This is a genomic window from Idiomarina sp. 28-8 (assembly GCF_000320945.2).
In the GTDB taxonomy this organism is placed as follows: domain Bacteria; phylum Pseudomonadota; class Gammaproteobacteria; order Enterobacterales; family Alteromonadaceae; genus Idiomarina; species Idiomarina loihiensis.
Map to the genome: position 1 here is coordinate 293,184 of NZ_DF266789.1, position 57,671 is coordinate 350,854.

The window sequence follows — 57,671 nt, forward strand, 5'->3', positions numbered from 1 at the left end:
GCCATTCTTCCGACCCATTGATATTGATTTACAATGGTCCTGGGAGGTCGGTATTACAATTCAGGGGCTTGTTCCGTATGTTGCTGATGTATCAGACGAGCCTAGCGAAATACAACGCATAGCTAAGCGTAAAGAATTAAAGCAGCGCCCGTTTAATAAGCTAAAAGAAACCGTTCGCTTTAAATTGAAACGTTAACTTCAACTTTTAATTTAAAAATTTTATGACTTTAAATAAAGTTAAACAAAGGGAAGCCGCAATGCTAGCGACAATAAATACCTTATGGATAGGGAAACTGACACGGTTAGAGAAGGTATGTCTTTCTTCTTTTCTTTTTCACGGCCATCAGGTCAATGTGTATTCATACCAGGATCTAGAGGGGCTTCCAGAAGGAATTAAGCAAAAAGACGCTAATGAGATAATTCCTGAGTCTGAGATATTTTATTATGGCCGCTCTGCTAGAAAAGGGCGTGGCAGTGTTGCAGGTTTCGCGAATAGGTTTCGCTATGAATTGTTAAAGAATAGTGCTAACAGTTACTGGGTAGATACTGATGTTTTAGCACTGAAACCCTTTTCTCTAAACGCTGAATTAGATTTCGGCTGGGAAAGTAATAAGCTTATCAATAATGCGGTTATTGGCACTAAAAGCCCTAACCATGAATTATTCAACACATTAAGTAACGCCTGTGAATCGCCGTTCAAGATTCAACCATGGGATAATGTAAAAGTTAAATATAAAAAAGTTATGGCTAAACTTCACAAGAACAGCACCGAGTTTATGCCCTGGGGGCTCACCGGCCCTAAGGCTTTAACAGGTGCGGTAAAGGAGCTTAAACTTCAGCACCTTACTAGCCCTTACTACACTTACTATCCGGTTAGCTATGCCAACGCTTCCTTAATTTTTGAGAGTTCAAAACAATTGGTTATTCCAGATGAAGCTAAGAGTATTCATCTCTGGAATGAGGTATTAAGAAGAAATGGCATAGATAAAGACAATAAATTTAAAAGCGATTCAATTTATGAGGAATGGGCAACTAAGTTAGGTTACTAACCTTAGCTGCCTTTTGCTATGTTGAAATACCAGCGACAAGCTAACAAAACCCTCAGGGTAAATAGAATCTAACGGCTATCCCTGGCCGTTAGATTACTCTGGTTATTCGTCCCGATATTTTTCAAACCAATGCAGAATGTAAGCCACTTTATTCATCAGGTTACTGGGCCGCGCGTAAATACCGTGGCCTGAGTCCTGAATGCGAACCATAGCGGTGTCCACACCTTTCAATTTCAGTGCCTGATAGTACTGCTCGGTTTCTGACATAGGCGTGCGGTAGTCGTTTTCACCGGTCAGCAGCATGGTTGGCGTAGTCACATTGCCGACATAGCTGATAGGCGAATACTTCATGTAATGTTCCATATTCTCCCATGGCAGACCGGGGAACCAGTACTGATAGAAAAAGTTGTACATATCGGCGGTAAGCACAAAGCTGTACCAGTTAATAACCGGCTTAGCCACAACCGCCGCTTTGAAGCGGTCGGTATGTCCGACTATCCAGGCGGTTAGCACGCCGCCGCCACTACCACCAGTAACGTAAAGCTCGTCTTGATCAATAAAGCCTTTGTCGATAACCGCGTCTACGCCGTCCATTAAGTCGTTGTAGTCGTGGCTGGGGTAGTTGTGGTGAATTTCATTGGCAAAGTCCGAACCATAACTGGTACTGCCCCGCGGGTTGGTATAAAGCACCACGTAACCTGCCGCCGCAAACAACTGAATTTCAGCCGCAAAGCGAGGACCATAGTTAGTGTGCGGACCACCGTGAATTTCCAGCATTAATGGGTAATCTTTGTCTTTATCGAAACCCGGTGGGTAGGCTATCCAGCCCTGCAGGTCGATGCCGTCAACACTCGATTTATAGTTAATTTCTTCTACTTTAGCTAACTGCTTGTGCGCCAGTGCGTCTTCGTTTAAACGGGTTAGCTGCTGTACGTCGCCGTCGTTCCACAGTGCCAGCTCCGCCGGACGCATTGGGTTAGAGATGGTGAACGCTATGCGGTCGTTTTTGGCTACGCTGAAGTCACCTCCGCCATATGGCCGGGCATAAGACAGACCGCCGACTCTGTTGGTCAGTTGGGTATGATCTCCGTCTAAGTCGGTGCGCGCCAGCTGTCCGACCCCATTGTTGTCGTAGGTAAAGTAAACACCTTCGCTGTCGCGGTCCCATTCAAACCCGGTAACACTGCGGTCTAAGTCTCCTGTCAGCAGTTCGACGTCGGAACCGTCTAAGTCCATTACATACAAATTAGAGGCCTGAAAGCTCATTTTGGTGTCGTCATAACCGGTAAAAGCAATTTTTTCACCGTTTGGAGAGACTTTTGGCGAACCGTCAGGGCCGTCACGCTCGGTGATTGCAGTAATTTCTTTGGAGCTTAGAGTTAGACGATAAATTTCGCTGTTAACTGGCTGACGGAATGCGTCATCACGGCGGTTAGCTGAAAAGAAAATATGCTTACTGTCCGGCGACCACGAGAGTTGCCCACCGTGATTAAATTCTTCGTCTGTTAGCTGGCGCGGAGAGCCACCGGTTGCCGGAATCACATAGATTTGCTGGTGCCCGTCTTTGGCATAACCACCGCCGTCATAACGGTAGTTGCCTTTATCGATATACTTAGGCGCAGCAGTCCAGTCGGCACCTTCGGGTTTGCCCGGTAAGCTGACCGGAGCCGGTTGTGACTTGGGTGTAAACATGGAAAACGCAATTTGGCTGCCATCGGGTGACCAGCTTAAGCCAGATGGCGCTTGTGTTAGCTGAGTAACTGCCGCGCTGTCACCGGAATCGACCCAGTAAATATGCACTTGCGGAGAGCCGGTTTCGGTTGATACGTACGCCAGGCGGTCGCCACTGGGTGACCAGACCGGCTGGCTTTCACTGCCCTGACTGCCGGTTAACGGGCGAATATCACCGTCTGGCAGGCTGGCCCATAAACGCCCCACTTTGCGGTCGTTGTTTATGTCCATAGACTGACGAACAAATACTGTCCATTCGCCGCTGGGGTGAATAGTCGGTGATGATGCGTATTCCAGCGTGAAGATGTCTTCTAACTGGAGTTTTTCCTGGGCTGCGGCTGTACCTGAAAGCATCAGCGCCGCCGCTGTTATTATCCATTTTTTCATTGTTGTTCTCCCGGAAAATGTAACCTGCCGTGATGTAGCCTGACATTTATGTCAGGTGAGATATTGTTCCTGACATAAATGTCAGGCTACATAATAAAAAAACCGCCTCAGTAGAGACGGTTTTATCGTGATTCACGGTGTGAATCAATGTATTAGAACGCGTATGAGAAGCTAACTGACGCATAATCGCGGTCAGAAAGCGGATCGAGTTCTTCATCAGAATACATGGTGTAACCTAAGCTAACCTTGTAGGTTGACAGGTAGTCGGCTACCAAATTCAAACCTAATGACTTACGACCTTCAATAAAGTTACTGTTAGTTGAGTAGCCGTTTACGTCATGGTTAAACTGAATAGTTGGGTTTAAACCCCAGCCCTGCCAAACGTTTGAGTATTCAAACTGGAAACGGGTGCGGTAACCCCAAGCCGTTGATGTTGCGAAACCTTCGCAGTTTCCAACCTGGCTTTGGAATTGTTGAGCAACACCACTAAGGCCAGCTTGTTCCGCTGCTCCAATTAGCGGACTCATATCTGCTTGAGTTAAACACTTGCCATACAATGGAAGACGACCATAACGTTGTTCCTGTAGCCCAGGCATGTCGTGAACGTTATTCATCGCCACTTCGCCCACGAAAGTCATGCGATCAGAACCCCACAGACGGTCAACGAAACGCACAAAGCTTAACTGGGTTTGGCTAACATCTAAGCGGTCATAACCATGAGCTAAACCGTCACCGCCAAACGCGGTGTTATTAAAGCGGTTTGAAAAAGTACTTGGCACATTTGGACGCAGACCTGTCGTTAAAATTTCGGTGGTGTTAATTTGCACAGGCACGCCATCTCTGTAGCTGTACTCACCTGAAACCGACCACAAGCCTAAGTTAGTACTAAAGCTAAAGCCATAAACTTCGGTGTCCTCAGGGTACTCGAGTACTAACCGGGGGCCATCAATAGGGTAGCCATTAGGAGAAGACCAGGTGAAACCAAGATCCAGAGGCGATACGCCTTGCTGACTAGCTCGAGGATCTTCTATCCAGTTATAAGCCGAAATAATAGGCGTGTTGTTATGCAGGTTAAGATAATAAACGCCGAACTCAGCGCCAAGATCTAACGAATAATAACGAAGGTTTGCACCCCACTGACCACTGTCAGAAGCTTCCAAAGTGGGGTTGCTGCCAATATAAGCACCAGCTTGTACCGATTCGAAATCACTCAGAGCACTGCTAGGGTCGCCCTGAACTAAAGTTGGGTTAAGCGTAACCTTGCCGCAACCCGGGCCACCAATAATATCAACACTCGAGAAGTACGTACCACAACCATCGAGTTTGGTGTTATCCCACTCATACTGGTAAAACGCTTCTAAGTTAAGCGAGTCGGTTAGACCAATGCTAGTACTGAACATTCCTACGGGTAGCAAGGCTTCTTTAACTTCAGCGCCCGGACGACGAGCAGCGTTAACATCTAACGGGTTAATGTCGTTGATGCCATTAAAAATAAAAGAGCTTTCACCCCAGCTTAATACCTGGCGGCCCAAACGAACGTTAGTTGGCATGCCACCTAAGTCAAAGTTAGCGTAAACGAAGGCATCCAATAGTTCGACACCTTTACCTTGTGAGTAATCGTCAAAAATATCGTCATTTAATTTGGTATCAGGATAATAATTGTTACCCGCGTGACCATGCGGCATATTTTCTTCTGAAACCACATGATCGTACCAATAGTTGAAACGAATAAAGGCACCATGACTGCCGCCATCAATGCTTAAATCGTGTACGCCTTTGAATACCGACGAGACTAAGTCACCTTTATCGAAGTTAAGGTTACCGTCGTCGCCGACACTAGAACCTGCCGTTCCGCCAGCCATGTTACCCGGATGAATCAGATGGTTAGCCTGATCTTCCATACGCCACGCTGCGCCGTAAGACAGAATAGAATCGAATTTAATTTCATAATCGCCGACTTCAAAGTCAGCTGCCTGGCCTGATGCTGCAAAGCTCAGTGCAATGGCCGTAGCCAGAGGAAGTTTTTTTAGCATAGTTGTTCTTCTTTTCATTGTGAGCCACCTAATCTTTTTAACTTGTTTGGCGGTTATGTCTGAATCATGTCCGATGAGTTAAAAATATGCAAGTATATGAACACGAAAATATAACAAGTTGTTAGAAAAAGTGCGGGGAAATGTCGCTACTGACGGCTAAAACTGCGCGTCAGTAGCGATTTTAACAGCTCTATAGGCGTTAGATTTTGCTGTTTAATTCCGGTAGTACGTCGAATAAGTCGGCAACTAACCCGTAGTCTGCGACCTGAAAGATAGGTGCTTCTTCGTCTTTGTTGATGGCAACAATGACTTTAGAGTCCTTCATACCGGCCAGATGCTGGATAGCACCACTAATGCCTACCGCAATATAAAGCTGCGGTGCAACAATTTTACCGGTTTGACCAACCTGCATGTCGTTAGGTACGAAACCCGCGTCTACTGCGGCACGTGATGCACCGACTGCAGCGCCCAGTTTGTCAGCTACGTCTTCCAGCAGGTGGAAGTTTTCGCCATTTTGCATACCACGACCACCAGAAATAACGATTTCTGCTGAAGTCAGGTCAGGACGTTCTGATTCTGCCAGTTGTTCTTCAACAAACTCCGATTTGTCGTTGTTAAATACGGAGTCGATGTTTTCGACGTCGCCGCTACCACCTTCTTCTGCGACTGCGTCGAACGCTGTTGCACGAACGGTAATGACTTTGATTTTGTCTTCTGACTGCACAGTGGCAATAGCGTTACCCGCATAGATAGGACGCTTAAAGGTGTCGTCGCTTTCTACCGAGATAATGTCAGACACCTGCGCTACGTCTAATAATGCAGCAACGCGCGGCATGAAGTTTTTGCCGGTAGTTGTGGCCGGAGCCAGAATGTGACTGTAGTTTTTACCTAAGTCGGCTACCAGTTCGCTGATGTTTTCCGCCAACTGATGCTCGTAAGCTTCATTGTCTGCCAGGAAGACCTTCTTCACACCGTCTGCTTTTGCTACGTTTTCAGCAACGGTTGAGCACCCTTTGCCGGCAACCAGTACCTCGATGTCGCCACCGATTTTCTGTGCAGCGGCTAACGTTTTCAGGGTTGATGGATCAACCGCGTTATTGTCGTGTTCTGCTACCACTAAGATGCTCATAATACTTTCGCCTCGTTTTTCAGTTTGTCGACCAGCTCATCTACGTCAGCTACTTTCACACCGGCACTACGTTCAGCAGGCGTTTCAACTTTCAGCAGCTTAATAGTGCGCTTAACTTCCACACCCAGTTCGTCCGGATTTGTGGTTTCCAGCGGCTTACGCTTGGCTTTCATAATGTTTGGCAACGACGCGTAACGCGGTTCATTCAGGCGCAGGTCAGTGGTGACAACCGCTGGCAGATTCAGCTTAACGGTTTGCAGGCCGCCGTCGATTTCACGAGTGACATTAACAAAACCGTCGCCCACTTCCACTTTAGACGCGAAGGTGCCCTGTGGCATACCGGTTAAAGCGCCCAGCATCTGGCCGGTCTGGTTGTTGTCTGAGTCGATAGACTGTTTGCCCAGAATAACCATGTCCGGACCTTCTTTCTCTACGACGCCTTTTAAGATTTTGGCGGCAGATAAAGAGTCTGGCATGTCGTCGGTTTCAACCTGAATGGCACGGTCTGCGCCCAAGGCTAAAGCAGTGCGAAGTTGTTCCTGCACGGCTTTAGGGCCAATAGAAACAACCACCACTTCGTCTGCAGTGCCCGCTTCTTTCAGGCGCACGGCTTCTTCTACCGCAATTTCACAGAATGGGTTAAGTGCCATTTTGACGTTAGCCAAATCGACATCGGACTGATCTGGTTTAACACGCACCTTGACGTTGTAGTCAATGACGCGCTTAACCGCGACAAGTATCTTCATGTTGCCTTCCTTTTTCTGGAATGTTCTGAATGTTGGTTTTTATTATGTTGCCATTATCCTAGACTGGCGTCGATCTCACAAGTTATGGGAGAATAAAACTCTATTTCCGTAAGGGAGAGTTTACATGGCCAGCTGGGAACAGCTTTTTCGTCACTTAGTTCAACAAGCTAAAAGTCTACCAGAATACCCGCCGGAATGTCGTGATGACGATCATCTGGTGGGTGGCTGCGAGGCGAAGGTGTGGCTGTGGCTGGATACCTCTGATGTGGAGGCAGTAGTGATTCGTTTTGATTCGGAGTCACGCATTGTGCGCGGCTTACTGGCGCTTTTGCAACAACGGCTGGACGGATGCCCTGTAGCGGAAATAGCGGCCTTTGATATTGACGCCTTTTACCGAGCCGAAGGCCTGGACAACGCGCTCAGCCCCTCGCGCAGCAACGGCCTGTACCAGGTAGCCAAAACCTTGAAGCTGCGGGTTATTGAGGCGTGAGAGAGCGCTGAGGTTATAGGAACTACTGCGGAGGACGCCCGTGAATACATCCCTGTAGGGCTTGGGCAGCGCCATCCTTGGCGCTGCACACCTCCGCAGTAGCTCCCATAACCGTCGGGCGCGCTCACGATACCTTCAATGTACGGCGCTTTAACCGGGCGGATGCCGGAACCAGGCCAACTTTTAGTCCAAAAGGCTTAAACAGTCTATTAATTACATCACTAGAATAATTACCCAAGTCATTTTCCACTTCCGAAACGGTCTTTCGGGAAGTTTTCGTGAGCTCGGCATAGTCGCTTTGATTCATTGCAGTAATTTTTTTCCTGAACTCCTGCAACGCTTGTCCCTGGCTTATTTCACCCTGTAATAGCTGTAGCGCAATGCGCTCAATAAGAGCTTCTCGCTCTTCGCCGCTAAGCCGGTTATTCTTGCTCATAGCAGCCCCCAGCGTTTCAGTTTTTCTGGAATATTTGCCAGTCCTACTTTGGGCATGGTCATAATACTTCCTGGAACGCCCCGCTTTCTTAACCTACCTTCCAAACCAATAAGTTGCTCAGCGGTTTTATGCAAACCATCGAGCAATTGCTCCGGTTTAATCAAGTCTGAAAGCTCTTCACAAATCGCGCTAAAATTATATTCGCCGCCGCTTTCCATTGGCTCTCCCCAAACGGTCGATCTTGGCACTCCATCGGGGTCTGCTCGCATTGGAGCAAAATCATAAATTGGAGTGAGCTTTATTCCGCTTTCATCTCTGAAAAATGCCGTGTTGCGACCGTGATTATCCGAATTCCCAAAAGCGATATTCAATAGATCCCGCCGTACCCATTCGGTTACAAACGCCTCTACATTAAAATAAGCTCCCTGCTCTTTCACCATGTATGAGTTTTCAATTTTGCTGACTAACTCACGTATTACATCGGCATGACGAAGACGTACACCGGGCGCTCGCTTTAATATTGAGTAGACAGACTCCATAGCCTTACGAGTAACGACGCCATTAACAACTTCAACGTCGAAACGCGGAAGCCAAAGTGACGGAAAGTTATCTCCTTCTTCAAGCCTCATCTGTTCGGTTGCGATGGCGCTAACTCCCATTTCCTCAAGCTCGCAATAAAAGTGATATTCCGCGCGCAGGATATCGCAGTCAATTTGCTTTCGTTGACCTCGGGGAAACTTCACCAGATAAAATGCGTCCTGAGTATTGGTACCGTCTTGAAATGTATCTATCCAAACCTCGTCATTATTATTGCATCGCAGCAATAATTTTGGCGCTTCCCCGCCCGCGCCGGTTGCTCCCCCGGCAATGGCCCCCCGCTGTTGAGCATATTCTAGAAAGCTCGCGTTTCTCTCTACAACGTCGCTGACAGTAAACTGGGGAGGTTTTATAGCTTCGTTCTGGTTTTCGACAGCTTCTTTTATTCTCAAATGTCCAACAGGCGCAATCGCTGCTTTTTCCAGTAATATCAGATTTTGTTCGCTTAGTGGCGAATTGGATATTTCAATCTGATCTACCCAAAACCGTCGTGCCGCACCACTTGGGATAATATCGTCAAGAAAACGAAGCCAACCGGGTTGATCGTCGTCATCAAAGTAAAGCTGAACTGGATGGTTTAAGGAAACAGCATGGTGGTCATCCTGCTCCAGGTGCTCAATAGCGTAGTCCGTTTTATACTGCACTTGTACATCGGGCTCATTCTGCCCGGCTCGTTCAGTAAAAGTTAACATGGCTATGTCCTGCCATTGGCTTTGCAGGTAAGCCTGGATCGTAAGGCTGTTCATAACACACCTAAATTGAGTGATATTACACTCAAAATAGACAAAAAAATCTATTTTTGCAACCTATATCACGCAAAAGATTATTTTTTGGATGTCAATCGCTTCAATAATGTAGCGGTGGCTTGCATGGCGAAGCTGCAGGTGACTACCATGGCGGCGCCAAAGCCGGAGCTGCAGTCCATGCGCATGGTGCCGGAGCCCGGTTTTTGCAGCGTGACTTCGCCTTCGTGTTCACCGGAAATTATTGGATAGCGCAACTGCTCTTCGGAATAGACACAGTCAACGCCCCATTTACGTTTGGGGTTCTTGGAAAAGCCGTAGTCGCGGCGCAGTTGTGAGCGCACCTTAGCCAACAACGGGTCTTGTTTGGCTTTGGCAAGGTCACCGACGCGGATCATACCAGGGTCTATCTGCCCACCCGCTCCGCCGCACACCACTATGCGCAGCTTGCGACGCTTACACCAGGCCACTAAAGCCGACTTAGTATTAACGCTGTCTATGGCATCGAGCACGGCATCGGCGCCGGTTAAGTATTCTTCAAAGTTTTCCGGCAGCAAATAGTCGTCAATTAACCGCACTTCGCAGTTAGGATTAATGCTTTTCACCCGCTGCGCCAATACTTCGCTTTTAAGCTGGCCTATGGTGTTATCCGTTGCCGGTAGCTGGCGGTTAATATTAGTGACACACACGTCATCCAGGTCTATAAGCGTTAGCTTACCAATACCTGTACGCGCCAGAGCTTCCACCGCCCATGAGCCAACGCCGCCAAGCCCGGCGACCACAATATGTAACTGCTGAAACTGCGTTAACGACGCTTGTCCGTATACACGGCTTACGCCGCCAAAACGTTGATCAGGTACTTCTTCACTCATGGCTGGGTTGTTCACTCACATCGTAAATAATAATGCCCACCTGGTGCACTTCACCACGCGGGTTCTTCAGCGGAATTAAGGTGACATTCTGGTACATCCATTCACTCTGCCCGCTTATTGGGCGGCTGTGGCGAAAACGAAAGACGTAAGGACGTTGTTGCCAGGTAATAAACACCCGCGAATTTAACTGCCGCACCCGGTCAATTTTACGCTGAAACCAAGCCTCTTCGATACCCGGACAGCAGCGAAATAAGTTTTTATCGCGTACTTCACTAGGCCGCAGGCCACTGTGATTCTGCATAAACTCGTTCCACATCTGAATGTTGTTGTCGTTATCAATAACCACAATACCGACATCAATGGCGCCCAGAATGCTCAGTTTACTGTGCAGTTCGTCCATATCGTCTATCATTCGTCGTCTCCCTGAAGCCAATGAGCCAGCTGCTGGTCAAGAATTTTCACCGCATCGGCCGGAAATAACAGCAGTAAGTCGAAAGCCAGTTTGTGCTCCGGTAACTGATAACCTATTTCTATTGCCAGAATTTTCTGCCAGCGATGTTCGCCGTGTTTAATCAATTCCCGCATTGACTGATGTTCGCCTAACAGCACCGGCTGCGAAGCTGCAAATTCCACATGCAGTTGCTGGCCTAAGCCGTTTAAACACGCCGAGGACAAAATGGACGCGACGTCCATTAACGACTCAATGCGTTGTTGCTTAATTGAGCCGCTTTCACCAAGCTTAGCGCCCAACAACTTGCCAATATCGTCAATAGAGGCGTCATTAAACAGCGTTAGCGCTTCGCCAAGAATACCGCTGCCGGAAAACCCCTGACTTACCGCGGCCACCTGCTTGTTGGTGTCGATAGACTCTATGGCCATGTGCAGCTCGGAAGGGGCGATAAAATTGACATTAGGTACAGGCAGTTCAATAAAGGTATCCAGCACCCGGGCTAAGTGATCACCTGCTTGCCCCATGGCAACGTTCGATACTTCCCGGTAAACATCCAGCGGATTCGCCGGCGTTTGTGGTGTTTCATCGGCCAGTTTAAGCTGACCCGCGGCCGGTTGGTACAAACCAAATTGCTGCAACAGAGTTTGTATGTCTTCTGGCTTCATTGGCTTTTTCACAAAAGCCATAGCCCCCAGCGCCTGCACACGCTTTTGAGCTTCGGGCTGAATGTCACCGGACACGACAATAACCAAAGTTTCTAATTGCTCTTCTTTTATAGCCTGCAGAGTTTCGTAGCCGTCTTTTACCGGCATGTTTAAGTCCAGAAACAGCACTTCGGCGCGACCTTCGCGCACGCATGCCAGCGCCTGCTCGCCGTGTTCCGCCTGGTGAACCTCAGCATCCCAGTCATCTGGCAGCGTGCGTAGTAGCTGCTTACGCGCCATTTTGGAATCATCGCACAGAGTGACTTTTAACGTCATAGATTCAGGCTCCCGGCCATTGTTGAATGCTTTTATTCTAGCGCACACAGTAGCCTGATGCTATTGCATCAGGTACGATATAAAACATTACGCACAACACAATTTATTTAAAAAATGAAGCAATACTTACAACTGTGTCAACGCATTGTCGACGAAGGGGTCTGGGTTAAAAATGAACGTACAGGCATTAATTGTCTAACGGTTATAAACGCCGACTTAGAGTACGACGTTGCCAACAACCAATTCCCGCTAATTACTACCCGGAAAAGCTATTACAAGTCGGCTATTGCTGAACTTTTAGGCTATTTACGTGGCTACGATAGCGCCGCTCAATTCCGCGATATTGGCTGCAAAACCTGGGACGCCAATGCCAACGAAAACCAGGCATGGCTGAATAATGCGAATCGCAAAGGCGAAGACGACATGGGCCGCGTTTACGGTGTGCAGGGGCGCTCATGGCAAAAGCCGGATGGCAGCCACTTAGACCAGCTGGAAAAGGTCATTAATAACCTGTCGAAAGGCATTGATGACCGTGGGGAAATTGTTACTTTCTATAACCCTGGTGAATTTGAACTGGGTTGTTTGCGTCCGTGCATGCATACCCACAACTTTTCGCTGTTAGGCGACACGCTTTACCTAACCTCTTACCAACGCAGCTGTGACGTGCCACTGGGACTCAACTTTAACCAAATTCAGTGCTTTGCTCTTTTAGCTTTGGTGGCACAAATTACTGGTCACAAGCCGGGCAAGGCCTACCACAAGATAGTGAACGCTCACATTTATGAGAACCAGCTGGAACTCATGCGTGATGTACAGCTGAAGCGCGAACCTTTCCCGTCGCCTAAGTTGCACATAAATCCAGAAATTAAGTCTCTTGAAGATATTGAAACCTGGGTCAGCAAAGATGATTTCACCGTCAGCGGCTACGAGTGCCACGAGCCTATTAAATACCCATTTGCGGTGTAGCGCTGACGTTTAAGGGCTAAAGGCTGATAAACGGCTGTTGGGGCGCATGTAAGCGTTACGAGTGTTGAGGGGCTCTATGCCAGAGTGTCGAAGGCCATGGATGGCCTTCGTCAAGCGTTCATGGATGAACTTGCAGCGTCTCTGGCATAGAGCCCCTTAACGCTCAAGCGAAACATGTGACCCAACAGCCGCTTCCCGCGACCCCCATTTTAAGCGGCGCGCTTTGCACGTACCATGAGAATAATACCCAGAATAATCATTGGCAGGGTCAGCCATTGGCCCATGGACATGCCGAGTGATAATAAACCTAAGTGTGCATCGGGCTCCCGGAAGAACTCAACTATGAAACGAGCCACGCCGTAGCCTAACAGAAACAACCCGCTAACCGCACCAACGCCTCGGGGTTTGCGCTGGAACCACAGAATAACAGCGAACAACAGCAGGCCTTCTAACAAAGCTTCGTATAACTGTGACGGATGGCGTGGCACCGGCCCGCCACTGGGAAAATACATAGCCCAGGGCACTTCTGCCGCACGCCCCCAAAGCTCGCCGTTAATAAAGTTACCAATGCGTCCGAAAAATAACCCCATAGGCACTAACGGAGCAACAAAGTCGCCTACTTGCAAAAACGAGCGCTGTTTTTTTCGGGCATACAGATACATAGCGGCAATAACACCCAGCAAACCGCCGTGGAATGACATACCGCCTTCGTGAATGTAGAACAGGTACAACGGGTTATCGATAAAGTAGTCAAAGTGATAGAACAGGGTATAACCAATACGACCACCGAGAATAACGCCAATAAAACCCCAGAACATCAGGTCGCTGAACTCTTCTTTGCTCCAGTTAGGGTCTGTTTTGGTCTGGCGCATGCCCCAAAAATAAGCGAAGGCAAAAGCCGCTATATAGGCAAGGCCATACCAACGAATGTCCAAAGGTCCCCAAATATGAAAAAGAACAGGATCAATGGCGGGAAATTGCCAATAGTCATTAGACGGCACTGCTTGTACTCCCTGCTTTATGGTTAATTAAAAATAAGTTGTATGGCGACCAGAATTAAAAACGCCGCAAAAACACGCTGTAACTGTTTGACTGGTAATTTGTGCGCCAGTTTAGCACCCAGTGGGGCGAATAGCACCGATGCAACGGAAATCCCTAACCAGGCAGGCACATTAATTAGACCTAAAGCACCGGTTTCCCTACCCGACAACCAGCCATTTAAAATGAACATTACGACCGAACTACAACCAATAACAAAACTGCCGAGCGAGGAAATAGCGATAGCCTGGCGCACCGGTAAGCGCATACGGCTTAAAAATGGCACGGTCAGCGCACCACCGCCAATGCCAACCAGGCCCGATATGGTCCCGATAATATAACTGCCCAGAGCCACTAACCGTTTAGAAACTGAAGTTAACGGTTCGCCAGTTTTCTGCGGAAGTACCATGCGGGCAGCCAGGGCTATTAACACAATTGAGAAAATGATTTTTAACCAGTCCGGATCAACAACAGTGACCAGAAAAGCGCCCGTCATTGCGCCAACCGATAACCCTGGCAATACCCTAATTAGCCAGAATTTCTCCATCAAACCATGTTTAGCATGCGCACGTGATGCACTGGCTGTGGTCATACAAATGGTTGCCAGACTGGTGGCGATAGCACTGGGGACAACCAGCTCCGGCGGCACGCCAATAATAGGCAGTAAATAAATGAGTAGTGGCACAATAACCAGACCACCGCCAATACCCAGCAAGCCGGCTAATAAACCCGCCACTGCTCCGCCGCCAATACACCAAATCCAGGTGGTGAGTAACATGCTTATTTCCCTGCTCTGACAAAACCACCGAGTCCGATGCTTTCCATCTTCTCGGCAATCATTTTGCGAATTTGATCGGGGTTACGTGCCTGCAAAGCTTTAGCCAGCATCACGTTTAACGTGCTGGAACGCACATTACGCAGTATCCAGCGCACCCGGTCGACGTTATAACTGTTCATACTGAGCTGTCGATAACCCATAGCCACCAGCAGTAAAGCACCGCCCGGATCACCGGCTAACTCGCCACAGACACTAACGGGCTTACCAATTTCTTCGCAGCGCCGGGCGATTTCATCCAGGCTGGCTAATACTGCCGGGTGGTAGGCGTCATAAAGGCTGGCAACGCGGCGGTTATTCCTGTCCACCGCCAGCAAATACTGTGTCAGGTCATTACTGCCGACCGAGAAAAAATCGACTTTGCTGGCCATAGCCGGCAACTGATAAATAGCGGCGGGCACTTCTATCATCACGCCCAGCTGCGGCTGAAACAGGTTAACACCCACTTCACAGCCCTGCTCTTCGGCTACCTCAAAATACGCTTGTTTGATAAGCCGTGACGCTTCGTCAACTTCGCTGGTGCTGGTTATCATGGGCAGCAAAATACGCAAATTGCTTTTGCCAATACTGGCTCGCAACATAGCGCGAATTTGAATCAGGAAAATTTCCGGATGGTCCAGAGTTAACCTTATACCGCGCCACCCCAGAAATGGGTTGTCTTCTTTTAACGGAAAATAGGGTAGCGGCTTGTCTCCGCCAACATCCAGCGTACGCATAACCACTGGCTGATCAGGAAACTGATCCAGCACTTCCTGATACATTTCGGTTTGTTCGTCTTCTGTGGGCAATTGGTCGCGCATCATGAAAGGTATTTCTGAGCGATACAGACCCACGCCGTCTATGTTCAGCGTTTTCAGGTAGTCGTGAGTAACATCCAGCCCAAGGTTCAGGTGCAGGCTTATGCGCTGGCCATCCTGCGTTTCTGCAGGCAAATGACTATGCTCAGTAACAATGTCACGCAGTTCTTGTTCTTCTTCGGCTAACTGATGAAACTGAGTTAATACTTGCGCTGGCGGGTCCACATAAATTTCGCCAGTGTAGCCATCCACTGCCAGCAAGCGGTCGGAGAAGAAGTGCAGCTCGATGTCGTCGACACCCAGCACCGCAGGAATGTTCATGCTGCGCGCCATAATAGCGGCATGCGAGTTACTCGAACCATTTAACGAAATGATACCGGCAATTTGGTCACGCGGCAGCTCGGCCAACATTGAAGCAGTGACTTCGTCCGCTATCAAAATGAAGTTGTCCGGCAAGGGCTTGCGTTTACGCTGACGGTTTTGTAAGTGCAACAGCACCCGCTGACCTATGTCACGCACATCGGTGGCGCGTTCTTGCAGATAAGAGTCTTCTAATGCCTCAAACTGAGCAACAAACTGCTCGACCACGTATTTTAATGCGGTTTGCGCGCGCCAGCCTTCTTTAATCATGTTTTCGACGGCGTCGCCCATACTGGCCGCGTCCAGCATGCCCTGGTACACATCGAAAATTGCCAGCGTATCATCCGGCACCTGCCCCGCCATGCGCCTGGACAGTTCTTTTAAGTCGGCTCGGGTACGTGCAACCGCCTGACGGAACTTGCGAATTTCGTGAATGGGTTTGTCGGAACGCCGTGGAGTCACTTCATCTATACGCGCTTCTGGTCGCGACACATAAGCCTCACCCACCGCCACGCCGGGCGAGCCGGGCAAGCCCCTTAAGCTGTGTATCCAGGGTGAGTGCTCACTAACCAGCAAACCTTTGGCATCGGCATGCGCTATAACTGCCGCCAACTGCGCTGCCAAAGTAACAATAAAAGCTTCTTCTTCACGACTAAAACTGCGCGCCACACTTTGATGCACCACCACTATACCCAGCACTTTGCGGCGGTGGATAATAGGAGCGGCTAGTAAGCCCTTATAAATATTCTCGTTGGTGTCGCTGAGTTTTTTGTTGGCGGGATGCATACTGGCATCGGCAATGTTTAGCGGCTCTTCTCGTTGTGCCGCTAAACTGATAATACCTTCGCCAAAGTCGACCCGGACGGGTTTTCCGTCTTCGGCACGCAAGCCGTCACTGGCCGCCATAACAAACTGACGCTGGTCGTTGTCGGCCAAAAACACACTGCAACTGTCGGTTTCTAAGGCTTCGCGCACCTGACTCACCATGGTAGTTAATGCCATGTTGAAATCAGGCGCTTTATTGACGCCCTGGACTATCCTTTGCAATGTAACCAACATCATATTTAACGTTTGCGCCTGTGCTGACGCCCTCCCGAAGCTCGAAATGGCATCGCCTGCGTGGCAAACTCTTTCATCACCCGACGATATACATCGCGCTTGAAGGATACGACCTGCCGCACCGGGTACCAATAACTGACCCAGCGCCAGCCATCAAATTCAGGGTGGCCTGAATGTAAAACATCTACGTCTTCTTCACGACATTTTAGCCGTAACAAAAACCACTTTTGCTTTTGTCCAACACACATGGGCCGCTGTTCACGTCGAATTAAGCGCTTTGGCAAGCGATAACGCAACCACTGTCGGCTGGTGTACAGAATTTCAACCTGCTCCGGCTTTAACCCGACCTCTTCGTAGAGTTCGCGGTACATTGCCTGCTCAGGGGTCTCGCCTTCGTGAATTCCTCCTTGCGGAAATTGCCAGCTTTGCTGGTTAATTCGACGAGCCCAAAATACCTGCCCATGCCCGTTACAGATGACGATTCCTACGTTTGCCCGGAACCCTTCTGCATCTATCACGCGAGCATCCTCAATTATTCTCTGTTACAGTGGATTCTTCCATAAAGCCCGGTTGCGGGCAAATGCTGATTCACTATTTACGAAGATTTAAGTCATGACCGACAAGCCACAACGCCCTCAGTCCATTGATGAATTGTTTCAGCGCGCGGCGGCTTTAGCCGGCCGTACATTTGCTGATCTGGCCGCTGAAACCGAATTAAAGGTACCCAAAGATTTGCGCCGCGATAAAGGCTGGGTAGGACAACTACTGGAGCTGCAACTGGGCGCCACTGCGGGCTCTAAGCCCACGCAGGACTTCCCTGAGCTGGGTGTTGAACTCAAAACGCTGCCGGTAACGCCCGACGGTGAACCGCTGGAAACCACTTTTGTCTGTACCGCTCCTTTAGTAAATATTCAGGGAGTCCAATGGACCACTTCTAACGTACGAAATAAATTACAACAGGTGTTGTGGCTGCCCATTGACGGCCGCCGCGAAGTGCCTTTAGCCAAGCGGGTAGTTGGCAGTGCGTTTTTGTGGATACCTAGCGAACAGGAAGAAGCCTTGCTGCGCAACGACTGGGAAGAGCATATGGACCGTATTGCTTTGGGCCAGGTTGAGAGTATTACCGCACGTCAGGGGGAAGCCATGCAAATTCGCCCCAAAGCCGCAGACGGTTCGGCGCTGACCGAGGCCATTGGCCCGGAAGGTACTATAATTGAAGTGCGCCCACGGGGCTTTTATCTTAAGAAAAATTTCACCCGGCAGGTATTGCAGCGGATGTTTATGTAACCCATGGCATCATTCGTTGTACACAGGAGAAATTATGCAATTTGATGTCAGTCCTCAAGCTAAGCGCAACGCGCTAACCTTTTGCGGGTTGGCGGTAGTGTTGTTTGCGCTACTGGTTTTTCTTCACCTGGTGCGGGACGACATTCCGGTTGGTGTTACTGTGGTGCTTGGCGCAACATCCGGCATATTCTTGCTGTTAGGCATTGGTAAAGTGATAGAGCCTCCGGTTTCACTGGTGATAACCGAAGACGGCATTCGTTATTTGCACCGCCGTGGACAATGGCAGATTCGCTGGGAAAATATTATCCGTTACGACGTTCCCCGAGTGAACCGGGTGCTGGAGCTTGAAGACGCCCCCTTTCTGGGGTTCCGGTTGTATCAGGTTGAAGAAGTGCTGGATGATATTTCGCCCCGGCTTGCTTCTGCCTTATTGTTCGAACAACGTCAGTTGCTGACTATGGCGTTGCGGCATCAGGCACCGGAGCGCGAGGATTATACACCTTATTTTGATATTCCGGACAGTTACATTAGCCCTAATGGCACTGTTTATAAGGGGCTAATTGGTGTGTTTGGTAAGCGCATGGAACAAATGCGGGAATTACTTGGTTACGACCTTTACGTAAGTTCCAATGCGCTGGACCGCGACATTTACGATTTTAAAGCCCATTTGCAGAAGTTACAGGCATCGCGTAAGTAGCCTGACGTTTACGTCAGGAGCGATATATCACCTGACATAAATGTCAGGTTACAGGGCGCACAGAACCAGGATCTCACCTGACATAAATGTCAGGTTACGGGAAATTAATGTCCTGGAAGGCTTCCAGCATGGGTTTTTGGAAGAAGTAGCCTTGCATTAGGGTAATGCCACTGTCGCGCAGGTATTTGTACTCGTCTTCGGTTTCAATGCCCTCGGCTATTAGCTGGATACCCAGCTCTTCTGAAATTTGCTGAATGGAACGAACCAGTGTTTGCTTCACTTTATTGTGATTAATGTCCCGAATCAGCTTCATATCAATTTTCAGGATGTCCGGCTGAAAGTCAGCCAATAAATTCAAACCGGCGTAACCGGCACCAAAGTCATCGATGGCGGTTCTGAACCCCTCTTTACGATAAGCTTCAAACACTTCCACCAGAAACTCCTGGCTCACAACCTGTTCCTGCTCAGTCACCTCAAAAATAATTTTATTCCGGTCAAACCCGGTTTTGCGGGCTGTCGATAAAGTGGTTGCCAGGCAGGTTTCCGGTTCGTAAATGGCGTTAGGCATAAAGTTAATGCTCAAACTGCCCGGTAATTGAATACGAGAAGCTGTCTCTATTGCCTTAACCCGACAGGTTTGATCAAAAGTGTACTTGTTGTCTTCAGTCACTTGCCCCAATATTCGTCCGGCACCCTCGCCGTTTTCTCCGCGAACCAGAGCCTCGTGTGCGAATACGCTTTTCCTGGAAATATCGACAATGGGCTGAAAGGCCATTTTAATGCCAAACCCCAAAGGTTTTCGACAATCACAAGATGGGCAAACAGACATGAGCTATCCTTAAGTTGAGTCTTATTACTAAGTATCTTATTAAACCTAGCAGTTTTCAAAACGAACGTAAAAATTATGGCTATCGATCAATAAAAATTGCGTTTTACCAAAAATACTGTATTAAGCATTCAAGATTTACAACAAGGTAGCACAATGACAACAATTGGCTGGCAAGAGTGGGGAGCACTTCCTGAACTCAATATTAATCTGATTCATATGAAAGTCGATACTGGCGCCAAAACTTCGTGTTTACACGCGTTCAAACTTGAACCTTTTGAACGCGACAGCCAGGAATGGTTGCGTATTTTTATGCACCCGGAGCAAGGCTCTTTGCGCGAACAAGTGTGCGAAGCCCCGGTATTTGATAAACGTGAAGTAACCGACTCCGGCGGTCATACTGAAACCCGTTATGTGATCCGAACCCGATTACAACTGGGTAAGTTTGACCAGGCGGTCGAACTGACATTAACTAATAGAGACACCATGAAGTTCCGTATGTTATTGGGTCGACAAGCCATGCGCGGAAACTTTATCGTAGATCCACAAGCCTCTCACTTATTAGGAGAAGAGCAATGAGAATTGCGATTTTATCGCGTAACGCCTCACTTTATTCAACTCGCCGCTTAGTGGAAGCCGCTGAAGAGCGTGGACACGAAGTTGACGTGCTTAACCCGCTAAGATGTTACATGAACATTAATGCGCGTGAATCATCCATCCATAAGCACGGCAAGGAACTGCCCCACTACGACTGCGTTATTCCGCGTATTGGAGCGTCAGTGACCTTTTATGGCACCGCTGTTTTGCGCCAGTTTGAAATGATAGGCAGCTATCCGTTAAATGAGTCGGTTGCCATTTCCCGTAGCCGCGACAAGTTGCGATCGCTGCAATTGCTGTCGCGAAAAGGCATAGGCCTGCCGACAACTGGTTTTGCCAGTCAGCCACAGGACATTCCTGACCTCATTGACATGGTTGGCGGTGCACCGCTGGTTATTAAATTGCTGGAAGGTACTCAGGGCATTGGTGTGGTGTTAGCCGAAACCCGTCAGGCCGCTGAAAGTGTTATTGAAGCCTTTATGGGTCTGCACTCCAACTTTATGGTGCAGGAATACATTAAAGAAGCTGGTGGTGCGGACATTCGCTGTTTGGTTATTGGCGACAAAGTCATTGCAGCAATGAAGCGCCAGGCAAAAGCCGGTGAGTTTCGTTCAAATTTGCACCGTGGCGGCAGCGCGTCACTAGTTAAGCTAACTCCGGCTGAGCGCGCAACGGCGGTTAAAGCCGCTAAAACCATGGGGCTTAACGTAGCGGGTGTGGATATCTTACGCTCTAACCACGGTCCATTAGTTATGGAAGTGAACTCGTCACCAGGGCTTGAAGGTATTGAACAGGCAACCGAGAAAGACGTTGCGTCGCAAATTATTACCTTCCTTGAGAAAAACGCCAAAGCGCATAAAACCCGTACCAAAGGGCAAGGATAAAATGAACGGTTTTGAACTGGCTGGACAATGGGTAGAGCCGGGATCGCATCAGCATATAACTCTGCCCGCGTTGCGTTTGTATAACGACGCACCGCTGGACTTACGCATAGATGTGTTTCATGGCACCAAGCCCGGCCCCGTATTGCTGGTTTGCGCGGCTATTCATGGTGATGAGCTGAACGGCATTGAAGTTTGCCGACGCTTAATTAATACCACCGACGCCCGCACGCTCAGCGGCACTTTAGTCGTGGTGCCTATTGTTAACTTATTTGGGTTTATTCAGCAGTCTCGATACTTGCCTGACCGGCGTGATTTAAACCGTTGCTTTCCCGGCTCGGAACGCGGTGCTCTGGGAAGTCGTATGGCGTATTTGTTCAGTGAAGAGCTGGTCAAAAAGTCGACCCACATTGTGGACTTGCACACGGGAGCTATTCACCGCAGTAACCTGCCGCAAATTCGGGTAGACGTTGAAAACGAAAAAGCACTGGCCATGGCGAAGGTTTTCAGCACGCCGGTTATTCTGCACTCTAAAGAGCGCGACGGTTCCTTGCGGGCTTTAGCCAATGAGCTCGGTATTCCTCTCATTTTATATGAGGCAGGTGAAGGACTGCGCTTTGATGAGGCCTCGATAAGTGCCGGCGTTATTGGCGTACAGAATGTAATGAAGCACTTAAAAATGATGAAAGGCCGCCGTCGTGGTCGTCGTATTACACCTGTCATTGCCCGTCGTTCCACCTGGGTTCGGGCAGAACGCGACGGCCTTATTATTCCCAAAGTTGAGCTAGGACAAACCATTCAGAAACAACAAGTATTAGCCTTAAGCGTTAACCCGCATGGTGGCGAAGGCGATGCGGTTGAATCTCCGGTACGCGGCATTATTATAGGCTGCAGTAATATTCCGGTAGCTAATGAAGGCGAAGCCTTATTCAACGTTGCACAGTTTGATAAAGACGCCATGTCGGACGCTACCGAAAGCGTTGATTCTTTTACCGAGGTTTACGAGAACAAACCTTATGAGCAGTAATTCAGTACAGATTGATTTTAACCGCGGTCTGCGCCATTGTGATAACCAGCACAACCTCTACCGGGAAGTGCTGAACTGTTACCTGGAACAGTTTGCTCCTTTGCTGAATACAGAGGACTTATTAGAAGATGTTGAAGCGGCCCGCTTACAGTTACATACGTTAAAAAGTTTAAGTGCTACTATTGGCGCGACTGACTTGAGCCTTTTGGCTGCACAACTTTTCAAAAACTGGCAGCAGAAGACTTATGAGCAGCGCGCTGAAGCAATTACACAAGTTAACGTTGAATTAGCCGCAGTGAATGAAAAAATAGCAAGCTACTGTAATGAAGTTGTCCTGGACGATTAAAATTAATACAAAAAAGGGTAAACATTCGTTAAAATAGCCCGATAAAAATTATAACAACAATTAGAGTACAGGCGCCCTATGTCCAGTCCGGTCAGTTTCCGGGTTTCTGAAAGAGATGTGTACATCAGTATTGATGCCGGCACCCCTCCCTCAGAGGTCAAAGCAGATAAACTACAGCAAGCTTGGCAGGCTTCTAAGTTTTCGGCTGCAAAATTGCTTGATCCACAAATGCTGCTGCAAACCGCAACAAAGTATTCCCAGCATTACAGTAAAGACTCTAACAGCAGCATTCCCTTTCAAGTCGCTATTGCCGAGATTTTTGACGCTGATTTAAATTTGCAAGTAAGCGACGATGATATGAAAGTCACTGCCAGCGGTATTGTCGGTTATGGCGGCAAAGCCCTGACGCAGGAATCTATCATTGCCAAGCTGAAGGAAAAGAAAATCACCTCGGGCATTCAGCGCAAGGCTATTGACGCCTTGGTTGAACACACTAATGAAGCTCCACCCGGTGCTGAGCTATCGGTTACCGTGGCCAAGGGAAAATACCCTATCAATGGCAGCAATGCCAAATTTAAACCCCTGACAGATGATGCTCGAAAACGCGTGTTACGCCCTCAGTTGCGTGAAGACGGTACGGCGGACATGCGCGATTTAGGAGCCGAAGTCACGGTTGATCCAGACTCTCCGCTATTGCAGAAGATACCTCCGAGCAAAGGTCGTGTTGGTTTTACTGTTTTTGGACGGGAACTGGAAGCCCGGGACGGTGAAGATCGGGACTTTAAACCCGGAGAAGGGACACGCGTCAGCGATACCGATACCAATTTAATTGTTGCTGACCGAACCGGCATGCCTAGTTTTAACGAAAACAGCGTGCAAGTTGATGATGTTATGCAGCTAAACAACGTCGATGTATCAACTGGTCACGTTAAGTTTAAGGGCAGCGTGATTGTCACCGGCAATGTCAGTGAAGGAATGAAGGTAACTTGTACAGGCGACATTACGGTTGGCGGCTATGTCGATTCTGCCGAGCTATACGCCGATGGCAATATCACTGTGCGTAAAGGCTGTATTGGCCACCTGATTCATTCAGGTGACAATGCCGAGCACGACGAAGATGCCGACGAATGGATACCCGATGTGTCCACCAAGCTTGTTGCCGGTGGTTCCATCTGGTGTGCCTATGCTCAGTATTCCTACTTTGAAGCTCAAACCGGTGTGAATACGGACAAACAGTTAACCCATTGCCATGTCATAACCAAAGGACCGCTGGCCATTGGTGGTGAAGGCCGTAATGCCCGCGGCAAACTCATTGGTGGCACTATTGAAACCTGTGATCATGTCTATTGTGGACAGCTGGGCGCTCCGGCTGGCACTAAAACCCGTATTTACTGGTCGCTTCCGCCCGCTGACCCCCAGTCACTTCAGCACTTAAACAGTATGCGTGCGCTGCTGGCAAAAACTCTGGCCAGAGTAAAAGTGGTACAGCAGGGGTTAAACCGTTGCGACAAACTGGAAGATGGCGTGAAAAAACTCGAATACCAGAAAAAGCTAAAAATTGAGTTACGCAAACTTAAAGCTCGCATTGTTAATACCCGAACCAGCATAGATTCGATACTGGAAGCATTCGAAAACCACCCCGTTTTGCGCACTATGGTCAGCAAAGAAGTCTTCCCGGGTATTTTGTTTATCTTTAAAGAGAAAAGTCTGCGCATAAAAGAACATCGAAATGGTACAATGTTCTTACTTCAGGACAAAAAACTACGAGTAGACAGCTTGCTCTAAGCCGTTGAGTATCACTATGTCAGCTGCAATTTTATCTATGCTTGGACGTCAGTCCGGGCAACCCTGGGCTAATGGCTCATTATTGGTTATTCATCCCGGTGGTGGCGAATTATCTGCCTTACCTAATGCCTCGGCCTGGAGTTTTCACGCGGGTCACGCGGCTTATTGGAAAGCAGCCGGGCGCCCGGTTTTTTGCCAAATTCAACCTCCTAACCTTAGTCATTACGACGGTGTTTTATTTCTGGTAGCAAAGGAAAAAGAGCTGAATCAGTATTTACTGGAACAGTTAGCGTCGTTACCAACTGGCACTCCGGTATGGTTTGCCGGCGAAAAACGCTCTGGTATTCAACCTTTAATGAAACATTTGCCTGCCTGGTTACAGCCGCCGCAGAAACTGGCTTCGGCAAACCATTGCCTGCTTTTTGCCAGTGAACGCAATGAGCAGGTTCATCAAAGCGCCTCGGTTGAGGACTACGCCAAAAACATCACTTATGAATTAAACCAGCAACAAGAGTCTTTTGTTACTTTGCCTGGCGTATTCAGTCGTGAGCATATTGACCCGGCAACTTTGCTGTTACTGCAACATATTAAGGATCTACCCAAAGGCCGCGGTATGGATTTTGCCTGCGGTGCGGGAGTTATCGCTAAGCAGTTAGCTTCAGTGGCCACTGAACTTATGGCCTGTGATGTGAGTCCTATTGCCATTGCCGCCAGTGAGATAACACTGGCCAATGAACCAATAACACCCGAGTTGCGTTTAGCCGATGGCATACCGGAAAATGCCGGACAGTTTGATTTCATTGTCAGTAATCCCCCGTTTCACACCGGACAGAGAACCGACTATGAAATTGCACGGAAATTTATTAGCAATGCCCGGCAACACCTTAATAAACAAGGTGCTTTTAGAGTCGTTGCTAACCGTTTTCTGCCCTGGCCAGAGGTTATTGAATCGGTGTTTGGCAACTGCAGTGTTATAGCCGATAATGGCCGTTATCGTGTTTACCATGCAACTTGTCGATAAATAACCCGTTTTTTTGTTTAACTGATGCCTTTTTTGTTAACGCTTTGCTAACATTAGTAAACATATAATTTTTTCAGAGATTGAGCCGTAGACTGAATGCATACCATTTCACTGAAGCGCATACTGATTTATATCGTGTTGTTGGTCACCAGCTTCGCGCTTCTCGTCGGTTTTACGGTTAATATTGTGAGTCAGGTTGCACAATATCAGGAATCATTGCATGACCAGGCTTTGTCTTATTCCCGCATTGTGGCTGGCAACGCTGCCAGCAGCTTAGTTTTTAATGACAACGCTAACGAAAAACAACGCCTGAGTTCATTAGAGAACACCTCGTTTATTCAGCATGTTCATGTCTACAAAATGGATGAAACCAGTAACGAACTGACCTTTTTCTCGAGCTACAATAAAAAAGGCCTGCCCCCTATTCCGGCGCGGTTCGCTAAACTGGATAAACTGACAACACCGCAAACTAACGACAACTACATTGAAGTTTCTCAGCCCGTAGTACTTGACGATGAAGTCATTGGTTACGTGTATTTGCGTGGCTCACTGGAGCAGGCCCGCTTATTCATGTGGCGCTCAATTGGCATTGCCAGCGTGGTTTTCGTACTGACACTGCTACTTTGCTGGCTAATAACTTTGCGCTTGCGAAAGACTATTGTCACGCCATTAGACAGCGTAGTTGATGTGATTTCTCAGGTTGCCCGGGACAAAAACTATTCATTGCGCCTGGCGCCGTCAAAGCTGGTTGAATTCGATATGATGGCGCACGCATTTAACACCATGCTTGATCGTGTGCAGCAACACATTAGCCGGCAGCGCCGGGCCGAAGAAGAAGCCAGTCAGTTAAATACCGAGCTGGAACGTCAGGTTACTCAGCGTACCCAGGCACTAAAAGAATCCAACAGTGAGCTGCTTAAAACACTGGAACAACTGCACCAGTATCAGGGGCAACTGGTTGAATCGGAAAAAATGGCGTCACTGGGCGACATGGTGGCCGGTATTGCCCACGAGGTTAATACACCAATAGGTCTGTCAGTTACCGCTTCCACTTTGCTGCAGGACAAATTAACGATAATGCAGGAGAAATTCGACGAGAAGCGAATTTCAACCTCAGAGTTCGAGCGCTTTTTAAGTGATTGCGATGAAAACCTGCAAATTATTTACCGTAATTTGGGCCGGGCGGCGGATCTGGTTACCAGCTTCAAGCAGGTGGCAGTTGATCAGTCATCAGAAATTGACCGGGATATTCATATTCCGTCGTTCATGAACGATGTTCTTATTTCGGTTAAGCCCAGACGCCTGGATCCGGAGAAATTCCCTATCCGTATTTCATGCCCTGAAGGGCTGACTGTGCGCGCTAAAGCCGGACCGTTAAATCAGGTGCTGATTAACCTTATTGTCAATTCTATGATCCATGCTTTTGAAGGGTATAGCAGCGGACGAGTGGACATTAGCTTTACTATGGTAGGTGATGACAAGCTGGAAATGGTTTATACCGACAATGGTAAAGGTGTTCCCAGTGATATTAACCGTAAAATATTTGACCCTTTTGTGACCACCAAACGAGGTTCCGGCGGCAGCGGGCTGGGTCTGCATTTGGTCTACAATTTAGTGACTCAGGTACTGGGCGGAAACATTCACTTCTTTAGTGAAGAAAAGAACGGCGTGGAGTTTATTGTCCGTTTTCCTGTCACTTTGGTCAGCAATGCTTGAAAAATCTCAAACAAAAGTCATAATGTAACGTCATAACTTTTATAAATATAAGTTCAACACCGTACGCACAGCGACGAACTTTCCGGGAAAATCAACGCTTATGAATGCCAGAATACTGATTGTTGAAGACGAAGTTGTTACGCGCCAGACCCTCACACGTCTATTCCAACAAGAAGGCTACGAAGTTTTTGATGCTGCTGATGGCCTGCAAATGGAAAACATCATGCGTCAGGAACGTGTGGATGTCGTAATTATGGACGTCAATTTGCCAGGTAAAAATGGTCTGGAACTTGCGGAATCCTTACGTGAAAGCGACAACATTGGGTTAATTTTCTTAACCGGTCGTGACAGCGAAGATGACCGCCTGTTAGCACTGGAGTTAGGGGCTGATGACTACCTCATTAAACCTTATAACCCAAAAGAGCTGACAATTCGTGTACGCAACCTGTGTCGCCGTATTGAAGCATCACGCTCAGGCAGTCCGGTTGAAAACAACAGTGTTGAATTCCAGTTCCATGGCTGGCGTTTGAACAGCGACAGTCGCTGCCTGTACTCACCGGAAAACCAAATGTTCCGCTTGCCGAAAAGTGAGTATCGTGCGTTGGAGTTATTTTTATCTAACCCGGGCCGCATTCTTGACCGTGAAACTCTGGTTAAACGTATGCTGGATCGAGAACTGCGTCCGAATGACCGTACCGTTGACGTTGCCATTCGCCGAATTCGTCGGCATTTCGAGTCTCACCCGGAAACACCGAACTTAATAACCACCATCCATGGTGAAGGCTATCGCTTTATCGGCGAGGTTGATCAGCAAGCTCAGTGATGCTCAGCTAACCAGGCATCAATTTGGCGTCGGTGCGGAATAACCGCATCGGCCCATTCAATTAATAAACGCTCAGCTACCGGCCACTCCCACTCTTCTTTCTCAATCTTTTCCATCAGCTTAGATAACTCAGTTAAACCGACTGAACCGCAAGCACCTTTAACTTTATGCGCCTGTTTGCGTAGCTCGTCTTCATTACGGCTTTTAGCTGCCTGATGCAATAATTGCGCATAGCTTTGAATAATACCGTCAAAAGTCGCCAGCGTTGAATTCACGCCTTCAACGCCTAAGGTATCGACGTATTGCTGTAATAACTCGGTGTCTATCGCCGATTTTTCTGCCATCTTTTTATGCTCCATCAATCCAAAACCCTATCCTCGGCGTATTCCTGTTTTGAGTCAACCACTGTGCAGACAGAATCGATTAGGGCAATCGGTGTCACCTGGTGAAATTCTGCGATATAATGCCCACCTTTAGACTGAGCCTCATTGATCAAGATCAAACAGGCCGGACAATATTCACGACACTTGGAGTTCACAACGAATGCCAACAGTTATGCCCGACGTAGCCAACCAAACGCAGGCCCAGACAGAGGGAGCTCTCGATTGGGTTGGCATGAGCAATATTGAAGTTCCATTGATGGTAGCAGCAGCCGGCGTACCAGAACGCCCGGTAGCAGCTAAAGTGGAAGCTTTTGTCAATCTGAAAAACCCGAAAACCAAGGGTATTCACATGTCTCGCTTGTATTTGTTGCTGGACAAAATGTCGACCGAAGGTGAGCTCAGTCACGATACTTTAAAGCAGTTGCTGAATGACTTTATCGAAAGCCATAAAGACATCAGTGATCAGGCCTTTATTAAGTTTGATTTTGACTATCACCTGCGCCGCAAATCGCTGATTAGCAAAAAGCAGGGCTGGAAAGCGTACCCCGTCAGCTTAACCGGCCGCTACGATGCGGGTCAGTTAAAGCTGGAGTTGTCTGTCGATGTCCCTTATTCATCGACTTGCCCTTGCTCTGCGGCTTTAGCGCGCCAGTTAATTCAGGATGCCTTTAGCGAGAAATTTGCCGGTCAGGAACAGGTAGATGCCAGCATCTTGCACGAGTGGCTGGGTTCCACCGAAGGTATTGTTGCAACACCGCACAGCCAACGTTCAGTTGCTGAGGTTAAAGTTGCCTTAAGCGACAGTGTTAATGACTTTCCCATTGTAGAACTCATTGACGCCATTGAAGGGGCTCTTAAAACACCAGTACAAGCCGCCGTTAAACGTGAAGACGAGCAAGAGTTTGCGCGTTTAAATGGACAGAACCTGATGTTCTGTGAGGACGCCTCGCGTCGCTTACAACATCAGTTAAACCAGATGTCGAACTTCCGTGATTTCTGGTTGCGGGTTAACCACTATGAGTCACTGCACGCGCACGACGCAGTGAGTGTCACGACCAAAGGTGTTCCCGGCGGTTACTCGGCGTAATTCGGGTTAAATTAATTCCATAAGCAGCCACAGCTGGCACAGCTTTTGCTTCACACCTCACAGAGCGTCAATTTTCTGATGAGGTGTGAAAAATGGAAATTATCCTGTTGTTGTTTGTTGTAGTGTTAATTGCGGTGGCTATTATTGCCAGCCGAATGTCTGAAAACTATGTACCCTACCCCTATAAGCTAAAAGACGTTTCCTTGTGCACCGCGCAGGAAGATCAGTTTTTGACACTATTGGAAAAGTCGGTCGGCGACAGCTTCCGCATATTCACCAAAGTTCGTTTAAGCGACATTGTTACGGTGCGCTCAGGTTTATCCTCTACCGCACGCAAAGATGCCCACAACAAAGCCAGCCAGCGCATTCTTGACTACGTATTGTGTGATATTCACACCATGCAGGTTAAAGCGGCTATTGAGCTGGAGCCAGGTCAGTCGTCAATGAACCAGCAGAAACGTAACTTATTCCTGAAGAACACCTTATCTGCTGCCGGACTGCCGTTCCTGCGCTTTAAAGCAAAACCCGGCTATCGCGTTGCCGAGCTGCACGACTACATTCACGGTAAAATCCGTCAGGCTGAACATGTTCGTGCCGCGGTACCAACAAATAAAGATAAGAATAACCAGCCGATTGCCGCTTAACTTGCTCCGTGGCAGTATAGCTGCATGAACACGGAACTTTTAACCGACATATTATTATCACCTGTCGCTCTGGCTCTGCTGGCTTTGCTAGCAGAGCGCTGGTTTCCCTGGCCAGAGCAGTGGCACCCCTTTGCCGTTTTGCGGCTAATGGCCGCCTACATGAGCGGCAAGGTTAACAAACCTAAACGCCCGGTCGGTCAGCAACGCCTTGCCGGTTTTTTGGCCTGGTTAACTATGTCACTGCTGGTATTACTGCCAGCGGCCATTGTATTTGCCGGTGCTGAAGTGTCTTTGGCTATTGGCTGGCTAATTTTACTGGTGAGTCTGCGTCAGCAGCCCGTCAGTCACGCCATCAAATTAGCCGATAGCCACCTGCAACGTGGCCGCAAGAATGCCGCCCGCGCCTGGCTAAGCCGCATTACCTGGCGCGACTGCGATTTACTGAGTGAACACGGCATTGCCAAAACCAGTATCGAACTGCGCGCAACCAGTATTCTGGAACACCGCTTTACGCCTTTGCTCTTTTGGTTTGTTGGTGGGCCACTAGCGGCACTTGGAGTACGAACCCTTTCTGAACTGACTCAGGTTTGGCCGGTTGCACAGGCAAAATACCGACATTTTGGTCTGGCAACACATTGGCTTCACACCATAACCCATTTCTTACCTTCATTTTTACTGGCTCTGACTGCACGGTTTATGGCGCTATTTCAGCGTAATAAATTCAGGCTGCAGCCGTTAAAACGTAACCCTTTGTTCTCTACTATTTTGCTCAGCTGGATACAAAGCTTCAGCTATTGTCACCGGGTCAGTTTGGGCGGACCTATACAAGTGCAGGGAATTCGTATCGCAAGACAACGTTTTGAAGGACGTCCCGCCGAGTTATTAATTCCGAGAGCGCCCCGCTGGCAAAGGCAATGGCAGGGCTTTTTCATTGCTTGTCTGGTTATTGCACTTTTTGCCTTGTTCATTTATCGACCCTGAGTGACTCATCGGGTATACTACGCGCCCTAATAAGCAACCGTTTAATATTATGAAAACCATTGATGTAGTCGGCATTGGCAATGCGCTGGTGGATCAGGAGTTTGAAGTCTCTGAAGACTTCCTGCTGAAGCACGATTTAAAAAAAGGCATGATGGAGCTGATTGATGAAGACGCTCAAAACACTCTGATTGCAGAACTTAGTCAACTGGGCGAATTGAAAAAGCAAAGCGGCGGTGGCTCAGCAGCTAACTCGTTGGTGGCTTTCGCTCAATTCGGCGGCAAAGCCTACTACTGCTGTAAAGTTGCTGACGACGAAGCCGGCATGTTTTACCGTCAGGATTTAGAAAAAATAGGCATAGAAACCAGCCTTGACCAACAGAAGAACCCCGGTACTACTGGCCGCTGTCTGGTTATGGTGACTCCTGACGCCGAACGCACCATGCGTACTCATTTGGGCATAACGGCTGATTTATCTACCGTTGAAATTGACGACCATGCCATTGCAGCAGCAGACTACCTTTATATTGAAGGCTATTTAATTACCTCAGAAATTGCGCGTGGCGCGATCCAGCATGCGAAAAAAGTGGCACGGGAAAACAATACAAAGCTGGTTATGACTTGCTCTGATCCTGCCATGGTGAAGTTTTTCCGCAGCGGAATTGATGAAATTCTGGATGGTGGTGTCGATTTAATGTTCTGCAACCGCGAAGAAGCAGAATTATTAACCGGTAAGGACGATCCTCAGGCGGCTTTATCCGTATTACTAAAGCAGGCCGACACGGTTGCTATTACTTTAGGTAAAGACGGTGCTGTAATTGCTAACCGTGAACGTCAGGTACATATTCCGGGCGTGCCGGTTAAAGCCATTGATACCAATGGTGCAGGCGACATGTTTGCTGGTGCTATGCTTTATGGTTTAACGCGTAATATGTCGCTGGAAGACGCTGGTCGTTTAGCCAGCCATGCGGCGGCGGAGCTGGTCACTGAATTTGGTCCCCGACTGAATAAAGACCGACAGCAACAATTAATTGAGCGCATTATGAGCGCCCAAACTGCTTGAATTTACTTAAAATTCACTGACAGAAATCACTGAAAAAGAGAGTCACTATGAGTGCAGAAAATTCACAAGACTACAAAGTAGCAGATATTAGCTTAGCCGAATGGGGCCGCAAGGAAATTGCGATTGCTGAATCTGAAATGCCGGCGTTGATGACTATCCGCCGTAAATACGCTGACAGCAAACCACTGGCCGGTGCTCGTATTATTGGCTGTATTCACATGACCATTCAAACAGCTGTGTTGATTGAAACATTGCTTGAACTGGGTGCCGAAGTGCGTTGGTCATCGTGCAACATTTTCTCTACTCAGGATCACGCTGCTGCCGCTATGGCTGCTGCCGGTGTGCCGGTATTTGCCTGGAAAGGTGAAACCGAAGAAGAATACGACTGGTGCTTAAAGCAGACTTGCCATAAAGACGGTGAGTTGTGGGATGCCAACATGATTCTGGACGACGGCGGTGATTTAACCCTGATGATCCACGACGAATTCCCGCAGATGCTGGAGAAAGTTCACGGCATTACTGAAGAAACCACTACCGGTGTTCACCGTTTGCTCGATATGCTGGAAAAAGGCACTCTGAAAGTACCGGCCATTAACGTGAACGATGCTGTAACTAAGTCAAAAAATGACAACAAGTACGGCTGCCGTCATTCACTAAACGATGCCATTAAGCGTTCTACTGACCACTTATTGTCAGGTAAGAAAGCTCTGGTAGTTGGTTACGGTGATGTGGGTAAAGGTTCTGCCGCTAGCCTGCGTCAGGAAGGCATGATTGTTAAAATCAGCGAAATTGACCCAATTTGTGCCATGCAAGCCTGCATGGACGGCTTTGAAGTGGTCTCTCCTTACCTTGAAGGCAAAAACAACGGTACCGGCGACAACATCAACAAAGCCTTGCTGGAAAACACCGACCTGATTGTGACCACAACCGGTAATATGGACGTATGTGACCGTTACATGCTGGCTGCGCTTAAGCCTACTGCCCTGGTTTGTAACATTGGCCACTTTGACAACGAAATTGATACGGCCTTTATGCGCAAAAACTGGCGCTGGGAAGAAATTAAGCCACAGGTTCATAAAATTTACCGTTCAGACGACGACAACGACTACCTGATTCTGTTAGCCGAAGGCCGTCTGGTGAACTTAGGTAATGCAACCGGCCACCCCAGCCGTATTATGGATGGCTCTTTTGCTAATCAGGTACTTGCTCAAATTCACTTGTTCGAGCAGAAATTTGCCGACATGGAAAATAAGAAGCAGGAAGAATATCTGCGTGTAGAAGTTCTGCCTAAGCAACTGGATGAAGAAGTTGCGCGTTATATGGTGCAGGGCTTTGGCGGTGTTATCACTAAGCTGACAGCGGATCAGGCTAACTACATTCACGTTGATGTGGAAGGTCCGTTTAAGACAGACGAGTACCGCTACTAATGAGCGATATTATTTATCGTGAAATAACGGCTGCCGATATGGCGGCCGTTATTGATCTGGCCAATGAAGTTCATGGTGACAACTACCTGAACGAAGAGAGTTTTCAGCAGTATTTAGCCGGCGGTACCGTTGGTAATGTACAGTTGAACTGGATAGCTCTGCGCGGTGAGACCCCATTGGGCGTGCGCATTACCCTGGCGCCCGGACAATGGCCAATTGATGATTTTTGCACCCCAGACGCCTGGCCAATTCCGGCCGATAAGCTGTGCTACTTTAAATGCGCAGCCGTGTCAGAAAAGGCACGCGGTCTGGGCATAGGCAAAGAACTGTTGTTCCGTAGTATTGAAGCCGCCAAAGAGCTGGGCTGCCGTGGTGGTTTAGCACACATTTGGATGCAAAGCCCCAATAACAGTGCCTATGAATATTTCACCCGCTGCGGCGGTGAAATGATTAAGCAACATGAAAAGCGCTGGTACAAAGCCTCAGTAGAAGACGGCTACTACTGCCCAGTATGCGACGGCATCTGCTACTGCAACGCCGGCGAAATGCTGCTGAAATTCGATACGTAAGGCTCCGAATAGCGAGCGCTGAGGTTGCATGGGCTTGGGGCAGACTGCTCACTTGTTTCGCTTGAGCATTGAAGGCCTCTGTGGCGGAGACGCGACGAGCTCATCCATGAGGGCTTGACGAAGGCCATCCATGGCCTTCGACACTCCACCACAGAGGCCTTCAACACTCGTAACGCTCACAAGTGAACAGTCTGCCCCTTTTGCCTCCCTCATAGCGGCTTAAGTTGGCTTTTTATATGAGGCGGGAGATAGTGAGCGCGCCAACGGTTACATAGGGCTATTGTGGAGGTGTGCAGCGCCATGGATGGCGCTGCCCAAGCCCTACACGGATGTATTCACGGGCGCCTCCACAATAGCCCTTGTAACCTCAGCGCTCGCTGTCTTCCCTCTCCGTTTTATAGGTGGGTGTTTATGTATGATCCTTTGGTTAATGCGCCTCCGGGGCCTCATGATGCTCCTGAGCCTAGTTATTGGCAGCAGCATACGCAGGCCGAGTTTCCGGAGTGTGTGGATGCGCCGGAGGAAGTGGGATTTGCTGTTATTGGTGCGGGTTACACGGGCTTAAACGCGGCTCGGGTTCTGGCCGAAAATGGGCATTCTGTTGCAGTATTTGAAGCCAACCAACTGGCCTGGGGTTGTTCGTCGCGTAATGCCGGGTTTGTGATGAAAAGTACCGGCCGACTGGGCTTGTCGGCCTGGGCTGAACGCCTTGGTGCTGACATTGCGCAAGACATTGCCGATGAACATCAAAAGGCACTGCAACTGGTTGAAGAAACTTTGCGTTATTGCCCGTCGCAGTGCCAGCGCCAAAACGGCGGCTACCTGAAAATAGCGCACCGCAACAGCGCCGTGGCACCATTGAAACAACAATATGAGCAGCTTAAAAAGTTTAATCAACCCGTTGAATGGCTCACCCAAAATCAACTCTCGGGGCTTATTTCAAGCCCACAGGCCCATGCCGCATTGCGTTTCACCGACTGCTTTGCTCTTAACCCCATTTTGTTAGCAGCAGCTACCGCGCGAAGGGCAACTGCCGCTGGTGCGCAATTAGTTGAACACTGCCCGGTAACTCAGGCAGTGTCGCTTGGTGGCAAAGGCGTGTATCTGCAAACCGCCAAAGGCTCTGTACGCGCCCGTAAGCTGTTGGTTTGTTCTAATGGCTATACCTCAGGGAAACTGTTGCCGGAGCTTGCCAGCCGCTCGCTACCGGTACTCTCAAGCATTATTACCACCCCACCTCTGAGTAACGAACAGGTTGAGAGTATTAAACTTTCACCTCAATACGCCATAATGGATACACGCATCCTGAAGTATTACTTCCGCTTACTGCCCGATAACCGCTTATTGTTTGGTGGTCGTGGTGCCATTCAAGGGAAAAGCGCAGAGAAGCCGATATATGCTAAACGCTTACTGCAGGCATTACACCAGACTTTCCCGCAACTGCGAGAAGTGAACAAGTGGGAGTATTTTTGGAGTGGCTGGGTCAGTGTGTCACTGGACGATTACCCGCGAGTAGGCAAAGTGAAAGATAATATCTACGCCAGCATGGGTTACTGCGGCGCCGGTGTTAGCTTTACCGCTCTGGCCGGTCAAAGACTGGCAGAAGCCGCCATGGAACAGCCCCTGCCCGAGCTGCCTTACTACCAGTCACAACTAAAGCCCTTTCCATTACCACGCTTCCGCCGCCTAGGCCAATGGCTCTACTACCACTACGGCCGCCTACGCGACTGAGGGGGGACAGGGGCAGGCTGCTCACTTGCTTCGCTTGAGCATTGAAAGCCTCTATGACGGAGACGCGACGAGCTCATCCATGAGAGCTTGACGAAGGCCATCCATGGCCTTCGACACTCCGCCACAGAGGCTTTCAACACTCGTAACGCTCACAAGTGAACAGCCAGCCCTTCTAATCTCTCTCATCACAGCTTAAGTGGCTTCTTAACTGAAGCGGAAGATAGTGAGCGCGCCGACGGTTACACAGGGCTATTGTGGAGGTGTGCAGCGCCATGGATGGCGCTGCCCAAGCCCTACAGGGATGTATTTACGGGCGTCCTCCACAATGGCCCTTGTAACCTCAGCGCTCGCTATTCAGCCCCGCTACAGGCCGAAGACGATTTTTTCGCTTTTGAGCATTCGGGCTATGTATTTCATTAGCAGCAATGCGGCTGCCAGGGTGGCAATTGCGCTGATGACCGTTCCCATGACATTCACGTTCTCACCGCGTATCAGTGACAGAAAAGCCTGATGCTGACCGGTTAGCGGGAGATAGTAGAGAATTAGATTTTTAAGCCGTGCAAATTCGACACCGAATGACGCTGCCATGGGAATGATCAATAAGAAGCTGATGTAGGTTTGTGCTTCTTTGAAGTTTTTCGCGCGAAAGGACACAAACAATTGCAGGGCGGTCGCGAACAAAGCTAGCGGTACCAGCAAAACAAACATTAGTAGCATCATACCCACACTAAAGTTCACGTTCATACCAATTTCGTGTAATGGAACGTAGGCAAATATAATGGGTATGAGTACCAGTGACAGTATTGCCCCGAACAATGAAAAGGTCGTTGCGGTCAGTGCTTTACCGGTAACAATGTCCCAGGTGCTTAACGGCTGACTCAGCAAAAATTCCAGCGAGTTACGTTCACGCTCACCAGCACTGATATCAATAGCCACATTCATACCAGACCAGAATACAGACAAGATAATAAATACCAGCACACTGCCCATAATCAAGGCCGCTTTTGAGCCCCGGGTTGCTAAGTCTTGCTTTTGTAACTGTATTGGTTGCACGACACGCGGATCCACACCCCGTAAAGTCAGACGGTAAGCCGCTATTTGACTGGAGTATGCCTGAACGGCCTGCTCTACACGCTTAATTTCGGTCTGCTGTTTTTGTGCAGACCAATCAGCACGCAAGGTTACCTCTACCGGCTCAGCTTTACTCACACTTTCCTGCCAGTTTTGCGGTAAGGTCAATATTATTGGCGTTTCGGTTTTCGCCCACTCCCCTTCTTTAGCAACAACACCACGTTCGTTCAAAAATTCAACGAGTTGAGGGGCATTTTCTTTGCCTTCAATGGTAATTTCAACGTCTGCTGGGTCGGTCAGTTGGGTTATTAAGAAAAAGAAGGCTACGGCCATTAATAAAGGGCCAAAAAACGCATAGGACATTGCCGCTAAAACAGAACGTTTATCACGAATAGCGTCCCGGAACTCTTTTTTCCATACGGAAGTTAATGCACTCATTAGGCTGCTATCCCCTCGTCGGTACCGATAATTTTAACGAAGGCGTCTTCCAGCTGTTGCTCGCCGGTCATATCGCACAGCTCCTGCGGTGTTCCTTCAGCTGCAACTTTGCCTTTTGCCATCACCACCACTCGGTCACATAGAGCGGCAACTTCCTGCATAACGTGGCTGGAAAACAAGATACAGGTGCCTTGAGCGCGTTGTTCGCGCAACACATCTCTTAAAATTCGGGTACTCATAACGTCAAGACCGCGGCTGGGTTCATCCAGAATTAGATGTTTTGGGCTGTGTACTAAAGCCTGAGCCAATGCGACTTTCATCCGCTGGCCTTGTGAAAAACCAGCAGTACGACGGTCTGCAAGCTCTTTAATATCCAGCTTCTCTATCACCTTCTCAACCGCCTGCTTTTGCTCCGTGCCTTTTAGCCCGTGCAGCCCGGCGAAATAAGCTACTTGCTCGCGTACGGTCAAGCGTTCGTATAAACCGAATTTATCAGGGAATATACCGAGGTTACGGCGTGCATCAATCGGGTTCTGGTTGGCATCAACACCTTCAATCTCTGCTTTGCCGGTATCTGCCTGCAACAACCCGTAAATAATACGCAGACAAGTCGTTTTCCCGGCTCCGTTAGGCCCAAGAAGCCCGGTAATTTCGCCATCTTTTGCCTGAAATGAAAGAGAGTCCAGCGCTTGCACATTTTTGAATGTTTTTGTCAGTGCATCTACGTTTATCATTATTTATAGCCCCGCTGCATTCTGGTTCAGCACAAATGGCTTCAGCCTTTGTTCTTTTAAGCAGCTGCCATCAATATTTTCGATAGAACCTTGCTCGATAAAATCTGCAATGAGCTTATTAGCGCAGGTATGGCTGGCTATGGTATGCCCGGCGTTAGGTGCAATCAGATGTTTACTGTTAGGTAAGGTTCTGTGGGCAATTTCGCCCCATTCCGGAGGCGTCACCGGGTCCAGCTCTCCCGATAACAACAAAACCGGCTTATCACTAACAACCGGATCGGACCAATAAGATGGAACACTCGATGATTGCCAACCCGCACACATGTCGACAAAGGCATCACCGGTGCGGCTGCCAATAAACTCATTGTTGCCGTCCTGAGCGAAAAGCTCAGGAGTCGCCCTTGGCAAGTCTTCGCCACACACAACCGAGAGCATAAGCCCCAGGTAAATACTGTTTTGTGACATAGTACCGCCCATCAGCCCCAGTATTGCATGGTAGTTTCCTTCAGCTGCTGAGTGAATCGCGTAAGGCAATAACTGACGAGTACTGGGGTGATATAAAGCAACACGAATAATTGAGCTAAAACGCCCGGGAGTCAGTTTTATTTCCAGCGGCTCAAAAGAGAGGGGGTCACGCGTTTCCAGCAATATATTCTCAGCTTCAAGCTCACTCATCACCTCATAGTATTCTTGCTCTAGGTTAGGGAACTTCTCATGACACGGGCTTTGTTCGGAACAGTCTTTGAGCATTTCGTCAAATGCATTGGCTCCGTGTTGACCAAAAGGCCCGATGATTACCTGAGGCGGAGCTACGGCATCGAGGGTAGCCGTACGAACTGAGCTCGGTGCTTCACGTAAATAAGTTAGTCCAACGCGCGTTCCATAAGAGCCGCCATAAAGGTTCAGTTGCTCTATACCTAAATGTTCACGTACTCGCTCAAAGTCTTTAACTGCGTTAACCGTATGATATTGCGTTGTGTCTGTATCAGGGTACTGTTCCTGACATTCACGACTCAAGGCTCTAAGGTCCTGCTCATCGTCAGCTCGTATCAATTCATCAGGGCGTTCAATACCACATTCAAGCGGGTGACTTTTACCTGTGCCACGCTGATCAATTAGAAGGATATCGCGCTTTTGACGCACCGCTTCGAACATACGCGCTATCATTGGAGTTAATTCGGTAGCGGCCTGTCCCGGCCCTCCGGCCAGAATGAGCATAGGATCGGCTTGCGCTCCTTCCTGAATAGCGGGAAGAATCGCGTAGTAAATACCAATATGCTTGCCGTCGGGTTGTTCGTAATTTTCAGGAACTGAAACTGTGCCACAGTGCAGTTTCTCTTGCACGCCGGGTAAATAACAGCCCGAAGCTTCATTTATTTTTGTCTGTGCCTGACCGCTATGCGGTATCAGTCCCAGTAACAGTAGCGATAATGCCATCCATTGTTTCATAGCGGTTCCGTTTATATATGCAACGGATCTATTGTCGTAGAGAACAGGGGAGAATTACAAGGTAAGTCACTGATTGATTTGTTAGAAGATGTAAAAAAGCCCGCAAAAATTGCAGGCTTTTAGAAAATAATTTTATTAGTGCCTAACTTACAGGCCAGCGCGATCTTTAATTGCTACTGCAATTGCACTGCTGCCATGACCGTTAGATTGCGCCCATTCGTAGTCGCCAGAAGCTTTCAGTTCATCTACTGACAAGCGACCAACAATGAACTCACCAATGTCTTGTGAGCCATTTGACATGGCAAATTGCAATAAGCTCTGACCATTACACTGAATACCACTGTAAATATCGCGTACGCGGACACGAGCATCACGTAATTTTTTACGCATACGCATGGTGTCATCACCCTGTACGTATGTGCATAAGCTTAAGGCTAATTCATTTGCCTCTGCGCTCTTTGAAAACGTTACGCCAGTTGCCGCAACGGCAGCCATCATGGTGCCTAATACAATTGCTTTCATCTAAAACCCCATCACAAGATTGTTCAAAAATTCATCAAGATGATACTACGAACTCAAGCCTGCTGCAATGGCTTAAAATACATGTAAGTTACTGAATTTATAACTTCTTATTAACTTACTCTGTCGAAAATAAGAGTACTAAAGTTATGGGAGTTGCGCTCATCAGCGGCAAAGTTTTGCCGCTCTATCTCTTGCCAGTCGGCGACTTGATGATAATCGGGAAAGTAAGTATCACCCTCAACATTTAGTTCTATTTTAGTAACATATAGTCGGTCTGCGAGGGGTAAAAATTTCTCATAAATTTTTCCACCGCCGATAATCATGAGTTCCTCAACCGGACCTGCAGCGGCTATTGCCTGTTGCACCCCAGACACCCAAACCACCTGACTGTCCTGATTTTCCGAACGATCCGTTCGACGGCTTAGAACGATATTCTTGCGGCCGGGCAAAGGACGACCAATTGACTCAAAAGTCCGGCGCCCCATAACAATTGGCTTACCTAAGGTAATTTTTTTGAAATATTGCAACTCGTCCGGCAGGTGCCATGGCATTTTGTTATCTTTTCCAATAACCCGATTATCGGCCATAGCAACCACGAGTGATATTTTCATTCGGCGATATCCTTAATGCGTAGCCTGACGCTTACGTCAGGACCAAGACCTCACCTGACATCAATGTCAGGCTACTTCTGATAAATAACTTCGACGTCGTGATCATCGTCATCGTCGTCGTCATCTTCGTCATCCATCTCTTCTTCAAGAACTTCTTCGTGGTAAGTGTCCCACATGAACTCAACCGGGTCGGCTTCTTCATGCTGCTCAGTGTCAGGTGCTGGCAATGTTTCAAGATAAGACATTACCTCACGACAAAGCGCGTCGCTGCCACGCCCTTCCAGAGCTGCGATTTGGAACACCGGGCCGTCCCAGTTCAGAGATTTAACCAGCTCGTCTACTTTCTCCTGAACCTCTTCGTCCAGCAGCAAGTCGACTTTATTGATGACCAGCCAGCGTGGCTTTTCAGCCAGTTTCGGGCTGTATTTTTCCAGCTCGTTGATAATAATACGCGCCTGCTCGGCAGGGTCGGTTTCATCAAACGGGGCTAAATCTACCAAGTGCAGTAATAAACGACAGCGCTCTAAATGTTTTAGGAATTGTATGCCTAGTCCAGCACCTTCGGCCGCGCCTTCAATAAGACCGGGGATATCGGCAATAACAAAACTCTGATGCGGAGCGGGACGCACAACACCCAGGTTTGGTATCAGGGTGGTAAACGGATAGTCGGCTACTTTAGGGCGTGCTGCGGAAACCGAGCGAATAAAAGTCGATTTACCGGCATTCGGCATACCCAGCAAACCAACATCAGCCAACAACATCAGTTCCAGTTTTAGCGGGCGTACTTCGCCAGGAGTACCATCGGTTTTTTGTCGTGGCGCACGGTTTATACTGCTTTTAAAACGCGTATTACCCAGACCATGGAAACCACCTTTGGCTACCATTAAACGTTGACCATGTTTCGTCAAATCGCCAAGAACTTCGCCAGTATCAATATCGGTAGCGCGGGTACCAGGAGGAACCGGCAGCACGATGTCGTTACCGCGCCTGCCCGTACAGTTTTTGCCCATACCGTTTTTACCGCGTTCAGCTTTATGAAAACGTTCAAAACGATAATCGATAAGGGTATTCAGGTTCTCGTCTGCTTCTAGATAGACATCACCGCCGTCGCCACCATCGCCGCCGTCAGGGCCGCCTTTGGGAATATATTTTTCGCGACGGAAACTGATACAACCATTACCACCGTCACCCGCGTCTACGCGGATTTCTACTTCATCAACGAATTTCATCGCAATCTGCTACTTATCACTTATAGAATACTGTGCAAAATTCTAGCACATATGAAAAAGCCCCGCCGTAAGGCAGGGCTTTCAGAACCGAAACTTTTCAGTTTATGTTCGCATTATTAGTCAGTAATAACGCTCACAAATTTACGGTTTTTGCTGCCCTTCACATCAAAAGACACTTTGCCTTCTGAGGTTGCAAACAATGTGTGGTCTTTACCAATACCAACGTTCGCACCAGCGTGGAACTTAGTACCACGTTGACGAACCAGGATGTTGCCTGCTAACACAGACTCACCACCGAAGCGCTTAACACCGAGACGTTTACTCTCTGAGTCGCGACCGTTTTTAGTAGAACCACCAGCCTTTTTATGTGCCATGTCGTTACTCCTTAATTAGCTGTTGATACCAGTGATTTTCACTTCCGTGAACCACTGACGATGGCCTTGTTGACGGCGAGAATGCTTACGACGACGGAACTTAACGATTTTAATTTTATCGCCACGACCGTGATCAATCACTTCCGCTTTCACTTTACCACCGGACACGAACGGAGCACCGATGTTTACATCGTTGCCGTCAGAAACCATCAAAACCTGGTCGAATTCAACTACATCACCGGTAGCTGCTTCCAGTTTTTCCAGGCGGACGATTTGGCCTTCAGACACACGGTGCTGCTTACCGCCACTTTGGAATACTGCGTACATATTATTCTCCACAACCCTATTGGGCATCCAAATTCAAATCAGGGCGCGAATTGTACGTAATCCAGTCAGCGATCGCAACCCTTAATTTGAACTTAAAAGCGGCACCGCTTACCGCGGATTGAGTTTCCGCTCTGCTATAAATAGTGTACCATCCCTTTTCCGTTAAATTTTGTAAATAAACAGATATCTATGATGGATATGCAGTCCATTAACGCATTAGCCAAAGACGACATGCTTGGTGTTAATGCATTAATAGGTGAACAACTTCAATCGGATGTTGCCTTAATTAACCAGTTAGGCCTTTATATTGTCAACAGTGGCGGTAAACGCTTACGGCCGCTGCTCGCCATATTAGCTTGTCGGGCTCTGGGTTATGAAGGTAACGACCACCGCAAACTTGCTACGATTATCGAGTTTATTCATACCGCGACTCTGCTTCACGACGACGTCGTTGATGAATCGGAACTGCGCCGCGGACGCAAAACCGCCAACGCAGTGTTCGGTAATGAAGCCAGCGTACTCGTTGGTGACTTCCTTTATACCCGCGCTTTTCAGTTAATGGTCGATTTAGACTCACTGCGGATTCTGCGGATTTTAGCGGATGCCACCAACATCATTTCTGAAGGTGAAGTACTGCAGTTAATGAACTGTAACGACCCGGATACCTCAGAAGCCAGCTACTTTAATGTTATTTACGGCAAAACCGCCAAGTTGTTTGAAGCAGCTACAGAGTTAGCCGGTGTCTTAACCGCACAAGACGAAAAAGTAACCCAGCAACTGGCCGACTACGGTCGTTACCTGGGCACTGCTTTTCAGCTGGTAGATGATTTAATGGATTACACTGCGGACAGCGAATCTATGGGCAAAAATGCGGGTGATGACTTAGCTGAAGGTAAGCCAACGCTACCGCTTTTATACGCAATGTGGCATGGCAACGACGTAGAACAAAAGCTGATTCGTGAAGCCATTGAACAAGGCGACGGGCGTGAGCACTTACAAACCGTGCTAACCGCTATGGAACGAACGGGAGCCTTGCAGTACACACGCGACAAAGCCTTAGAAGCCGCCGAACAAGCGCGTGAATCCCTAAGTGAACTCCCAAACTCCGACTACAAACAAGCCCTGCTCACCCTAACCCACCTTGCAGTCGACCGGGTGGCGTAAGAAATGCCTTGGGGGAGCGGGTTCTGTTTCGGAGGACGCCCGTGAATACATCCCTGTAGGGCTTGTGTAGCGCCATCCATGGCGCTACACACCTCCGAAACACAACCCTTCCCGCTTTAGGCATTTCCAATAAGCATCCATGGCCTTCGACACTCCGCCATAGAAACCTTCAACACTCGTAACGCTCGCAATCCAACAGCCTGCCCCATCAACCATTTCCGTAGCCTGATGTTCACATCAGGTGAGATATTTGAACATTGAACCTGACGTGAACGTCAGGCTACATACCTTTCAGAGAAAGTAATGTGGAAATATTGGGGGGTTGGTCAGTATTGGCGTAAAGCCATTGCGGGTTATCTGGAGAAAGTGTGCAGCGCCAAGGATGGCGCTGCCCAAGCCTTACAGGGACGTACTTGCAGGCGTCTTTCGGAAGATAACCTGCAATGGCCAGCCAATGCTGGCCCGCCCCCAATGTTTCAGCTTAGCTGGCGAAGTCGATGCCAGTTTGGATGTCGCCTTTCAGGCCGTCTAGCATTTCGTCCATGCATTTTTGTTCGAATGCACTGAGTTTGCCGTAAGACAGGATTTCTTCTGCGCCGTTTTTGCCTAAGCGTACTGGCTGCGCGAAGAACTTAGCGTTGTCGCCCGGGCCTTCTACGTAGGTGCACTCGATAGTGTCCTGACCTTGCAGGCCTTTCAGCAGTGACAAGGCAAAGCGTGCTGCTGCCTGACCCATAGAAAGGGTTGCTGAACCGCCGCCAGCTTTGGCCTCAACTACTTCGGTACCTGCGTTCTGGATACGGTGAGTTAAGTCTTTGATTTCTTGCTCTGTAAACTCAACGCCTTCAACCTGAGACAGCAATGGCAAAATGGTTGTGCCGCTATGCCCACCGATAACTGGTACGTTAACGTTTTCCGGGTTCAGACCACGCAACTCACCAACAAAGGCTTCTGAACGGATAACGTCCAGCGTAGTAACACCGAACAGTTTACGCTTATCGTAGCAGCCTGCTTTTTTCAGGACTTCGGCAGCGATTGGAACCGTGGTGTTTACTGGGTTAGTAATGATACCAACACAAGCGTTAGGACAGTTTTCTGCAACGCCTTGAACTAAGTTTTTAACGATGCCGGCGTTCATGTTGAACAGGTCAGAGCGATCCATACCTGGCTTACGTGGTACGCCGGCAGGAATCAATACGATGTCGCTGCCAACTAATGCTGATGCTAAGTCGTCTTTACCGAAGCCTGTTACTTTCACGTCGGTAGGGATATGACTTAAGTCAACCGCCACACCTGGAACTACTGGCGCAACGTCATACAACGATAATTCTGAACCTGCTGGTAATTGGGTTTTCAGAAGTAATGACAATGCCTGGCCGATACCACCGGCCGCACCTAATACGGCTACTTTCATCTCAGACTCCGTTTTTGTTGGTCAATTTAAACTGCTTAAAAATGCAGAATTTGGGGCAAAACTGTACTCCTATATCAATAAAAATACAACTTTGCGCGATACACATTCAGCACTCGAATAGCGCATCTTTATGCAGTACACTGTCTATTATTATAGCACGTAAACAGCATAGGAATTTGACACTCACATGGTGCAGGACACGTTACTCGAAGCTTTTAAAACTTTGCTCCGCGAAGAGCGTTATGGCTCTCAAGGGGAAATTGTTAACGCCTTAAAAGCCGAGGGCTTTGATAACATTAGCCAGTCTAAAGTGTCGCGCATGCTGAGTAAGCAAGGAGCGGTTCGTACCCGCAATGCGAAACAGGAAATGGTCTACTGTTTACCGCCTGATTTAGCCGTGCCTTCCACCCGGGCACCATTAAGCCAGCTTGTACTGGATATTCAGCATAATGATGTGATGGTCATTATTCGCACAAGTCCGGGCGCCGCTCAGTTAATTGCGCGGTTGCTGGACTCGGTCGGTAAAAAAGAAGGTGTACTTGGCACTATTGCTGGTGACGACACGATTTTTATTGCACCGCTTAAAGTTGCTGATATTGAATTCACTCTGCGAAAAGTACGCGAGCTGTTTGCGAATCAGGCGGTACTGCCCTCTTCATAATCCGCTATGTCTTCGGCAACTTCTTTGTTCGCTTCCATAAAGCGCATTGAAGGAACAAAAAAACCTGAGCTGGACACGGCTTGTGAGTAATCTAGTAAAGGGTCGTAAGCTCCCTGTTCGTCGGCGTAATAACGGTTCTTTAGCCACTGAACAACCATTTTAGGCGAATGGCTAAAATACATTGCCAGAAGCCCCTGTTCGCGCAAGTCGCCCCAGGGCATATTCTGCCGCAATAGTGGAATAGGCTGTTCGCTACTATCAATTAAGCGACTTTTCGCAGCGTGAGTGACACCTTCTATTTTGGCTTCTGATAAACGTTCACCAGATACTTTCTCGCGTCCCATTAGCAGTTCCTGCTTTTCAGGGCCTAAGTAGTCCCAACGACGCAAGTCATGCCGAAACTTCTGTACGAATAAGTAGCTGCCGTCGACAAAGTCCGCATCGTCCTGCGCCTCAACTAAAGCGACTTTACGCTTGCGCATACCCCGCGGGTTATCCGGAGCATCGATAAAGCCGGTTAAGTCGCGGCCGTCCAGATAACGAAAGGAACGGATTTGCTCAGCCACTTCAATGTCGTAGCCAAACCATTCCATTAACGTACGTCCCGCCAAGTAGTTAGCGTCAAAACGATCACAACGAATCTGTATAACAAGATCATAGGGGTGTCTTGGCGCTTCACGGTCGCCATCTCTGAGCTCGGGAAAAGCCTGCAAGTGCAACGGGCGCTTATGCGGATAGAGAATATCCCAGTAGTCCGCCCCTATGCCAACAAAGCCTGTTAACATGCCTTCAGAGAAACGGGCGTCAAGATCGCGTAAAATTGCTGGAAAGCGAGCTAACTTGCGACGTAAACTTTCAACGTCGTCGCTCATGACGTGACAAAACAACGTCAGACCATGCAGATTAGGTTCCGCGTAGACTCCTGACTGAGCTTTATCCACCCTATTCTCCCATTTAACTGTTATTTTTGTGGGTTCGTTCTATTCGCTTTTACATTAATTAGCGTAAGAGGCATTATAGAATGCCTGTATTCGTTATGACACCGCAAGGAAAAATCATGCGTAATCTGATACTTATTTTTGGTTTGCTGGGCGTTACTGCCTGCACCACCACAGCTGATAACCAAACCCAGCGTAGCAGCACACAGCAACAGAGCCCTGCTGCCGAGTTTCATCAGCTGGCTGACACTATCTGGGAAGAACTGAATAAGTCCAGCGATACTGAGCTGACCGATATGTCACCGGAGGCGTTAGAAAAACGCTATCAACAACGCTCAAAGTGGCTCGAACAGCTTAACGCCGTTAACCTTAACGCGCTTAGCCGGGATGACCAAATTAATCATGCGATGATTCATTATACGTTAAAAAATAAAGTAGATGAGTATCGTTTTAAAGCACACTACATGCCATTGACAGCAGAGGGTAGTTTCCATAGTTCTCTTGCTTTTATGCCATCGTACACCTCGTTCTCTTCGGCTGAAGATTATCAGAATTACATTGCGAAACTGCGTTCCATTCCTCGTTACATGGAACAACAAACGCATTGGTTGCGTAAGGCGATAGAAGAAGGTTATACCCAGCCAGCTTCCGCCATGGCGGGCTTTGAAGAGAGTATACTGGCCTACATTGTACAGGACGCTGATCAAAGCGTTTATTTCTCGCCGTTTTCCGAACAACCGGGCTTTATTAATGACGAGCAATGGAAGCAACTAAAAGAAGATGCCTTAACAGCCATTGACCAGCAAGTCATGCCGGCGTATGACGACTACTTCAACTTTATGGTCACCGAGTATCTTCCAAATGCACGTGAAACCGTTGGTGCCAGCGAACTGCCGAATGGCGACGCTTTTTATCAAAACCGTATTAAACATTACACTACGTTAGATTTAACTGCGGATGAAATTCACCAAATTGGTCTACAGGAAGTGGCGCGTATTCGTGGTGAAATGCTGGAAGCTATTGAAGCAAGCGGGTTTGATGGCAGCTTTGATGAGTTCGTCGAGTTCTTACGTACCGACGACCAGTTCTATCCGGAAACCGCAGAAGAATTGCTGCATTACGCTGCCTGGATAGCAAAAAAGATGGATGGCGAATTACCCAAGCTGTTCAAGACCCTACCACGGAAGCCATACGGCATTGCCCCGGTTCCTGAAGAAATAGCACCGAAATACACCACAGGTCGCTATTCTGGAACGAATCGCGACGACCGCGCCGGTTTCTACTGGGTCAATACCTACGCACTGGATCGCCGTCCGCTTTATCAGATGGAAGCCCTGACATTGCACGAAGCCGTTCCGGGTCATCATTTACAAAACGCGATTGCCGGCGAGTTGGAAGATTTACCAGAGTACCGCCAGCAAACCTATATTTCTGCGTTTGGTGAAGGTTGGGGTCTGTACTCTGAGTACTTAGGTCTGGAAGCCGGTTTCTATGAAGACCCTTACAGCAACTTTGGTCGTTTAAGCTATGAAATGTGGCGCGCGGCGCGCTTAGTGGTGGATACCGGTATGCATGCCAAAGGCTGGAGCCGTGAACGCGCAATGGACTTTATGGCCAACAACACCGCGTTGTCACTGCATAACGTGAAAACCGAAATTGACCGTTACATTACCTGGCCTGCACAGGCACTTTCGTACAAGTTGGGCGAACTGACCATTAAGCGTTTGCGTGCAGAAGCCGAGCAACAGCTGGGTGATAAGTTCGATATTCGTGAGTTCCACGACGCGGTACTAGAAAACGGCAGCGTGCCACTGAAAGTACTCGAGCAGCACATCAACGACTGGATTGCTGAACAGAAATAGAACAAAAGCCCCGCTATCAGGTAGGGGCAGGTTCTTCACTTATTTCGCTTGAGCATTGAGTACTTCTGTGACGGAGACGCTACGAGCTCATCCATGAGGGCTTGACGAAGGCCTTCCATGGCCTTCGACACTCCGCCACAGAAGTACTCAACACTCATAACGCTCATAAGTGAAGAACCTGCCCTATAAACTTACGAACACACCGCTGACCAACACAGAACGATGACGTATCAGTTTATTGCACAGAGATCTCACTACAAAATCGTTATCTGATAAAGAAGTTCTTGGGTATTCTGTTTCTGTCGTAGGAAGGCCATGACGTAGCTCACCCGGGCTTTCTCATCTAAGCGAAATAAGATTTTATAGTTATCCACAAGCACCACTCGATAATCGACTATACCTAATGTCTCAAGCTCGTGGGAAACAGGAAATTGCAGAGGGTTGGCACCTAGCTTAATTGCGGCGAAATCAAGGAGCTGCTTACCGAGTCGAATGGCCTCCTCTTCACCGAGAAAGGTTTCCATATAACGAGTTAAAGTGGCCAGTGTTTTATAGCTGAGCTCTGTGAAATAGGCATCGTAATTCATCAGTGAGGGCTAAAGCTCAAACGTCTTTGTGCCGAGTTCACGCTCTAACCTTTCTTTCGCTTCGCTAAGGGATAGCAAATTCTGGTTGCGAATATCCCTTTCAGCCAGGTTCATCAGTTTAAGTGTCGCAATAGCCTCATCGCGCTGTCGAGCACTCGCTTCCGACTCAATCCGGTAGACAGGCTTGCCGCCTTGAGTGACCACAATAGGCTCTTCCACATCCAGCGATGCCGCATTTTGTTTAATGTAACTAATGGTTTTTATCTGCATGATTCTCTCCCGACTGAACAGTCTAAATATAGACCACTAATAGACCATAAGACAAGTTAAGTATCGTACCTGATGTGAACATCAGGCTACTGAATATCGGGCACAAAAAAACCGCCGAAGCGGTTTTAGGGAGACTTATTTGGGAATGGAAACAACATTATGACCGGTAACAGGAAGTAGCCTGACGTTTACGTCAGGTGAGATATCCCACCTGACATGAATGTCAGGCTACGCGTCTTCCTGTTACCGGTCATTATGTTTCCATTCCCCATCATTAAGCCACGTTGATGGTTGGGATGATGTTTTCCTTGGCCGCTTTTTCTGCGTCGCGGAAGGCATCCATCTGGTCGAAGTTCAGATATTTGTAGACTTCGCCAGCCATCGAATTGATGTCCTGTGCGTACTCCATGTATTCTTCCGGAGTTGGCAGGCGACCAACGATAGCACCGACAGCTGCAAGCTCTGCAGAAGTCAGGTAAACGTTTGCGCCATCACCCAGGCGGTTCGGGAAGTTACGCGTTGAGGTAGACAGCACAGTTGCGCCTGGTTCTACCCGTGCCTGGTTACCCATACACAGTGAACAGCCCGGCATTTCCGTACGAACGCCGTTACGCTCATAAATGTCATAATAGCCTTCGGCTTCCAGCTGGGTTTTATCCATTTTCGTTGGTGGTGCAATCCACAAATGCGTGTTTAATGGGTCAGAGTTTTTCTCTAACAATTTGCCTGCTGCACGGAAGTGACCAATGTTGGTCATGCACGAACCGATGAAAACTTCATCGACGTTGTCGCCGGCAACTTCGCTTAAGAACTTCGCGTCGTCCGGGTCATTCGGGCAACAGACGATAGGCTCTTTAATCTCGTTCAGGTCAATTTCGATAACCGTTGAGTAGTCAGCGTCTTTATCTGCACGGGTCAGCTGTGGGTTTTCTAACCACTCTTCCATCTTACGGGCACGACGTTCCAGCGTACGCGCATCGCCGTAGCCTTCGTTTATCATCCAGCGCAGCATGGTGATATTAGAACGCAGGTACTCCGCAACCGACTCTTCAGACAAGTCGATAGTACAACCAGCCGCTGAACGTTCTGCAGAAGCGTCAGACAATTCAAAGGCCTGCTCTACAGTTAAGTGATCAAGACCTTCAATTTCTAAGATACGACCTGAAAAAATGTTTTTCTTGCCACGCTTATCAACGGTCAGGTGACCTTCTTTGATAGCGAATGCAGGAATGGCATGAACCAAGTCACGCAGGGTGATACCAGGCTGCATTTCGCCTTTGAAGCGCACCAATACCGATTCAGGCATGTCCAGCGGCATAACACCTGTAGCTGCGGCGAACGCGACCAGACCAGAGCCGGCCGGGAATGAAATACCCAGCGGGAAACGCGTGTGTGAGTCACCACCGGTACCAACAGTGTCTGGCAACAACATGCGGTTTAACCAGCTGTGGATGATACCGTCGCCTGGACGCAAGCTAACACCGCCACGGTTCATGATAAAGTCAGGCAAGGTGTGCTGAGTTTCAACGTCAACGGGCTTAGGATAAGCGGCAGTGTGGCAGAACGACTGCATAACTAAGTCTGAGTTAAAACCAAGGCATGCCAGGTCTTTTAGTTCGTCACGAGTCATAGGACCGGTAGTGTCCTGAGAACCGACAGTGGTCATCTTAGGTTCGCAATAAGCGCCCGGACGAACACCTTCCATACCACAAGCTTTACCGACCAACTTCTGCGCCAGCGAGAAACCTTTACCGCTGTCTGCCGGTTGCTCTGGCTTACGGAATAAGTCTGATGGACCCATGCCCAGGGATTCACGTGCTTTTTCTGTCAGGCCACGACCAATGATCAGGTTAATACGGCCACCGGCACGGACTTCATCTAAAATTACGCGAGACGCATAATCGTATTCAGCGATAACTTCGCCGGCTTCGTTCTCGATTTTTCCTTCGTATGGGTAGATAGTGATGACATCACCCATGTTCATTTTTTCGACGTCGGCTTCAAACACCAACGCACCTGCGTCTTTCATGGTGTTGAAGAAAATAGGCGCAACTTTAGAACCGATGCAGATACCGCCGGCACGTTTGTTCGGTGTGCCCGGCATGTCTTCGCCGATGTTCCACAATACCGAGTTGGTTGCCGATTTCCGTGAAGAACCGGTACCCACTACGTCGCCAACGAAGGCAACCGGGTGACCTTTTTCTTTTAATTCTTCAATTTGCTTGCCTGCATCGGTAATGCCTTCGCGTGGCATTTTGTACATCGCTTTAGCATGCAAAGGAATGTCCGGACGAGACCATGCATCTGGTGCCGGAGACAGGTCATCGGTGTTGGTTTCGCCAGTCACTTTAAAGACAGTTGCTTTAATGGACTTAGCCAGCTCGTCGCTGTTGGTAAACCATTCAGCATTGGCCCAGGATTCAACCACTTCTTTCGCCAGCGCATTACCGGCTTTCATTTTCTCTTCCACGTCGTGGAAGGCGTCGAACATTAAGATGGTTTCTTTCAGTTCTTTTGCCGCCAGTTCAGCCAGCTGAGAGTCGTCCAGCAATTCCACCAAAGTGACGATGTTGTAACCGCCGTGCATATTGCCCAACAGCTTCACTGCGTATTCTTTACTCACAACCGGACTTTCAATTTCGCCCTTAACAACGGCGCTTAAAAAGCCTGCTTTAACATAAGCCGCTTCGTCCACACCAGGTGGTACACGCTCGGCTAACAGCTCGACCAGAAAGTCTTCCTCGCCTGCTGGAGGATTTTTCAGTAATTCCACTAAATCGGCTACTTGCTCGGCATTTAATGGCTTCGGAGGGATGCCCTCTGCGGCGCGCTCTTCTACGTGCTGACGATATTCTTTAAGCACTTATAGTACCTCTCATTTGCTTGCATGAATTCTAGACGGTTCACTAGTGCGGCGCATTATACGGATTTTACTGTTAAATTCCCATGACACGGGGCTATAAAACAGATAATTCAGGGTATAAACGGGGTGAATGCGCCCGGGTTACGGGCGCGGTACTCGTTGCACTATGGCGTACATGACAGGCACAACAAACAAGGTCAGCAAAGTGGCAAAACCGAGACCAAACATGATGACCGTTGCCATGCTGGCAAAGAAGTCATCGAACAGCAGCGGGATCATCCCCAAAATGGTGGTGGCTGCCGCCATGCCTACCGGACGAACACGGCTAACCGCAGCATCGCTTAACGCATGGGTTGCTTCTTTACCGGCGTCAAGCTCAGCATTAACCTGTTCCAGTAACACCACACCGTTTTTAATCAGCATGCCGGAAAGGCTGAGGAAGCCGAGTAACGCCATAAAGCCAAAGGGTTTATCCAAAAGCAAGAGCCCAACAGTCACACCAATAATGGAAAGTGGTACGGTCGTCCACAACACAGCGGCCTGACGAATGCTGTTAAACAGCAGCACGGTGATAATAAACATCACCAGAAAACCTAAGGGCAAGGCACCAAACAACGCTTTTTCGGCTTTACCGGCGGCTTCATGCTCGCCGCCCCAGGTTAATTCGTAACCTAGCGGCAAGTCGATACCCTCAAGCTTAGGCCGGACCCGCTCAAATACTTGCGCGGCCGTTTCCTCACCCAGTAAGTCGTGATCGGCCATAACAGTGAGTGTTCGCTTACGGTCACGACGGAGTATTAAAGGGTCTTCCCAAACCACATCAATTGAACGCGCAACTTGAGCCAAAGGTACAAAACGGTCGAACGCCGGACTGTAAATTTGCAGCTCCTGCCAGTTGTCTAAATCGACCCTCTCTGCCGCGGGTGCACGCTGCACTATCGGTAATAAATCGGTGCCATCGCGGTAAATGCCAATTTGCCGGCCAACAAAATTAGCCAGTAGCAGATTGTTCACGTCTTCTTTTGTAATGCCGGCGCGCCGGCCTGCCGCTTCGTCGTATTCCGGCCGCAACAATTTGGTCGGCGTACGCCAGTCGGAACGAATGTTTACTGCGCCTGAATCCTCGGCAAGAATAGCCTGGGCCTTTTTACTTAGCTCACGCAGGGTACCAATATCCGGGCCGGAAAAACGTGCTTCAATCTTTGCCGGAGTAGCCGGACCAATTTCAACCCGTATCAGTTTGTCCTCAACGTCCGGATGCTCTTCACGAATTCGCTCACGAATGTCACGCATTAACGCATCCATCGCGTCTTTGCCTTCTACCCGTACCAGCAACTGCGCATAACTTTCGTAACTTTTTTCCACCAGATACGTCAGGGTAAATCGCGGCGCGCCCTGCCCGATGGTTGTCGCAACCGAAGTGACGTCACTTTTCTCCAGAAGATAATCTTCCAGGCGCTTAGAGTCCTGTTCGGTATGACGAATGTCGGTACCCTGAGGATACCAGAGATCGACATAAAATAACGGCGTTGTCGATGGCGGGAAAAATGCTTGTTTCGCCTGTCCGAATCCAACCACCGCTGCCACCAACGTCACGAGCATTACCAGCATACTGATAATGCGGTGACGCAAACAAACAGCCAGCATTTTCTTATAGCCACGATAAACCGGATGAGAAAAGACATCGTCCTGCTCATCGCTATTACCAATGTCCTTCGCAGAGTATAAGCGGTCGGCTAAAAACGGAATGAGGGTCAGTGCAGTCACCCAACTCAGCAGCAAGGAGATCAGCAGCACCCAGAATAAACTCCCGGCAAATTCACCAGTGGCGTCTGACGATAAACCGATTGGCGCGAAGGCAATAATGCCGATAACAGTCGCTCCCAGTAGCGGCCACTGGTTTTGCTTGACCACGCTAACGGCGGCATCCACTTTACTCATGCCCCGTCGCATACCAACCATAATACCGTCGGCAATGACTATCGCGTTATCCACCAGCATGCCCAGCGCAATAATCAACGCACCGAGGGAAACTCGTTGCAGGTTAATATCTCCCAGGCGCATAAAAATGAAGGTGCCCAGCACCGTCAACAACAGTACCGTGCCAATCAGCAAGCCACTACGGAAGCCCATGGTCAGCAGTAATGCAATAATAACGATGGCCACCGCCTCTACCAGGTTCAGCAGAAAATCATTAACTGAGTTTTCAACTTGATGCGGCTGATCGTAAATACGGTCGACCGACATCCCTATAGGCTTAGCATACTCCAGCTCATCCATTCGTTTTTGCAGACGCTCTCCCACTTCGACAACATTCACGTTATCCGCAAATGACAATGCCAGCCACAAGGAAGCCTTTCCGTTATAGCGCACCACATGATCCGGAATGTCTTTGGTTTCACGATAAATGGTCGCTACATCACGCAAGTAGATACGCTGTTCAGCGCCGGGGTTACTAATAACCAGCTTTGCCATATCTTCCACATTGGCAAATTCACCGCTGGTTGCAATGCGCAATGCTTCCTGGTCAACGGTTACCCGTCCGGCGTTTGCTACGGCATTCTGAGTTTGCAGCAGCCCAGCAATACGGCTGGGGGGAACCCCAAAATTTGCCAGGCGTGAGCGCGACACTTCTACCACAACCTGCTCTTGTTGCTCTCCCGCAAGAGTGACTTTGCCTACACCATCAACTAAAACCAGTTCACGACGCAAAAAGTCAGCATAATGCTCAATATCTTTGTAGGAATAATCGGGCCCGGTAATGGCCATCATAACGCCATACACGTCAGCAAAGTCATCGCGAATAATAGGCTCGCTGGTGCCAGGAGGAAGCTGACCTTTGGTGTCGTTAATTTTACGCCGCAATTCGTCCCATATTTGGTGCAAATGCTCTTCGCGGTAGATGCTTTTCATCTCAACCGTTATTTGCGACAACCCGGGCTTGGAAATAGACTTAACGTGGTCAACGTAACTTAGCTCCTGAATCGCATTTTCCAGCTTATAGGTTACCTCTTCTTCTACCTGCTGAGCCGATGCGCCCGGGTATGGCGTAATGACCATGGCCTGCTTAATTGTGAACTTGGGGTCTTCCAGGCGACCGAGCTGAGTCAGGGCAACCAGACCACCAATTAACAGGATGAGAAATAACATCCAGCTCGTGGTTTTTCGCTCCATGCTGTATTGAGCTATATTCATTACAGACCCCGTTCACGTTGCCATTCACGCACCTGCTGATTCTCTTTCATCTGATGAACCCCGGCTATGACGATGGTTTCACCTTCTTGCAGCCCGTCAAGTACCGTAAGGCCATCGTTGGTCATTGGTCCGACATTCACTTTACGTTTTTGCACACGCATATCGTCGTTAACAACCCAGACATAGGAAGCGTCATTTGTGTCACTAAACACCGCTTTTGCCGGCACCACCATGCCTATTTGAGAGGAACGCAGTACTTCATTAATGTCGACAATAACTGTTGCCGTCATACCCGGCAGAACATTGATATTTTGCGGTTTAGGTAGTGTGAACACGACTTCGTAGGTATTCGTCGCGCCGTCCGATTGCGAATCCCACTCTTTTAAGTGACCCGGATAAGTGAATTCCGGCGCGGCATCAAAGCGCACTTCAGGCTGGTAATCGATTTGTTTTTTGACCTTGGCAAAAAGTTTTTCCGGTACATTAATGCTGATATCAATAGCATTGCTGATTTGTAAGGTAACAATAGGCTGCTTAGCCTGCACATTTTCATAAGCTTCCACGGCCAGGTTCGCCACAACGCCATCGAACGGTGCGGTCAGTTTGGTATAGCGTAAATTCGCTTTGGCGGTTTCGTAGTTTGATTTCGCAACTGCGAGCTCTGACTCTATCTGGTCAAATTGTCCTTCCGACATGACACCTTCATTAACCAAAACTTTGTTTCTATCGTATTGAGATGATGCCAGTTCATATTGTGCTTTCGCCTGATCGACAGCCAGTTGGTAGTCGGTTGGGTCCAACTGCGCGATGAGATCGCCCTGCTTGACTTCGGTACCCGGGCGGGCTGGTAACTCAGTAATTTCTCCGGCGACACGGAACGTCAGTTGAGCCACTTTGGCCGCCTCTACCACAGCAGGAAATTCACGTAGCCGCGGCCCGTCGGCTTCAGCCACCTGCATAAGCCGCGCGGGACGCGCCTGTTGAGTATCATTAACTTCTGCTTGTTCACTGCACGCCGCTACAACAACAGCGGCCAGAGCGATAGAAAGAGGTTTCAGCCAGCGCATGAATTCGGTTCCGATATTTTCAGGGAAATTTAATTGGAATAAGTTTACCGTAAGTATAGTTACAGTTATATTGAATTAAAATTAAAAAGATAATCAGAAAAATTTAATGAATTTATCTCACCTAAAAATGATGATCACAGTAGCTAACCTCGGTAGTCTGCAAAAAACAGCCGAGCAACTCAACCGCACACAGTCCGCGGTTAGCATGGCTTTAAAAAAACTGGAAGAGAACGCGGGTTTCGCTCTATTTAACCGCGATGGCTATCGACTGGAACTGACCGAGCAGGGGCAACACTTTTTACGCCAGGCAGAAGAAGTGGTGCGCCAGCAACAGCGTCTCCAGTCGCTGGCAACACAGTTGAAACATGGGGCCGAACCCCTGCTGACACTATGCTATGACCATACCTGCGACAGTAAGCTTTGGGTGCCCAGCATCCAGCACATTCAACAGCAATACCCGACTACCGAACTGCACGTAGACGGCGAGTCACAAATGCGGGCGCTGAAGCGTATAGATAACGGCAGTGCCGACTTAGCTTTGTGCCCCTGGCTGCCTTTATTTCGTCAATATGGCGACTTTGAAACCCTGCCGGTAGCACCGTTTGAATTAACAGTTGTGATTTCAACTGCGCTAATGAAAGAGTTTGGTCGTATGCCGCAAAGCCGCCAGGATTTATTAGAGCTGCCTATGCTGGTGCCGCAAAACCTGGAGATAGGCATTAATCTGGATGCAGTACTGCGTCTGCCCAGCCAGCAGCGCATAAGGGTAAATGAGGTTAACACTCAGTTTGAATTGCTAATGGCAGGTTTTGGCTGGGGCATTATTCCTAAACACATTGCTCTGGACGCCCTTGAGCAGGGCAAGTTAGTTGAAATTAGCATTCCCGGATTCGTCCAGCAAGTGCGTCTGGAAATTCACCTAGTGCGCTCTGCAAACAGGACGTTAGGCCCGGCGGCTAACGCCATTTGGGAAAGTTTCGCCTGACGTTAATTTTGGGGGAATTGCGCGCGTGACGATCACAGCACGTAGCCTGACATTTATGTCAGGTGAGATGCCGGGCGGAAAGCTCGGTGCAGTTTGCGTCAGGTGCGGTGGCAGATAGTGAGCGCGCCCGACGGTTGCGGCGAACCATTGAGGAGGTGTGCGGCGCCATGGATGGCGCTGCCCAAGCCCTACAGGGATGTATTTACGGGCGTCCTCCTCAATGGTTCCTGCAACCTCCAGCGCTCGCTATCTTCCACCTCACCTGACATAAATGTCAGGCTACTCCGCGTTATTTCCGCGCTAGATAAAACACGGCGGGGATC

General features: G+C 48.7%; 56 protein-coding genes (2 of these 56 cut by a window edge). 25 read left to right on the plus strand and 31 right to left on the minus strand.

The window, feature by feature from the left end:
* Positions 1 to 196 carry the 3' end of a glycosyltransferase family 25 protein gene (locus RJ32_RS01505; RefSeq protein WP_034818458.1) on the plus strand. It extends 524 nt beyond the left edge of the window, so the window shows 196 of its 720 coding nt (coding positions 525-720); its start codon lies off the left edge, out of view; the stop codon is at positions 194 to 196.
* A gap of 61 nt (positions 197 to 257) precedes the next feature.
* Positions 258 to 1,049 carry a hypothetical protein gene (locus RJ32_RS01510; RefSeq protein WP_051018708.1) on the plus strand — a complete coding sequence of 264 codons (792 nt, stop codon included), beginning with the start codon at positions 258 to 260 and terminating at the stop codon, positions 1,047 to 1,049.
* Positions 1,050 to 1,151: 102 nt separating this feature from the next.
* Here RJ32_RS01510 and RJ32_RS01515 read toward each other — a convergent pair whose 3' ends face one another.
* The 4 genes from RJ32_RS01515 to RJ32_RS01530 all read right to left on the minus strand — a co-directional run bounded on the left by RJ32_RS01515 (position 1,152) and on the right by RJ32_RS01530 (position 7,075).
* Positions 1,152 to 3,167 carry a S9 family peptidase gene (locus RJ32_RS01515; protein WP_034818460.1) on the minus strand — a complete coding sequence of 672 codons (2,016 nt, stop codon included), beginning with the start codon at positions 3,165 to 3,167 and terminating at the stop codon, positions 1,152 to 1,154.
* 152 nt (positions 3,168 to 3,319) lie between these two features.
* Positions 3,320 to 5,218 (minus strand): DUF1302 domain-containing protein, encoded by a 1,899-nt coding sequence (locus RJ32_RS01520; protein WP_228757994.1) that lies wholly within the window; start codon positions 5,216 to 5,218, stop codon positions 3,320 to 3,322.
* A 181-nt stretch (positions 5,219 to 5,399) separates the two neighbouring features.
* The gene (locus tag RJ32_RS01525; RefSeq protein ID WP_011233775.1) at positions 5,400 to 6,329 is read right to left on the minus strand and encodes an electron transfer flavoprotein subunit alpha/FixB family protein; all 930 of its coding nucleotides are present in this window, start codon (positions 6,327 to 6,329) and stop codon (positions 5,400 to 5,402) included.
* Positions 6,326 to 7,075: an electron transfer flavoprotein subunit beta/FixA family protein gene (locus RJ32_RS01530; protein WP_034818465.1), complete on the minus strand. Its 750-nt coding sequence runs from the start codon at positions 7,073 to 7,075 to the stop codon at positions 6,326 to 6,328. Before RJ32_RS01530 ends, RJ32_RS01525 begins: the two co-directional genes overlap by 4 nt.
* 124 nt (positions 7,076 to 7,199) lie before the next feature.
* Here RJ32_RS01530 and RJ32_RS01535 point away from each other — a divergent pair, with 124 nt between their 5' ends.
* Positions 7,200 to 7,565 (plus strand): SufE family protein, encoded by a 366-nt coding sequence (locus RJ32_RS01535; protein ID WP_034818467.1) that lies wholly within the window; start codon positions 7,200 to 7,202, stop codon positions 7,563 to 7,565.
* A gap of 124 nt (positions 7,566 to 7,689) precedes the next feature.
* Here RJ32_RS01535 and RJ32_RS01540 read toward each other — a convergent pair whose 3' ends face one another.
* The 5 genes from RJ32_RS01540 to RJ32_RS01560 all read right to left on the minus strand — a co-directional run bounded on the left by RJ32_RS01540 (position 7,690) and on the right by RJ32_RS01560 (position 11,644).
* Positions 7,690 to 8,001: a transcriptional regulator gene (locus RJ32_RS01540; RefSeq protein ID WP_051018709.1), complete on the minus strand. Its 312-nt coding sequence runs from the start codon at positions 7,999 to 8,001 to the stop codon at positions 7,690 to 7,692.
* On the minus strand, positions 7,998 to 9,344 hold the full coding sequence (locus RJ32_RS01545) for a type II toxin-antitoxin system HipA family toxin (RefSeq protein ID WP_034818469.1): 1,347 nt from the start codon (positions 9,342 to 9,344) through the stop codon (positions 7,998 to 8,000). The genes RJ32_RS01540 and RJ32_RS01545 overlap by 4 nt, the downstream gene beginning before the upstream one ends.
* Positions 9,345 to 9,421: 77 nt before the next feature.
* On the minus strand, positions 9,422 to 10,213 hold the full coding sequence (tcdA, locus tag RJ32_RS01550) for a tRNA cyclic N6-threonylcarbamoyladenosine(37) synthase TcdA (RefSeq protein WP_034818470.1): 792 nt from the start codon (positions 10,211 to 10,213) through the stop codon (positions 9,422 to 9,424).
* Positions 10,206 to 10,625: a PAS domain-containing protein gene (locus RJ32_RS01555; RefSeq protein ID WP_011233771.1), complete on the minus strand. Its 420-nt coding sequence runs from the start codon at positions 10,623 to 10,625 to the stop codon at positions 10,206 to 10,208. The genes tcdA and RJ32_RS01555 overlap by 8 nt, the downstream gene beginning before the upstream one ends.
* A complete protein-coding gene (locus tag RJ32_RS01560; protein WP_034818472.1) occupies positions 10,622 to 11,644 on the minus strand; it encodes a response regulator in 1,023 nt (340 codons plus the stop codon). Before RJ32_RS01560 ends, RJ32_RS01555 begins: the two co-directional genes overlap by 4 nt.
* 114 nt (positions 11,645 to 11,758) lie before the next feature.
* On the opposite strand from RJ32_RS01560, the gene RJ32_RS01565 reads away from it, so the two are divergent.
* Complete coding sequence (locus RJ32_RS01565; protein WP_034818473.1) at positions 11,759 to 12,610, plus strand: thymidylate synthase; 852 nt, start codon at positions 11,759 to 11,761, stop codon at positions 12,608 to 12,610.
* 209 nt (positions 12,611 to 12,819) lie between these two features.
* Here RJ32_RS01565 and lgt read toward each other — a convergent pair whose 3' ends face one another.
* Genes lgt through rppH form a run of 4 tightly spaced genes read right to left on the minus strand, consistent with a single transcriptional unit; the run spans position 12,820 to position 17,217 of the window.
* Positions 12,820 to 13,611, minus strand: coding sequence for a prolipoprotein diacylglyceryl transferase (gene lgt / locus RJ32_RS01570; protein ID WP_034818474.1), 792 nt, complete (start codon positions 13,609 to 13,611; stop codon positions 12,820 to 12,822).
* 23 nt (positions 13,612 to 13,634) lie between these two features.
* Positions 13,635 to 14,426, minus strand: coding sequence for a sulfite exporter TauE/SafE family protein (locus tag RJ32_RS01575; RefSeq protein ID WP_011233765.1), 792 nt, complete (start codon positions 14,424 to 14,426; stop codon positions 13,635 to 13,637).
* A 2-nt stretch (positions 14,427 to 14,428) separates the two neighbouring features.
* Positions 14,429 to 16,699 (minus strand): phosphoenolpyruvate--protein phosphotransferase, encoded by a 2,271-nt coding sequence (ptsP, locus tag RJ32_RS01580; protein WP_034818547.1) that lies wholly within the window; start codon positions 16,697 to 16,699, stop codon positions 14,429 to 14,431.
* A gap of 5 nt (positions 16,700 to 16,704) precedes the next feature.
* Positions 16,705 to 17,217: an RNA pyrophosphohydrolase gene (gene rppH, locus RJ32_RS01585; RefSeq protein WP_011233763.1), complete on the minus strand. Its 513-nt coding sequence runs from the start codon at positions 17,215 to 17,217 to the stop codon at positions 16,705 to 16,707.
* Positions 17,218 to 17,311: 94 nt separating this feature from the next.
* Between rppH and mutH the strand changes: the two genes are divergently transcribed.
* Positions 17,312 to 17,986: a DNA mismatch repair endonuclease MutH gene (gene mutH / locus RJ32_RS01590; RefSeq protein WP_034818475.1), complete on the plus strand. Its 675-nt coding sequence runs from the start codon at positions 17,312 to 17,314 to the stop codon at positions 17,984 to 17,986.
* A 34-nt stretch (positions 17,987 to 18,020) separates the two neighbouring features.
* On the plus strand, positions 18,021 to 18,683 hold the full coding sequence (locus tag RJ32_RS01595; RefSeq protein ID WP_034818476.1) for a DUF2982 domain-containing protein: 663 nt from the start codon (positions 18,021 to 18,023) through the stop codon (positions 18,681 to 18,683).
* Between the two features lie 94 nt (positions 18,684 to 18,777).
* On the opposite strand, the gene RJ32_RS01600 is transcribed toward RJ32_RS01595, so the two are convergent.
* Positions 18,778 to 19,512 (minus strand): EAL domain-containing protein, encoded by a 735-nt coding sequence (locus tag RJ32_RS01600; protein ID WP_034818477.1) that lies wholly within the window; start codon positions 19,510 to 19,512, stop codon positions 18,778 to 18,780.
* A gap of 153 nt (positions 19,513 to 19,665) precedes the next feature.
* Between RJ32_RS01600 and RJ32_RS01605 the strand changes: the two genes are divergently transcribed.
* From RJ32_RS01605 to arcA, 8 genes are all read left to right on the plus strand, one after another.
* Entirely contained in the window at positions 19,666 to 20,088 is a 423-nt protein-coding gene (locus RJ32_RS01605; protein ID WP_034818478.1) for a RimK/LysX family protein, read from the plus strand.
* Positions 20,085 to 20,990, plus strand: a complete 906-nt coding sequence (rimK, locus tag RJ32_RS01610) for a 30S ribosomal protein S6--L-glutamate ligase (RefSeq protein ID WP_011233758.1) — start codon at positions 20,085 to 20,087, stop codon at positions 20,988 to 20,990. Before RJ32_RS01605 ends, rimK begins: the two co-directional genes overlap by 4 nt.
* A 1-nt stretch (position 20,991) precedes the next feature.
* Positions 20,992 to 22,014, plus strand: a complete 1,023-nt coding sequence (locus tag RJ32_RS01615; RefSeq protein ID WP_034818479.1) for a succinylglutamate desuccinylase/aspartoacylase family protein — start codon at positions 20,992 to 20,994, stop codon at positions 22,012 to 22,014.
* A complete protein-coding gene (locus tag RJ32_RS01620) occupies positions 22,004 to 22,360 on the plus strand; it encodes an Hpt domain-containing protein (protein WP_034818480.1) in 357 nt (118 codons plus the stop codon). Before RJ32_RS01615 ends, RJ32_RS01620 begins: the two co-directional genes overlap by 11 nt.
* 78 nt (positions 22,361 to 22,438) lie before the next feature.
* Positions 22,439 to 24,145, plus strand: a complete 1,707-nt coding sequence (locus RJ32_RS01625) for a DUF342 domain-containing protein (protein WP_034818481.1) — start codon at positions 22,439 to 22,441, stop codon at positions 24,143 to 24,145.
* A 16-nt stretch (positions 24,146 to 24,161) separates the two neighbouring features.
* Positions 24,162 to 25,166, plus strand: a complete 1,005-nt coding sequence (locus tag RJ32_RS01630; RefSeq protein WP_034818482.1) for a class I SAM-dependent methyltransferase — start codon at positions 24,162 to 24,164, stop codon at positions 25,164 to 25,166.
* 96 nt (positions 25,167 to 25,262) lie between these two features.
* Entirely contained in the window at positions 25,263 to 26,882 is a 1,620-nt protein-coding gene (locus tag RJ32_RS01635; RefSeq protein WP_011233753.1) for an ATP-binding protein, read from the plus strand.
* 100 nt (positions 26,883 to 26,982) lie between these two features.
* A complete protein-coding gene (gene arcA / locus RJ32_RS01640) occupies positions 26,983 to 27,705 on the plus strand; it encodes a two-component system response regulator ArcA (RefSeq protein ID WP_034818483.1) in 723 nt (240 codons plus the stop codon).
* Here the strand turns inward: arcA and RJ32_RS01645 are convergent.
* Complete coding sequence (locus RJ32_RS01645) at positions 27,699 to 28,049, minus strand: Hpt domain-containing protein (protein ID WP_034818550.1); 351 nt, start codon at positions 28,047 to 28,049, stop codon at positions 27,699 to 27,701. The genes arcA and RJ32_RS01645 overlap by 7 nt on opposite strands.
* A gap of 199 nt (positions 28,050 to 28,248) precedes the next feature.
* On the opposite strand from RJ32_RS01645, the gene folE2 reads away from it, so the two are divergent.
* From folE2 to RJ32_RS01680, 7 genes are all read left to right on the plus strand, one after another.
* Entirely contained in the window at positions 28,249 to 29,175 is a 927-nt protein-coding gene (gene folE2 / locus RJ32_RS01650; RefSeq protein WP_034818484.1) for a GTP cyclohydrolase FolE2, read from the plus strand.
* Positions 29,176 to 29,267: 92 nt separating this feature from the next.
* Complete coding sequence (locus RJ32_RS01655) at positions 29,268 to 29,819, plus strand: DUF2726 domain-containing protein (protein WP_034818485.1); 552 nt, start codon at positions 29,268 to 29,270, stop codon at positions 29,817 to 29,819.
* Positions 29,820 to 29,843: 24 nt separating this feature from the next.
* Entirely contained in the window at positions 29,844 to 30,800 is a 957-nt protein-coding gene (locus RJ32_RS01660) for a cobalamin biosynthesis protein (protein WP_034818486.1), read from the plus strand.
* A 49-nt stretch (positions 30,801 to 30,849) separates the two neighbouring features.
* A complete protein-coding gene (locus RJ32_RS01665) occupies positions 30,850 to 31,860 on the plus strand; it encodes an adenosine kinase (RefSeq protein WP_034818487.1) in 1,011 nt (336 codons plus the stop codon).
* Between the two features lie 47 nt (positions 31,861 to 31,907).
* The gene (gene ahcY, locus RJ32_RS01670) at positions 31,908 to 33,287 is read left to right on the plus strand and encodes an adenosylhomocysteinase (protein WP_034818488.1); all 1,380 of its coding nucleotides are present in this window, start codon (positions 31,908 to 31,910) and stop codon (positions 33,285 to 33,287) included.
* Positions 33,287 to 33,856 carry a GNAT family N-acetyltransferase gene (locus RJ32_RS01675; RefSeq protein ID WP_034818489.1) on the plus strand — a complete coding sequence of 190 codons (570 nt, stop codon included), beginning with the start codon at positions 33,287 to 33,289 and terminating at the stop codon, positions 33,854 to 33,856. Before ahcY ends, RJ32_RS01675 begins: the two co-directional genes overlap by 1 nt.
* 411 nt (positions 33,857 to 34,267) lie before the next feature.
* A complete protein-coding gene (locus tag RJ32_RS01680) occupies positions 34,268 to 35,587 on the plus strand; it encodes an FAD-binding oxidoreductase (RefSeq protein WP_034818491.1) in 1,320 nt (439 codons plus the stop codon).
* A 363-nt stretch (positions 35,588 to 35,950) separates the two neighbouring features.
* On the opposite strand, the gene RJ32_RS01685 is transcribed toward RJ32_RS01680, so the two are convergent.
* From RJ32_RS01685 to rplU, 8 genes are all read right to left on the minus strand, one after another.
* Complete coding sequence (locus RJ32_RS01685; protein ID WP_034818492.1) at positions 35,951 to 37,096, minus strand: ABC transporter permease; 1,146 nt, start codon at positions 37,094 to 37,096, stop codon at positions 35,951 to 35,953.
* The gene (locus RJ32_RS01690; RefSeq protein ID WP_011233742.1) at positions 37,096 to 37,830 is read right to left on the minus strand and encodes an ATP-binding cassette domain-containing protein; all 735 of its coding nucleotides are present in this window, start codon (positions 37,828 to 37,830) and stop codon (positions 37,096 to 37,098) included. The genes RJ32_RS01685 and RJ32_RS01690 overlap by 1 nt, the downstream gene beginning before the upstream one ends.
* Positions 37,831 to 37,833: 3 nt before the next feature.
* Positions 37,834 to 39,279 (minus strand): alpha/beta hydrolase, encoded by a 1,446-nt coding sequence (locus RJ32_RS01695; protein WP_011233741.1) that lies wholly within the window; start codon positions 39,277 to 39,279, stop codon positions 37,834 to 37,836.
* A gap of 147 nt (positions 39,280 to 39,426) precedes the next feature.
* Entirely contained in the window at positions 39,427 to 39,801 is a 375-nt protein-coding gene (locus RJ32_RS01700; RefSeq protein WP_011233740.1) for a DUF3718 domain-containing protein, read from the minus strand.
* A 110-nt stretch (positions 39,802 to 39,911) separates the two neighbouring features.
* Positions 39,912 to 40,412, minus strand: coding sequence for a type 3 dihydrofolate reductase (folA, locus tag RJ32_RS01705; RefSeq protein ID WP_011233739.1), 501 nt, complete (start codon positions 40,410 to 40,412; stop codon positions 39,912 to 39,914).
* A gap of 71 nt (positions 40,413 to 40,483) precedes the next feature.
* Positions 40,484 to 41,641, minus strand: coding sequence for an Obg family GTPase CgtA (cgtA, locus tag RJ32_RS01710; protein ID WP_034818493.1), 1,158 nt, complete (start codon positions 41,639 to 41,641; stop codon positions 40,484 to 40,486).
* Between the two features lie 116 nt (positions 41,642 to 41,757).
* Positions 41,758 to 42,015, minus strand: coding sequence for a 50S ribosomal protein L27 (gene rpmA, locus RJ32_RS01715; protein WP_011233737.1), 258 nt, complete (start codon positions 42,013 to 42,015; stop codon positions 41,758 to 41,760).
* Between the two features lie 15 nt (positions 42,016 to 42,030).
* Positions 42,031 to 42,342, minus strand: a complete 312-nt coding sequence (rplU, locus tag RJ32_RS01720; protein WP_011233736.1) for a 50S ribosomal protein L21 — start codon at positions 42,340 to 42,342, stop codon at positions 42,031 to 42,033.
* Positions 42,343 to 42,534: 192 nt separating this feature from the next.
* Here rplU and ispB point away from each other — a divergent pair, with 192 nt between their 5' ends.
* Complete coding sequence (ispB, locus tag RJ32_RS01725) at positions 42,535 to 43,506, plus strand: octaprenyl diphosphate synthase (RefSeq protein ID WP_034818552.1); 972 nt, start codon at positions 42,535 to 42,537, stop codon at positions 43,504 to 43,506.
* Positions 43,507 to 43,987: 481 nt separating this feature from the next.
* Here the strand turns inward: ispB and mdh are convergent, their stop codons facing one another.
* Entirely contained in the window at positions 43,988 to 44,920 is a 933-nt protein-coding gene (mdh, locus tag RJ32_RS01730) for a malate dehydrogenase (RefSeq protein ID WP_034818495.1), read from the minus strand.
* 187 nt (positions 44,921 to 45,107) lie between these two features.
* Between mdh and argR the strand changes: the two genes are divergently transcribed.
* Positions 45,108 to 45,581 carry a transcriptional regulator ArgR gene (argR, locus tag RJ32_RS01735; RefSeq protein ID WP_011233732.1) on the plus strand — a complete coding sequence of 158 codons (474 nt, stop codon included), beginning with the start codon at positions 45,108 to 45,110 and terminating at the stop codon, positions 45,579 to 45,581.
* Here the strand turns inward: argR and RJ32_RS01740 are convergent.
* A complete protein-coding gene (locus tag RJ32_RS01740) occupies positions 45,557 to 46,522 on the minus strand; it encodes a Dyp-type peroxidase (protein WP_034818497.1) in 966 nt (321 codons plus the stop codon). The two genes, argR and RJ32_RS01740, sit on opposite strands and share 25 nt — an antisense overlap.
* A gap of 80 nt (positions 46,523 to 46,602) precedes the next feature.
* Between RJ32_RS01740 and RJ32_RS01745 the strand changes: the two genes are divergently transcribed.
* Entirely contained in the window at positions 46,603 to 48,381 is a 1,779-nt protein-coding gene (locus RJ32_RS01745; protein ID WP_235598895.1) for a DUF885 family protein, read from the plus strand.
* A 254-nt stretch (positions 48,382 to 48,635) separates the two neighbouring features.
* Here the strand turns inward: RJ32_RS01745 and RJ32_RS01750 are convergent, their stop codons facing one another.
* The 5 genes from RJ32_RS01750 to RJ32_RS01770 all read right to left on the minus strand — a co-directional run bounded on the left by RJ32_RS01750 (position 48,636) and on the right by RJ32_RS01770 (position 56,363).
* Complete coding sequence (locus RJ32_RS01750; protein ID WP_034818499.1) at positions 48,636 to 48,968, minus strand: hypothetical protein; 333 nt, start codon at positions 48,966 to 48,968, stop codon at positions 48,636 to 48,638.
* 9 nt (positions 48,969 to 48,977) lie between these two features.
* Complete coding sequence (locus tag RJ32_RS01755; RefSeq protein WP_034818500.1) at positions 48,978 to 49,238, minus strand: type II toxin-antitoxin system Phd/YefM family antitoxin; 261 nt, start codon at positions 49,236 to 49,238, stop codon at positions 48,978 to 48,980.
* A 274-nt stretch (positions 49,239 to 49,512) separates the two neighbouring features.
* Positions 49,513 to 52,101 (minus strand): bifunctional aconitate hydratase 2/2-methylisocitrate dehydratase, encoded by a 2,589-nt coding sequence (gene acnB / locus RJ32_RS01760; RefSeq protein ID WP_034818501.1) that lies wholly within the window; start codon positions 52,099 to 52,101, stop codon positions 49,513 to 49,515.
* Positions 52,102 to 52,242: 141 nt separating this feature from the next.
* Positions 52,243 to 55,296, minus strand: coding sequence for an efflux RND transporter permease subunit (locus RJ32_RS01765; protein WP_034818502.1), 3,054 nt, complete (start codon positions 55,294 to 55,296; stop codon positions 52,243 to 52,245).
* Positions 55,296 to 56,363 (minus strand): efflux RND transporter periplasmic adaptor subunit, encoded by a 1,068-nt coding sequence (locus tag RJ32_RS01770; RefSeq protein WP_034818503.1) that lies wholly within the window; start codon positions 56,361 to 56,363, stop codon positions 55,296 to 55,298. Before RJ32_RS01770 ends, RJ32_RS01765 begins: the two co-directional genes overlap by 1 nt.
* 106 nt (positions 56,364 to 56,469) lie before the next feature.
* Between RJ32_RS01770 and RJ32_RS01775 the strand changes: the two genes are divergently transcribed.
* A complete protein-coding gene (locus tag RJ32_RS01775; protein WP_011233726.1) occupies positions 56,470 to 57,348 on the plus strand; it encodes a LysR family transcriptional regulator in 879 nt (292 codons plus the stop codon).
* A 289-nt stretch (positions 57,349 to 57,637) separates the two neighbouring features.
* On the opposite strand, the gene RJ32_RS01780 is transcribed toward RJ32_RS01775, so the two are convergent.
* A protein-coding gene (locus RJ32_RS01780; protein ID WP_034818505.1) for an efflux RND transporter permease subunit crosses the window boundary here: on the minus strand, positions 57,638 to 57,671 show its end. 3,068 nt of this gene lie beyond the right edge of the window; only the last 34 of its 3,102 coding nucleotides appear in the window; its start codon lies off the right edge, out of view; its stop codon occupies positions 57,638 to 57,640.

Coding starts and splice junctions, on each gene's coding strand:
- RJ32_RS01555 (WP_011233771.1), bottom strand. CDS start 10,625: ATGATAGACGATATGGACGAACTGCACAGTAAACTGAGCATTCTGGGC.
- RJ32_RS01635 (WP_011233753.1), top strand. CDS start 25,263: ATGCATACCATTTCACTGAAGCGCATACTGATTTATATCGTGTTGTTG.
- RJ32_RS01770 (WP_034818503.1), bottom strand. CDS start 56,363: ATGCGCTGGCTGAAACCTCTTTCTATCGCTCTGGCCGCTGTTGTTGTA.
- RJ32_RS01775 (WP_011233726.1), top strand. CDS start 56,470: ATGAATTTATCTCACCTAAAAATGATGATCACAGTAGCTAACCTCGGT.
- RJ32_RS01630 (WP_034818482.1), top strand. CDS start 24,162: ATGTCAGCTGCAATTTTATCTATGCTTGGACGTCAGTCCGGGCAACCC.
- argR (WP_011233732.1), top strand. CDS start 45,108: ATGGTGCAGGACACGTTACTCGAAGCTTTTAAAACTTTGCTCCGCGAA.
- RJ32_RS01755 (WP_034818500.1), bottom strand. CDS start 49,238: ATGCAGATAAAAACCATTAGTTACATTAAACAAAATGCGGCATCGCTG.
- RJ32_RS01660 (WP_034818486.1), top strand. CDS start 29,844: ATGAACACGGAACTTTTAACCGACATATTATTATCACCTGTCGCTCTG.
- RJ32_RS01535 (WP_034818467.1), top strand. CDS start 7,200: ATGGCCAGCTGGGAACAGCTTTTTCGTCACTTAGTTCAACAAGCTAAA.
- RJ32_RS01690 (WP_011233742.1), bottom strand. CDS start 37,830: ATGATAAACGTAGATGCACTGACAAAAACATTCAAAAATGTGCAAGCG.
- RJ32_RS01665 (WP_034818487.1), top strand. CDS start 30,850: ATGAAAACCATTGATGTAGTCGGCATTGGCAATGCGCTGGTGGATCAG.
- ptsP (WP_034818547.1), bottom strand. CDS start 16,699: ATGTTGGTTACATTGCAAAGGATAGTCCAGGGCGTCAATAAAGCGCCT.
- RJ32_RS01600 (WP_034818477.1), bottom strand. CDS start 19,512: ATGTCTGTTTGCCCATCTTGTGATTGTCGAAAACCTTTGGGGTTTGGC.
- RJ32_RS01625 (WP_034818481.1), top strand. CDS start 22,439: ATGTCCAGTCCGGTCAGTTTCCGGGTTTCTGAAAGAGATGTGTACATC.
- mdh (WP_034818495.1), bottom strand. CDS start 44,920: ATGAAAGTAGCCGTATTAGGTGCGGCCGGTGGTATCGGCCAGGCATTG.
- mutH (WP_034818475.1), top strand. CDS start 17,312: ATGACCGACAAGCCACAACGCCCTCAGTCCATTGATGAATTGTTTCAG.
- tcdA (WP_034818470.1), bottom strand. CDS start 10,213: ATGAGTGAAGAAGTACCTGATCAACGTTTTGGCGGCGTAAGCCGTGTA.
- RJ32_RS01700 (WP_011233740.1), bottom strand. CDS start 39,801: ATGAAAGCAATTGTATTAGGCACCATGATGGCTGCCGTTGCGGCAACT.
- RJ32_RS01575 (WP_011233765.1), bottom strand. CDS start 14,426: ATGTTACTCACCACCTGGATTTGGTGTATTGGCGGCGGAGCAGTGGCG.
- RJ32_RS01525 (WP_011233775.1), bottom strand. CDS start 6,329: ATGAGCATCTTAGTGGTAGCAGAACACGACAATAACGCGGTTGATCCA.
- RJ32_RS01695 (WP_011233741.1), bottom strand. CDS start 39,279: ATGAAACAATGGATGGCATTATCGCTACTGTTACTGGGACTGATACCG.
- RJ32_RS01645 (WP_034818550.1), bottom strand. CDS start 28,049: ATGGCAGAAAAATCGGCGATAGACACCGAGTTATTACAGCAATACGTC.
- RJ32_RS01540 (WP_051018709.1), bottom strand. CDS start 8,001: ATGAGCAAGAATAACCGGCTTAGCGGCGAAGAGCGAGAAGCTCTTATT.
- RJ32_RS01605 (WP_034818478.1), top strand. CDS start 19,666: ATGACAACAATTGGCTGGCAAGAGTGGGGAGCACTTCCTGAACTCAAT.
- RJ32_RS01750 (WP_034818499.1), bottom strand. CDS start 48,968: ATGAATTACGATGCCTATTTCACAGAGCTCAGCTATAAAACACTGGCC.
- RJ32_RS01560 (WP_034818472.1), bottom strand. CDS start 11,644: ATGACGTTAAAAGTCACTCTGTGCGATGATTCCAAAATGGCGCGTAAG.
- RJ32_RS01655 (WP_034818485.1), top strand. CDS start 29,268: ATGGAAATTATCCTGTTGTTGTTTGTTGTAGTGTTAATTGCGGTGGCT.
- RJ32_RS01765 (WP_034818502.1), bottom strand. CDS start 55,296: ATGAATATAGCTCAATACAGCATGGAGCGAAAAACCACGAGCTGGATG.
- RJ32_RS01545 (WP_034818469.1), bottom strand. CDS start 9,344: ATGAACAGCCTTACGATCCAGGCTTACCTGCAAAGCCAATGGCAGGAC.
- RJ32_RS01615 (WP_034818479.1), top strand. CDS start 20,992: ATGAACGGTTTTGAACTGGCTGGACAATGGGTAGAGCCGGGATCGCAT.
- cgtA (WP_034818493.1), bottom strand. CDS start 41,641: ATGAAATTCGTTGATGAAGTAGAAATCCGCGTAGACGCGGGTGACGGT.
- RJ32_RS01515 (WP_034818460.1), bottom strand. CDS start 3,167: ATGAAAAAATGGATAATAACAGCGGCGGCGCTGATGCTTTCAGGTACA.
- RJ32_RS01620 (WP_034818480.1), top strand. CDS start 22,004: ATGAGCAGTAATTCAGTACAGATTGATTTTAACCGCGGTCTGCGCCAT.
- ispB (WP_034818552.1), top strand. CDS start 42,535: ATGGATATGCAGTCCATTAACGCATTAGCCAAAGACGACATGCTTGGT.
- RJ32_RS01675 (WP_034818489.1), top strand. CDS start 33,287: ATGAGCGATATTATTTATCGTGAAATAACGGCTGCCGATATGGCGGCC.
- RJ32_RS01565 (WP_034818473.1), top strand. CDS start 11,759: ATGAAGCAATACTTACAACTGTGTCAACGCATTGTCGACGAAGGGGTC.
- RJ32_RS01680 (WP_034818491.1), top strand. CDS start 34,268: ATGTATGATCCTTTGGTTAATGCGCCTCCGGGGCCTCATGATGCTCCT.
- RJ32_RS01745 (WP_235598895.1), top strand. CDS start 46,603: ATGCCTGTATTCGTTATGACACCGCAAGGAAAAATCATGCGTAATCTG.
- RJ32_RS01685 (WP_034818492.1), bottom strand. CDS start 37,096: ATGAGTGCATTAACTTCCGTATGGAAAAAAGAGTTCCGGGACGCTATT.
- ahcY (WP_034818488.1), top strand. CDS start 31,908: ATGAGTGCAGAAAATTCACAAGACTACAAAGTAGCAGATATTAGCTTA.
- rpmA (WP_011233737.1), bottom strand. CDS start 42,015: ATGGCACATAAAAAGGCTGGTGGTTCTACTAAAAACGGTCGCGACTCA.
- folA (WP_011233739.1), bottom strand. CDS start 40,412: ATGAAAATATCACTCGTGGTTGCTATGGCCGATAATCGGGTTATTGGA.
- folE2 (WP_034818484.1), top strand. CDS start 28,249: ATGCCAACAGTTATGCCCGACGTAGCCAACCAAACGCAGGCCCAGACA.
- RJ32_RS01520 (WP_228757994.1), bottom strand. CDS start 5,218: ATGAAAAGAAGAACAACTATGCTAAAAAAACTTCCTCTGGCTACGGCC.
- RJ32_RS01595 (WP_034818476.1), top strand. CDS start 18,021: ATGCAATTTGATGTCAGTCCTCAAGCTAAGCGCAACGCGCTAACCTTT.
- rimK (WP_011233758.1), top strand. CDS start 20,085: ATGAGAATTGCGATTTTATCGCGTAACGCCTCACTTTATTCAACTCGC.
- rplU (WP_011233736.1), bottom strand. CDS start 42,342: ATGTACGCAGTATTCCAAAGTGGCGGTAAGCAGCACCGTGTGTCTGAA.
- arcA (WP_034818483.1), top strand. CDS start 26,983: ATGAATGCCAGAATACTGATTGTTGAAGACGAAGTTGTTACGCGCCAG.
- RJ32_RS01510 (WP_051018708.1), top strand. CDS start 258: ATGCTAGCGACAATAAATACCTTATGGATAGGGAAACTGACACGGTTA.
- RJ32_RS01530 (WP_034818465.1), bottom strand. CDS start 7,075: ATGAAGATACTTGTCGCGGTTAAGCGCGTCATTGACTACAACGTCAAG.